47 protein-coding genes and 1 tRNA gene (1 of these 48 running past the window's edge) are annotated in these 57,671 nt (G+C 58.9%); 15 read left to right on the top strand and 33 right to left on the bottom strand.

Annotated features, from left to right (window positions below):
• The 9 genes from ACMRQN_RS02285 to mazG all read right to left on the bottom strand — a co-directional run.
• Positions 1-692: hypothetical protein (locus ACMRQN_RS02285; protein WP_418733642.1), on the bottom strand; the 692-nt coding region annotated here is incomplete at its 3' end.
• A 71-nt stretch (positions 693-763) separates the two neighbouring features.
• Positions 764-1,744: an EamA family transporter RarD gene (gene rarD / locus ACMRQN_RS02290; RefSeq protein ID WP_418733643.1), complete on the bottom strand. Its 981-nt coding sequence runs from the start codon at positions 1,742-1,744 to the stop codon at positions 764-766.
• An 81-nt stretch (positions 1,745-1,825) separates the two neighbouring features.
• The gene (locus tag ACMRQN_RS02295; RefSeq protein ID WP_418733680.1) at positions 1,826-2,548 is read right to left on the bottom strand and encodes an amino acid ABC transporter ATP-binding protein; all 723 of its coding nucleotides are present in this window, start codon (positions 2,546-2,548) and stop codon (positions 1,826-1,828) included.
• 117 nt (positions 2,549-2,665) lie between these two features.
• Positions 2,666-4,126 (bottom strand): amino acid ABC transporter permease, encoded by a 1,461-nt coding sequence (locus ACMRQN_RS02300; protein WP_418733644.1) that lies wholly within the window; start codon positions 4,124-4,126, stop codon positions 2,666-2,668.
• Between the two features lie 450 nt (positions 4,127-4,576).
• On the bottom strand, positions 4,577-5,842 hold the full coding sequence (locus ACMRQN_RS02305; RefSeq protein WP_418733645.1) for an ATP-binding protein: 1,266 nt from the start codon (positions 5,840-5,842) through the stop codon (positions 4,577-4,579).
• A gap of 350 nt (positions 5,843-6,192) precedes the next feature.
• Positions 6,193-7,020, bottom strand: coding sequence for an ABC transporter substrate-binding protein (locus ACMRQN_RS02310; RefSeq protein WP_418733646.1), 828 nt, complete (start codon positions 7,018-7,020; stop codon positions 6,193-6,195).
• 197 nt (positions 7,021-7,217) lie between these two features.
• Complete coding sequence (locus ACMRQN_RS02315) at positions 7,218-8,342, bottom strand: aldo/keto reductase (RefSeq protein WP_418733647.1); 1,125 nt, start codon at positions 8,340-8,342, stop codon at positions 7,218-7,220.
• Between the two features lie 104 nt (positions 8,343-8,446).
• Entirely contained in the window at positions 8,447-9,154 is a 708-nt protein-coding gene (locus ACMRQN_RS02320) for a GTP pyrophosphokinase (RefSeq protein WP_158050182.1), read from the bottom strand.
• Between the two features lies 1 nt (position 9,155).
• Complete coding sequence (mazG, locus tag ACMRQN_RS02325; protein WP_418733681.1) at positions 9,156-9,998, bottom strand: nucleoside triphosphate pyrophosphohydrolase; 843 nt, start codon at positions 9,996-9,998, stop codon at positions 9,156-9,158.
• A gap of 291 nt (positions 9,999-10,289) precedes the next feature.
• Between mazG and ACMRQN_RS02330 the strand changes: the two genes are divergently transcribed.
• Both ACMRQN_RS02330 and ACMRQN_RS02335 read left to right on the top strand, forming a co-directional pair.
• Positions 10,290-11,129, top strand: coding sequence for a cysteine hydrolase family protein (locus ACMRQN_RS02330; RefSeq protein WP_418733648.1), 840 nt, complete (start codon positions 10,290-10,292; stop codon positions 11,127-11,129).
• Between the two features lie 6 nt (positions 11,130-11,135).
• Positions 11,136-11,972 carry a TrmH family RNA methyltransferase gene (locus ACMRQN_RS02335; RefSeq protein WP_418733649.1) on the top strand — a complete coding sequence of 279 codons (837 nt, stop codon included), beginning with the start codon at positions 11,136-11,138 and terminating at the stop codon, positions 11,970-11,972.
• Between the two features lie 213 nt (positions 11,973-12,185).
• Here ACMRQN_RS02335 and ACMRQN_RS02340 read toward each other — a convergent pair whose 3' ends face one another.
• The 6 genes from ACMRQN_RS02340 to ACMRQN_RS02365 form a co-directional block, all read right to left on the bottom strand.
• Positions 12,186-13,100, bottom strand: a complete 915-nt coding sequence (locus tag ACMRQN_RS02340) for a TIGR04282 family arsenosugar biosynthesis glycosyltransferase (RefSeq protein ID WP_418733650.1) — start codon at positions 13,098-13,100, stop codon at positions 12,186-12,188.
• Positions 13,101-13,127: 27 nt separating this feature from the next.
• Positions 13,128-13,556 (bottom strand): universal stress protein, encoded by a 429-nt coding sequence (locus ACMRQN_RS02345; RefSeq protein ID WP_418733651.1) that lies wholly within the window; start codon positions 13,554-13,556, stop codon positions 13,128-13,130.
• 110 nt (positions 13,557-13,666) lie between these two features.
• Complete coding sequence (locus ACMRQN_RS02350) at positions 13,667-15,043, bottom strand: molybdopterin-binding protein (protein ID WP_418733652.1); 1,377 nt, start codon at positions 15,041-15,043, stop codon at positions 13,667-13,669.
• Between the two features lie 190 nt (positions 15,044-15,233).
• Positions 15,234-15,503, bottom strand: coding sequence for an ACT domain-containing protein (locus ACMRQN_RS02355; RefSeq protein WP_297148448.1), 270 nt, complete (start codon positions 15,501-15,503; stop codon positions 15,234-15,236).
• Positions 15,504-15,577: 74 nt separating this feature from the next.
• The gene (gene folE, locus ACMRQN_RS02360) at positions 15,578-16,159 is read right to left on the bottom strand and encodes a GTP cyclohydrolase I FolE (RefSeq protein ID WP_418733653.1); all 582 of its coding nucleotides are present in this window, start codon (positions 16,157-16,159) and stop codon (positions 15,578-15,580) included.
• 6 nt (positions 16,160-16,165) lie between these two features.
• Complete coding sequence (locus tag ACMRQN_RS02365; RefSeq protein WP_418733654.1) at positions 16,166-17,086, bottom strand: exodeoxyribonuclease III; 921 nt, start codon at positions 17,084-17,086, stop codon at positions 16,166-16,168.
• A 539-nt stretch (positions 17,087-17,625) separates the two neighbouring features.
• On the opposite strand from ACMRQN_RS02365, the gene ACMRQN_RS02370 reads away from it, so the two are divergent.
• From ACMRQN_RS02370 to ACMRQN_RS02385, 4 genes are all read left to right on the top strand, one after another.
• Positions 17,626-18,300 carry a response regulator transcription factor gene (locus ACMRQN_RS02370; RefSeq protein WP_418733655.1) on the top strand — a complete coding sequence of 225 codons (675 nt, stop codon included), beginning with the start codon at positions 17,626-17,628 and terminating at the stop codon, positions 18,298-18,300.
• Entirely contained in the window at positions 18,297-19,442 is a 1,146-nt protein-coding gene (locus tag ACMRQN_RS02375; protein ID WP_418733656.1) for a sensor histidine kinase, read from the top strand. Before ACMRQN_RS02370 ends, ACMRQN_RS02375 begins: the two co-directional genes overlap by 4 nt.
• An 84-nt stretch (positions 19,443-19,526) precedes the next feature.
• Positions 19,527-20,396 carry an ABC transporter ATP-binding protein gene (locus ACMRQN_RS02380; RefSeq protein WP_418733657.1) on the top strand — a complete coding sequence of 290 codons (870 nt, stop codon included), beginning with the start codon at positions 19,527-19,529 and terminating at the stop codon, positions 20,394-20,396.
• Positions 20,397-20,408: 12 nt separating this feature from the next.
• Positions 20,409-22,640: an ABC transporter permease gene (locus ACMRQN_RS02385; protein WP_418733658.1), complete on the top strand. Its 2,232-nt coding sequence runs from the start codon at positions 20,409-20,411 to the stop codon at positions 22,638-22,640.
• Between the two features lie 123 nt (positions 22,641-22,763).
• On the opposite strand, the gene ACMRQN_RS02390 is transcribed toward ACMRQN_RS02385, so the two are convergent.
• From ACMRQN_RS02390 to htpG, 6 genes are all read right to left on the bottom strand, one after another.
• Positions 22,764-23,243: a 23S rRNA (pseudouridine(1915)-N(3))-methyltransferase RlmH gene (locus tag ACMRQN_RS02390; RefSeq protein WP_296060047.1), complete on the bottom strand. Its 480-nt coding sequence runs from the start codon at positions 23,241-23,243 to the stop codon at positions 22,764-22,766.
• A gap of 91 nt (positions 23,244-23,334) precedes the next feature.
• Positions 23,335-24,858 (bottom strand): LCP family protein, encoded by a 1,524-nt coding sequence (locus tag ACMRQN_RS02395; protein WP_418733659.1) that lies wholly within the window; start codon positions 24,856-24,858, stop codon positions 23,335-23,337.
• Between the two features lie 144 nt (positions 24,859-25,002).
• The gene (locus ACMRQN_RS02400; RefSeq protein ID WP_418733660.1) at positions 25,003-27,393 is read right to left on the bottom strand and encodes a MurT ligase domain-containing protein; all 2,391 of its coding nucleotides are present in this window, start codon (positions 27,391-27,393) and stop codon (positions 25,003-25,005) included.
• A 360-nt stretch (positions 27,394-27,753) separates the two neighbouring features.
• Positions 27,754-28,719: a LysR family transcriptional regulator gene (locus ACMRQN_RS02405; RefSeq protein ID WP_418733661.1), complete on the bottom strand. Its 966-nt coding sequence runs from the start codon at positions 28,717-28,719 to the stop codon at positions 27,754-27,756.
• Between the two features lie 217 nt (positions 28,720-28,936).
• Positions 28,937-29,012 (bottom strand) — tRNA-Thr (locus ACMRQN_RS02410).
• Positions 29,013-29,160: 148 nt separating this feature from the next.
• A complete protein-coding gene (htpG, locus tag ACMRQN_RS02415) occupies positions 29,161-31,110 on the bottom strand; it encodes a molecular chaperone HtpG (RefSeq protein ID WP_418733662.1) in 1,950 nt (649 codons plus the stop codon).
• A 211-nt stretch (positions 31,111-31,321) separates the two neighbouring features.
• On the opposite strand from htpG, the gene ACMRQN_RS02420 reads away from it, so the two are divergent.
• The 6 genes from ACMRQN_RS02420 (at position 31,322) to ACMRQN_RS02445 (ending at position 38,448) form a co-directional block, all read left to right on the top strand.
• Positions 31,322-32,701, top strand: coding sequence for a DNA-binding protein (locus tag ACMRQN_RS02420; protein WP_418733663.1), 1,380 nt, complete (start codon positions 31,322-31,324; stop codon positions 32,699-32,701).
• A 505-nt stretch (positions 32,702-33,206) separates the two neighbouring features.
• Positions 33,207-34,178: a hypothetical protein gene (locus ACMRQN_RS02425; protein ID WP_418733664.1), complete on the top strand. Its 972-nt coding sequence runs from the start codon at positions 33,207-33,209 to the stop codon at positions 34,176-34,178.
• Positions 34,179-34,224: 46 nt separating this feature from the next.
• The gene (locus ACMRQN_RS02430) at positions 34,225-35,307 is read left to right on the top strand and encodes an ATP-binding domain-containing protein (RefSeq protein ID WP_418733665.1); all 1,083 of its coding nucleotides are present in this window, start codon (positions 34,225-34,227) and stop codon (positions 35,305-35,307) included.
• A 34-nt stretch (positions 35,308-35,341) separates the two neighbouring features.
• The gene (locus tag ACMRQN_RS02435; RefSeq protein ID WP_418733666.1) at positions 35,342-37,078 is read left to right on the top strand and encodes a hypothetical protein; all 1,737 of its coding nucleotides are present in this window, start codon (positions 35,342-35,344) and stop codon (positions 37,076-37,078) included.
• Complete coding sequence (locus tag ACMRQN_RS02440) at positions 37,062-38,009, top strand: DUF1848 domain-containing protein (protein WP_418733667.1); 948 nt, start codon at positions 37,062-37,064, stop codon at positions 38,007-38,009. The genes ACMRQN_RS02435 and ACMRQN_RS02440 overlap by 17 nt, the downstream gene beginning before the upstream one ends.
• Positions 38,010-38,037: 28 nt before the next feature.
• Positions 38,038-38,448 carry a hypothetical protein gene (locus ACMRQN_RS02445; RefSeq protein WP_418733668.1) on the top strand — a complete coding sequence of 137 codons (411 nt, stop codon included), beginning with the start codon at positions 38,038-38,040 and terminating at the stop codon, positions 38,446-38,448.
• Between the two features lie 173 nt (positions 38,449-38,621).
• On the opposite strand, the gene ACMRQN_RS02450 is transcribed toward ACMRQN_RS02445, so the two are convergent.
• The 8 genes from ACMRQN_RS02450 to rplM form a co-directional block, all read right to left on the bottom strand.
• On the bottom strand, positions 38,622-40,712 hold the full coding sequence (locus tag ACMRQN_RS02450) for a glutamine synthetase III (RefSeq protein WP_417299841.1): 2,091 nt from the start codon (positions 40,710-40,712) through the stop codon (positions 38,622-38,624).
• A gap of 260 nt (positions 40,713-40,972) precedes the next feature.
• Positions 40,973-41,494: a type II toxin-antitoxin system VapC family toxin gene (locus ACMRQN_RS02455; protein WP_418733669.1), complete on the bottom strand. Its 522-nt coding sequence runs from the start codon at positions 41,492-41,494 to the stop codon at positions 40,973-40,975.
• Positions 41,382-41,759: an argininosuccinate lyase gene (locus ACMRQN_RS02460; protein WP_418733670.1), complete on the bottom strand. Its 378-nt coding sequence runs from the start codon at positions 41,757-41,759 to the stop codon at positions 41,382-41,384. Before ACMRQN_RS02460 ends, ACMRQN_RS02455 begins: the two co-directional genes overlap by 113 nt.
• A 136-nt stretch (positions 41,760-41,895) precedes the next feature.
• Positions 41,896-43,290, bottom strand: a complete 1,395-nt coding sequence (locus ACMRQN_RS02465; protein WP_418733671.1) for an MFS transporter — start codon at positions 43,288-43,290, stop codon at positions 41,896-41,898.
• Positions 43,291-43,685: 395 nt separating this feature from the next.
• Positions 43,686-43,844: a hypothetical protein gene (locus ACMRQN_RS02470; protein WP_170264577.1), complete on the bottom strand. Its 159-nt coding sequence runs from the start codon at positions 43,842-43,844 to the stop codon at positions 43,686-43,688.
• 513 nt (positions 43,845-44,357) lie between these two features.
• Positions 44,358-46,130 carry a hypothetical protein gene (locus ACMRQN_RS02475; RefSeq protein ID WP_418733672.1) on the bottom strand — a complete coding sequence of 591 codons (1,773 nt, stop codon included), beginning with the start codon at positions 46,128-46,130 and terminating at the stop codon, positions 44,358-44,360.
• Positions 46,131-46,617: 487 nt separating this feature from the next.
• Entirely contained in the window at positions 46,618-47,010 is a 393-nt protein-coding gene (gene rpsI / locus ACMRQN_RS02480; RefSeq protein ID WP_158049679.1) for a 30S ribosomal protein S9, read from the bottom strand.
• A 2-nt stretch (positions 47,011-47,012) separates the two neighbouring features.
• The gene (rplM, locus tag ACMRQN_RS02485) at positions 47,013-47,447 is read right to left on the bottom strand and encodes a 50S ribosomal protein L13 (protein ID WP_158049677.1); all 435 of its coding nucleotides are present in this window, start codon (positions 47,445-47,447) and stop codon (positions 47,013-47,015) included.
• A 430-nt stretch (positions 47,448-47,877) separates the two neighbouring features.
• On the opposite strand from rplM, the gene metA reads away from it, so the two are divergent.
• Together metA and ACMRQN_RS02495 are read left to right on the top strand one after the other, a co-directional pair.
• The gene (gene metA / locus ACMRQN_RS02490; protein ID WP_417053233.1) at positions 47,878-48,819 is read left to right on the top strand and encodes a homoserine O-acetyltransferase MetA; all 942 of its coding nucleotides are present in this window, start codon (positions 47,878-47,880) and stop codon (positions 48,817-48,819) included.
• On the top strand, positions 48,809-49,009 hold the full coding sequence (locus ACMRQN_RS02495; protein WP_158049674.1) for a hypothetical protein: 201 nt from the start codon (positions 48,809-48,811) through the stop codon (positions 49,007-49,009). Before metA ends, ACMRQN_RS02495 begins: the two co-directional genes overlap by 11 nt.
• Before the next feature lie 149 nt (positions 49,010-49,158).
• Here ACMRQN_RS02495 and ACMRQN_RS02500 read toward each other — a convergent pair whose 3' ends face one another.
• The 3 genes from ACMRQN_RS02500 to ACMRQN_RS02510 form a co-directional block, all read right to left on the bottom strand.
• Entirely contained in the window at positions 49,159-50,379 is a 1,221-nt protein-coding gene (locus ACMRQN_RS02500; protein WP_418733682.1) for a putative ABC transporter permease, read from the bottom strand.
• Positions 50,380-50,477: 98 nt separating this feature from the next.
• The gene (locus ACMRQN_RS02505; RefSeq protein WP_418733673.1) at positions 50,478-51,167 is read right to left on the bottom strand and encodes an HAD family hydrolase; all 690 of its coding nucleotides are present in this window, start codon (positions 51,165-51,167) and stop codon (positions 50,478-50,480) included.
• Positions 51,168-51,269: 102 nt separating this feature from the next.
• Positions 51,270-52,382, bottom strand: a complete 1,113-nt coding sequence (locus tag ACMRQN_RS02510; protein ID WP_418733674.1) for a site-2 protease family protein — start codon at positions 52,380-52,382, stop codon at positions 51,270-51,272.
• A 462-nt stretch (positions 52,383-52,844) separates the two neighbouring features.
• Between ACMRQN_RS02510 and ACMRQN_RS02515 the strand changes: the two genes are divergently transcribed.
• Entirely contained in the window at positions 52,845-57,488 is a 4,644-nt protein-coding gene (locus tag ACMRQN_RS02515; protein ID WP_418733675.1) for a hypothetical protein, read from the top strand.
• Between the two features lie 68 nt (positions 57,489-57,556).
• On the opposite strand, the gene dxr is transcribed toward ACMRQN_RS02515, so the two are convergent.
• Positions 57,557-57,671, bottom strand: partial view of a 1-deoxy-D-xylulose-5-phosphate reductoisomerase gene (gene dxr, locus ACMRQN_RS02520; protein WP_418733676.1) — the final stretch only. It continues 1,109 nt past the right edge of the window; the window shows 115 of its 1,224 coding nt (coding positions 1,110-1,224); its start codon lies off the right edge, out of view; it ends in the stop codon at positions 57,557-57,559.

Genomic DNA, 57,671 nt, shown 5'->3' on the forward strand with positions numbered 1-57,671 from the left:
GCTGCCGCCTGCTCCTCTGCAGCCTTCTGCTCGGCGGCGGCTGCCTCCTCCGCAGCTTTTTTCTCTGCTAATGCCGAAGTAGCCTCCTCATCGACGACAAGGTTGATAGCTACCGTCATATCACTCTTCTTATTAAAGTCATACTGCTCAGATGGCTGGTCGACTTTGTAGACAATATCGTTTACGGTCAGAGCCGATTCATCTACCGTAAATGAATACGTTCCTGCTTTTGCGCTAGAAATAGTTTGGGACTTGCCCGGAGTCACTCTAAGCGTTTCTTCTACTGCTTTTCCGCTGCTGTCCGTACCTGCCATGCTTACTTCAATAGAACCGCCTTGCCAATTGTCGGCATTTACTTCCACATTGAGTTTTCCAGTTCCGTTCGCAACCGAGAAGCACACGGCCACACCCAAGACGATACTGCAAATAGCCATTATCGTTGTCGCCTTAGGCGCCATCTGCTGTTCACGCGGAATGGATTTCACCTTTCTGGCCACTAGCGCAGCTATGCCGCATGCTATTGCAAGGACTTCCATCAGCACGTTTGATGTGCCAGCAAATACAAGAACAACCCCGACTAATGCCAATACGAAGGATGTTCTAAACTTGTTTGGCCCATTCAATACCCCTCGCTTGTTCCCATCGCCTGCTTGAGTATCGCCTAAAGCACTGAATGTCACCTCGTCGCCCATACCCTCTCCTTAATCATACGGCTTAATTTGACCTAATGGTTCATTCTGCTTTTACGGCAATGCGCCCTCCCCTATCGCTGGCGAATCTGCTTGTGAATCGCGTCCGCGATGACGAGCACTGCACCAGCCCAGATGCACGCGAAGCATACCGCATGCGCGCTGGTAAACGGCTCGCCGAGCACGAGAACGCCCGAAAGAAGGCTAATCGTCGGGCTGATGTACTGGATGAACCCGATAAGCGAAAGCGGGGTCTTGTTCGCTGCGGTTGCAAACAGGATGAGCGGCACAGCGGTAATCGGACCAGTCAGCACCAAAAGGACGCGAGTCTGCCATGCCTCAAGCGACATGTCCGGCGAGAAAAACACGCTTTGACCAGCAATAGCCACCGCAACGAGAGCCACGATCGCAAAAGGCAGCGCAACGATTCCCTCGACTGCAATGGTGGGGACTGCCGGATATCCGCCGCGCTTCTTCACCGCTCCGTATATGCCGAACGTAAAGGCGAGAACCAGGGCTATCCAGGGAAAACTGCCGTGGTTTACCGTGAAGTAGATGACGCCCGCTGCCGACAGTACCGTAGCTGCAATCTGCAACGGCGTCAAACGCTCGCGGAATACCACGAGCCCCAGGACAATCGATACGAGCGGGTTGATGTAGTACCCCAGCGACGCCTCCACCACATTGTTCGTCACCATAGCAACGATGTAGAGGCTCCAGTTCAACATGATGAGAAGCCCCGAGGGAATAAGGAATCGCCGTGCGCGGGCGTCTCGCAAAAGCCCGACGAAATCGACTTTCAGGATGAATTTGCACGCAACGACGGTGAGGACGAGCGACCAGACAATTCGCTGCCCGATAATCTCGATGGAGCCCACATTGTCGAGCAACGCCCAGAAGAGAGGACAAAAGCCCCAGAGAAGATAGCATCCGACCGCAGCAAGGGCACCGCGCCCCGCTTCTGACCGACTTGCTTCCGCCCCAGACTCCATCTCGTTCTTCCTCTCCGACGCGCCCTCTCCGAAGCCGTTCTTGCCCTCAAGAAATGACTTCACCTTGGCATATCCACCTTAACACGCAAAAGAAAACGGCAGCCTGCGCGAGCTTTCGTCGCCCAAGCCGCCGCATTGCAACCTCTAGCGGATATGACCCAGGAAGTCCTTCGTGCGGTCGCTCTTGGGGTGATCGAACACCTCGTCGGGCGTACCCTGCTCGACGATAACGCCGCCGTCCATAAAGATGACGCGGTCGGCCACGTCGCGGGCGAAGCCCATCTCGTGCGTGACCACGATCATCGTCATGCCGCCGCGCGCGAGCTCCTTCATGACGCCCAGGACGTCGCGCACGAGCTCGGGGTCAAGCGCGCTCGTCGCCTCGTCGAACAGCATGACGTGCGGGTCCATCGCAAGTGCACGAGCAATGGCCACACGCTGCTGCTGGCCGCCGGAAAGCTGGCTTGGCTTGTAGTCGACGCGCTCGGCAAGCCCCACTTTCGTGAGCTGCTCGACCGCGATCTTCGCCGCTTCCTCCTTGGAGCGCTTGAGCACCTTCTGCTGCGCGAGCATGACGTTGCCCTTGGCAGTGAGGTGCGGGAACAAGTTGAAGCTCTGAAACACCATGCCGACCTTCGCGCGCACGGCGTTGATGTCGGTGCCCTTGGCGGTGATCTCGGTGTCCTCGAAGAACACCTGGCCGCCCGTGGGCTGCTCGAGCAGGTTCACACAGCGCAGGAGCGTGGATTTGCCGGAACCCGAAGGCCCTAAGATGACCACCACTTCGCCGCGCTTCACTTCCAAATCGACGCCACGCAAAACCACGAGGTCATCGTAGCTTTTATGCAGGTCGCAAATGCGGATGATGGGCTTGCCGTCGTCCGCCGCCTGCTCGTTGGCCACCACGCGCGCCACACCCTCGCCCGCGCCGTCGGCAGTTTCATTCGTCAGGTTCTTCATAGTCTCAGTCATTGCGCACACCCCTTACAGACTCGACATCTGCTCGGGCGTGATGCCCGTTCCCTCGACCGCATCGGGCCGTTTGGCGGCCACAGCGTCGCCCGTCGCCCGCGCCTCGGCGGCAGCAGTGCCCGCGCCCGAGCCGAGCGCGCCCGCGGCATCGCCAGTACCGATCGCATGTTTCTTGCTCTTGCGCTTCTTCTTGCCGCCCTTGCCCGTGTCGTTGCTGGCCAGACGCGACTCAAGGTTGCCTACCACCTTCGCAAGCGGCAACGTGATGATCAGGTAGAAGCACGCGGCCACGACATACGGCGTGATGGAACCCGTCGATGCGACGATCGTCTTCGCGTTCATGACGATCTCCATCGTGCCCACGGCAGCGAGCATGGACGTGTCCTTGTACAGCAGGATGAATTCGCTCGTCATCGTGGGAATCACGCGGCGCACGGTCTGCGGGATGATGACATAGAGCATCGTCTGCGCGCCGTTCATGCCGAGCGAGCGGGCGGCCTCGAACTGCCCCTTGCTAATAGACTGGATACCCGCGCGGAAGATCTCGCACAGATACGCGCTCGAGTTCATCGCGAGCACGATCACGCCGAGCGGGAACGTGGGAATCTGGATGCCCGCAAGCGGCAGGCCGAAGAAGGCGATGTAGATCTGCAGGAACAGCGGCGTGCCGCGCACCACGTTCACGTAGGCGGTGGCGATGCCGCGCAGCACGCGCAGCTTCGACATGCGCATGAGCGACAGCAGAAGGCCGAACGGGATAGCAAGCGGGAAAGCGCAGGCCACGATGCCAATCGCCATCAAGAAGCCCCAAAACACCACCGGCAGGCTCGACACGAACACCGACGGGTTCAAGAACAGCTTCAGGAAAAGCACGCTGTTCCACGACTTCACCCAGTCCTGCTGGGCAAGCGAGTCGGAAAGAGACTCGAAGAACGAGTGCGACTTCACCGTGATCGCAGGCAGCGTGTCCATGGCGACCTCGGTGCCGTCCGCGAGCGTGTATGCGCCCGTAAGCTGCATGTCGCCGCCCATCTCGGAGAACTTCACTTTGTAGATTTCCACGCGGAAGTACCCGCCCGCCTGTGCTGGCTCGGAGAAGTTCACAGTGAGCTTGCCGTCCTTGTAGTCGGCGTCGACATCGAGGTTCGTGCGCGTCATCAGGTCGTCACCGGTGAGCATCGTTGCGCGCGTGTCGCCCGGCTCGCAGGTTGTGCCCTCGGGCAAGGTGAAGGTGACGCCCGCGATCCGCTCGTCGGGGTCGGCCTGGCCTTCCCAAGTGATGCGCGTCTCCACGCCGCCGAGCACGTCTGACGAGCCGCTGACGTTGGGTTTCGCCGTGCATTTGGCGGTGTCGAGCGCATACGCGTTCGTCGGGGCGACGGCAACCTGCGCCGCACCGGCGAACACGAGCGCGAACGAGACGAGCAGTGCGCAAAACGCGGTGCGCACGGTATTCGCTTTCAGGTTCTGCATGTGCATGTACGTTCCTCTACGATTAAAAAGCCCTCTCCGCCAACGCGAAGAGAGCCTCATCCAGTTCATAGCCCTAGCGGTTAATTACATAATAAAGGCCATGCAATTCTAGCACGTCCACAACCTGCGTTTTGGTATTTCCGATAACTCCAAAGGCTATTACAAAACCTATCCCTGAGCCCCTTTAGAGCCCTTGAGTGTTCGTAGTTGCTCGCAGCGGGATTTCCTTGCCAGGAAGCGCCCTACACGTCTGATCCACACGCCCCGTCGCTCGGCTTGACGGTGCTACAATCTCTTCGAGCATGTCGTGAGTAAAGGTCTTGTTTTGAAAATGCCTCGCACCAACTCGTCAACATCCGACCAGCCGTGCTCGTCCAAGGAGATTCCGATTTCCTCGGGCTTGTGCCGAAGGGTAAGCACAAAGAACCGCTGTCGACAACGTGAACTTCCCTAGAGGAAAAAGTCCCTCGCGCTCACGATGCGGATGCCGTCGATGTCCGTGTCGTAGGAACCCTGTCTCACGACCACGATCTTCTCGTGGTTGTCTCGTATCGACTTCAGAGGGGCAATCTCGCGCTCCCTGGTCTCGCTTGCGAACATCTCGTCAGTCGCCTGCACGTAGAGCACGCGCCCATCCTTCGTCGCAACGAAGTCGACTTCCTTGCCGTAGAGCTTGCCCACATGCACGCTCCACCCTTCGTAGAGCAGCTGGAGATACACGGCGTTCTCGAACAGGCGGCCGGTATCCGTGACCCTATAGCCGGCCATCCAGGTCCTGAAGCCAGTGTCGACGATATACTCCTTCGGGTTCGTCTTGAGGAGCGCCTTGCCGTGTAGGTCGTAACGCGTGGCGCGGTAGAACAGGAAGGCTTCCTCGAGCGCGCCCACGTACGAGGAAACGGTCTTGTTCGTAGTCTTCGACCCCGTAGAGGTTAACGCGCCGGCGATGCCGTTCGGCGAGTACTCGTTGCCGATGTTGTCTGCCAGGAATTCAGCCACATGGCGCAGCAGAGAGGAATCGGTCACTGCGCTTTTGCCCTTCCCGCGCTCTCGGTTGACGATATCGCGTACGGCTATGGCCTCGTAGACACCGGACATATACGCCGAGTGCTGCGCCTGGGTCGTCGACAAGGATGCGATGGCGGGCATGCCGCCGTACTTAAGGTAGCGAGCCAGCATCTCGTCGAAGAGAACGGGCTCCCCGCCAGGAGCGAGAGCAACCGATCCTCCCGATGCGAACTCAACCCCGCAAAAGTCAACGAACTCGGAGAAGGACAGGGGCAACATCTTTACCTCGACGTAGCGCCCGGACAGGTAAGTGGACAGCTCGCTCGAGAGAAGGTATGCATTCGAGCCCGTGAGGTAGATATCGCAATCGAAGTCGACCCTCATCGCATTGACCGCATCCTGCCAGCCCTCGATTCTCTGGGGCTCGTCTATGAAAACGTAGGTGCGGCCCTTATCCGACAGGCGCCCACGAACGTAATCATAGAGCTGGTCCTCCGTCTTGATGCCCGCACTCTTGCTTTCTAGGTTGACGCTCGCAAAGCCGCGGCCGGCAACTCCTTCGGACTCGATGGTCATCCTGATAAGGTCGAGAAGGCTCGATTTGCCGCACCTGCGTACGCCCGTGATCACCTTGATGAGGTCGGTGTCGCGAAAGAGCATCGCCTCCTCGAGGTATCTGTCGCGACTTTTCAATCTGTTGCCCTTCAAGAAATGCTCCTAAAACTCAAATTCAATTTCACTTTTGGGAGTATCATAACTCCGCGACGCAAAAGGAGCCAAGAGCCGATCTCGAAAGACATCGGCCAGGATGTTTGCGTTTCTGTCGGAAGGTGCCTCCAAGAAGAATCCCCTGCTCCCTCCCGACCCGCTTGACAAGCGCACAGCAAATCAAAATCGAGGAGACGTCAGGTACTCCGGAAAAGAAAAGCCCTATCCCGTCTTCGAGCTTGCTCGCTTCTCGGCGAGCCGCTCTCGGACAGGATAGGGCATCGATGGCGGTTGAACGTTATCAGCACGCGAGCTCTCGCCCGTTACGGGCGCTCAGCGCACGAAGGTGTTTACCCGAGCCACTTGGCAGCGAGCTTCTCGACGGTGCCATCGTCCTGGAGCTTCTTGATGGCCTCGTTGATGGCCTTGGTGAGCTCCGGGTTGTCCTTGTTCACGGCAACGGCGTACTCTTCGCCGGTCGCAACCTCGAGGACGACCTGAGCGTCGCTGTAGGCCTCGGAGAGCATCTTCTTCACGACGGCGGCGTTGGTGCACACGGCGGTCGCCTGACCAGCCTGCATAGCGGCGAAGCTATCGGTGGAGTTGCCATAGGGCTGGATGGTCGCGTTCGGGAAGTTCTCGCGGCAGTAGGTCTCGCCGGTAGTGCCGGACTGCACGGCGATGATGACGCCGGCCTTGTTCAGCTCTTCCTTGGCGTTGTCCTTGGTGATCGCGCCGTCCTTCATAACGGCAACAGCCTGGTCATCGACGTAGTAGGTGTCGGTGAAGTCGGCGAGCTCCTCGCGCTCGGGCTCGACGGTCATGCCAGCAAGCACGACATCGAACTTACCACCAGCGGCAAGGCCGGTGAGCAGCGTGTCGAACTGGTTGTTGACGACTTCGAACTTGAGGCCGAGCTCGTCGGCGACAGCCTTGCACAGATCGACATCGAAGCCGACAGCCTCACCGTTCTCGAGGTTCTCGAACGGAGGATAGTCGGCGGAGGTGCCCATCGTGAGCGTACCGTCCGTGACAAGCGTGTAGCTTGTTTCGGCCTTGGCAGAATCGTCCTTCTTGGTGTCGTTGCCCGCGGTGCTGTTCGAGGAGCATCCGAACAGGGCAAGCGAAGCGGCGAGCACGCCAGCGGCGAGCACCACACCCAGCTTCTTCATTTTCATCTTCCTTCCCCTTTCCATATTAAAAGCAAGATGAGATATCTCGTTCACTATAAAGGCTTGCGGACCCTTTGTCGAACAAGAAAAAGGCCAGATGCTGTTACATCTTTGTTACAGGCGTGAATAATCGGGGTGCGGCGCCGCTGCACGCAGCCGGGAATGCACCTGGACCCAGCCCCTCGCCCCAAGCCCGCTCGACCTTACTCGAAGTGCTCGACGGCGGTCTTCAGGTTGTCGATGATGCCGATCTGCTGCGGGCACATCGACTCGCACAGTCCGCACTCGATGCAGTCGGACGCGCGACCGGGCTTTGCCTGCCAGCTGTACAGGTCGCTCACGAACTTGTTGTTCTCGACCTGTGCCTCAAGGTTCAAAAGCCCCATGATCTCGGGAATGGCGACCTCCTGAGGGCACCCCTTCACGCAGTAGCGGCAGTTCGTGCAGGGAATCGCCGCGATCGACTCGAGGATTTCGCGCGTCTGGGCAAGCGCTTCAGTCTCTGCTTGGGAAAACGGCTCGCTCGCCTTGAAGTCAGCGATGTTCTGGCGAACCTGGTCGATCGTCGACATGCCGGAGAGCACCGTGAGCACGCCCGGCAGGTTGTAGCAGAAGCGGTACGCCCACGACGCGAGGCTCTTCTCGGGGCTGCAGGCAACAAGCGGCGCCGCAACGCGATCGGCCAGGTTGACGAGCATTCCGCCGCGGGCGGGCTCCATGATGATGACGGGGACACCGTGCTCGGCTGCCACTTCCATGCAGCGGCGCGATTGCACAACCGGGCTTTCCCAATCAAGGTAGTTCACCTGCAGCTGCACGAACTCCATCTCGGGGTGGTCGGTGAGTATGCGATCGAGCGTCTCGGGGCCATCGTGCATGGAGAAGCCGACGTGGCGGATCAGGCCGTCCTGCTTGGCCTTCTGCGCGAAGTCCCACATCCCCCAATCGTCGAAAACCTTCGTACGCTTTCCGCCCACGTTGTGGAGCAGGTAGAAATCGATGTAGTCGGTTCCCAACCGCTCAAGTGACGTGGGCAGATTCGACTTCGCCGTCTTCTCGTCGGGGCATGCCCAGGCAAGGCATTTCGTGGCGATGGTGTAGGACTCGCGCGGGTGGCGCGCGACGAGCGCTTCCCCGAGGGCCTTCTCGGATGCGCCGTTGTGGTAGACGAACGCGGTGTCGAAGTAGTTCCCGCCGCCGGCCAAGTAGGCATCGACCATCTGTTTGACGTGCTCGATATCGATTGCGGTGGGATCTTTCGGGTCGGTTTGCGGCAGGCGCATGCAGCCGAAGCCAAGCTTCGACACGCGGGCGAAATCTGAGTTCATGGGTGCTCCTCTCTCTGTGATGCACCCATGATAAAACCTCAAGCTCGCTTCAAGTCAAGAAAGAACCGCAGGAACGCGGCAACCGCGCGGAGAAATGCCCCCTGCTACTCGGAGTCGAGCGCCCGTGCGAGGATCTGCATGCGCGCTTCGACGTCTTCAATGATGCGGCTGCAATCCTTCAGCTCGCCGTAGGAATCGATGCCCTCGATCTCGCGCTTCGCCTTGTACTTCAGGTCGTGCTCGAGGCTCGCCCAGAAGTCCATGGCGACGGTTCGCAGCTGAATTTCGACCGGCACCATCTGCTTGGAATCGAGGAAGTACACGGGAATGCGAACAATCACGTGCAAGCTGCGGTACCCGTTGGGCTTGGGGTTGGCGATATAGTCCTTGACCGTGACGATTTCCAGGTCGTCCTGACGTTGCAGCAGGTCGAACAGGTTGTACACGTCGCTGATATAGGAGCAGATCACGCGGATGCCCGCGATGTCCATGATGTACTTCTCGATGTTCTCGAGCGTGCGCTCCTTGCCGTAGCGGCCGATCTTCTCGATGATGCTCTCGGGGGTCTTTACGCGCGACTCAACATGATGGATGGGCGTGCGGTCTTTGCGCAGGTTCAGGTCCTGGTCGAGAATTTCGAAGCGGACGACCATCTCGCGCAGCGCGGCGCGGTAGCGCTGGCTCAGCTCGCGAAGCTTCGCTCCCGCCTCACGCACGAACTCGATGTCCTCATCCGACATGTCCTTGCCAATAGTAAGCGACCACGTGTCCCTGTGGTCCTGCTCACTCAAAAGCTGCGCGGCGCTCGTCATCTTATCTCCCCTTCACTTCGCCCCAGAGCTCATTTTGCTCCGAGATCGAGAAATCTTGCATACGTTTCCCCTGTTCGGAGGCTATTTCCTCCATCGCTGCCCAGCGGGCGCGGAACTTCGCGTTCGAGGCGCGAAGGGCGCTTTCGGTATCGATCCCCATGCGCCTGCCTACGTTGACCAGCGCGAAAAGCACATCGCCAAACTCCATCTCCGCCGCTTCGGCGCGACGAGCCGCCTCCTTTTCATCAAGGCCGAACTCGCCCGCCACGGAGGTGTCGATCTTGCCGTTGGCGGCATGCGGGGCAGCAGCATACGCCTCGATGAGCTCGGCTTTCTCCTCGTCGACCTTGTCCCACACGTCCTCGATGGAATCCCATTCGAAGCCCACGGCGGCAGCCTTGCGGGAAATCTTCTGCGCCTCCATAAGCGCGGGGAAGGTGCGCGGCACACCGTCGAGCAGACCCTCGGGTTCGCTCGCACCCGAGCCGTCGGCGTCGCCTGTCGCCTGCCGCTCCGCAAGTTTCACCTGGTCCCACACATCGAGTACCTCGCTCGCGTTGGAGGCCTCGACGCTGCCGAACACATGCGGATGGCGGCGCACCATCTTCGCGTTCACATCGGCGCACACGTCATCGATCGAGAACTCCCCCGCATCGGCGGCGATCTGGCTTTGGAGCACCACCTGCAAAAGCACGTCGCCAAGCTCTTCGCGCAAGTGGGCGACGTCCGCTTCCTCGATTGCGCAAACGGCCTCGTAGGCTTCCTCTATCATGTTGTGGGAAATCGATGCGTGCGTCTGCTCGCGATCCCATGGACAGCCGTCCGGGGCCCGGAGGGCCGAAATCGTGGCGACGAACTGGTTGAATGCTGGATGGTCTGTCGGATTTCCGTATCGGTCGAGCGCACTGTCGGGTGCATTGACGCCCGATTCGGCGGCATTGTCTTCGTGTGACACTGTTCCCCTTTTCTTTCCTTGGGAATACGAGTATACCCGCATTCCCCATGCAATCCCATACCGTCACCGATTCCGTTGATGAATCGCTAAACTGTCTAACAACCCGCACGCGTTCGCGCCGGGCATCACCGGGACGCAAGGCGCTATACTACGAAGACCGACCACAAGGAAAGCGACTCCATGATAGAACCTACACGTGCAGCGTTCCTGCTGATAGACATGCAAAACGGCTTCATCGACCCAACGAGCGCCCTGTGTGTTGCGGGCGCCGCGGACACGGTGCCGGCATGCGCCCACGCCCTCGATTTCGCGCGCTCAATCGGGATGAGCATCTTCCATATCCGCCGCATCTACAGCGCCGACGGCGCGAACGTGGAGCCCGTGCGCTATCGGCAATGGTGCGACGGAGGGCGCCCGCTTTCCCCCGCAAGCGAAGACGAGAGCTCGCTCAACTGGCCCGACCTGCTGACGCCCGCAGACGGCGACCGTGTGATGGTGAAACCGCGCTTCTCGGCGTTCTTCGACACGCAGCTTGACGACGTACTCTCGCGCGAGGGCATAAGCACCGTGGTGCTTACGGGCACCACGACTCCGAACTGCGTGCGCTCGACCTGCTATGACGCGCTTTCCCTGAACTACAACGTCGTCATCTTGGAAGACGCCACCTCCTCGCGCACGCCCGAGGTTCAGCGCGCGAACATCGAGGACATGGCCTATATCGGCGCGCACATCATGAGCGTTGCGGAATTCCTCGAGCAGGGGCTCTCCCAGGTGCGGGACATCGCAGGCGACACGGCGCGCGCGATCGAGGCGGAGTACTACGCAGCTGGCCAGGCGCAAGGTCAAGCCGAGCGAACGACGGGCGCAACCGCACCTTGCAGCGCCCCCACGTCGGGCCGCCATCCCCGCACGCTCGGTTCCCGCACGTTGGCGCCGACGGGCACGAGCATGCCGCCCACGACGCGCACTTCGGCCGACGCCCGCAATCTTCCCGCAATGCGCGCTCCGAGGGGGATTTAGGCCATCATGATTGTGAGAATCGACACGCTTGAGGACGAGCGCCTCGACGCCTACGCACGGCTCACCGAAGCGCAGCTGCGCAACAAGCTCGAGCCCGAAAAGGGCATCTTCATCGCCGAGTCGGGGAAGGTCATCGAACGCGCCCTCGAAGGGGGAATGCAGCCGTTGTCGCTGCTCATGGAGGAGAGGTGGCTGCCCTCCATGGCGGGTATCGTCGAGCGCATCGAACAAGTCGACCCCGCCATCCCCGTGTTTGTCGCTCCCCACGATGAGCTTGAGAAACTCTGCGGATTCGAGCTGACGCGCGGCGCCTTGGGGGCTTTTCGCCGACCGCACCCGAAAAGCGTCGCCGAGGCATGCGAGGGAGCGCGCGTCGTCGCGGTTTTGGAAGATATCACGAACCACACGAACGTCGGGGCCATCTTCCGCTCGGCAGCGGCGCTCGGGGTCGACGCCGTGCTGATCACGCCGGCATGCTACGACCCGCTCTATCGCCGCGCGGTGCGCGTATCGATGGGCACTGTGTTTCAGATTCCCTGGGCACGCATCGGAGAAGACGCCCACGATTGGGCGCAAACCGGCATCCCCTTGCTCCACGAGCTCGGCTTCACCACGGCAGCGCTCGCGCTTTCCGACGACTCGGTGAGCTTGCGCGACGAGAAGCTGAAGGAATGCGAGAAGATTGCGCTCGTGCTGGGCACGGAAGGCGACGGCCTGGCGGAAAGCACCATCGCCCGCTGCGATTACACGGTGAAGATTCCCATGTACCACCAGGTAGATTCCCTGAATGTTGCCGCTGCAAGCGCGGTTGCCTTCTGGGAGCTTGTGGTTCCGTCGGCTTAGCAGCCGACGGAACGGGCCGACGCTGCGCGAGGCTCTGGCGGCACAGCTGGCGTTCCAAAGTTTTCTCGCGTACCGAAATACGCTTTGAACTCTTTTCACGCCATCTGCACTCGCCAGAGCCTCGCTCGCTGACTTCAAGGCGAGACGAGAGATGGAAAACTGCTCGACGCCTCTAAGCGAGACGGGAGACAGCAAATTGCCCGCTCAATTCCCTTATTTGTCGATTTCCTCGCGAGGATCGTGCAGGTCGTTGGGGAGAACGCGCACTTCGTCCCATCCCATCTCCTTGAGCGCCTGGGCCGTGCGCCACGGCGGCGTGACGTCGTCGTATTGCGCACAGTAGTTGAGCGCCTCGACGAGCGTGATGTTATGCATAAGGTCGGCCATCGTGTCCACGTCGGGAATAGGCGGCAGGTAAAGCGCAGGGAGCCCCTGCTTTCGCGCCTTGTCGATATAGGCGGGAAGCACCGTGAGGCCCTCCTGGTTGTAGAACACGCCTGAATGGTCGAAGTCGGTCTCGCGCGTCCAACCGATTACCGACACGCCCATCTCCTGGTCGGGAGCGAGCACAATGCCGCCGCCCGCAACCCCGTCGAGCTTGTGGAGCGCATTGAATCCTGCGCGCACGTCGGCCTTGGTGAGAGCAGGCATATCGGCGCCCATAGAAAGGATGCAATCAGCGCCGCGTTCCCACGTTTTCTCGAACGCCTGGTTGTAATGTTCGTCGAAGCTTGCGCCCTCGTCGCAGAGAAACACCAGCTCGCGCGGCCATTGCCCCGCATCGGAGAACAGCTTGCGCATCACCTCGACGTTCTTTTCGGGCGTCGTCGAGATGATCATCTCGTACTCGTCGCGGACCGCTTCCTTTCCTGCGGCAAGCGCCTCCCGTGCCCGCTCGGCGCTCTCGCGCTCGAGGTCGGCCATCGCTGCGCAGCAGATTTCCACCACGTCGAAGAGCATGCAATGGTAGAGCCCCGAGGCAACCTCGGGCTGGAACACACCGTCTTTCAGCACGGTCAGGCGGGTTTTCACCAAACCCGGAATCGGCGGCTTGCTGAACAAAAGGAGCGCGTTTTTGCGCACGCGCTCCTTTTTCATGCCGCCCTGCTCGCTTTTCAATTCGCTCACAGAACGCTCCTTGTTTCGAAGAATGGCTTACTTGGCGATGAGCACCGGCACCGACGAGCCGTGCAGCACCTTGTGGCTGACGCTGCCCATGTACTCCTTCATGCCCGAAAGCCCGCGGTTGCCGATGACAACAAGATCGTAGTCGCCCTGATCGATCAGCTTCACGATCTCGGTAGCGGGGTTCGTTCCCGTGATGAGCAGCGGGTTCAGGCGATCGGCCGCATCCTCGTGAGCGTCGACCAGCCTCTCGAGCAGCGATTTCCCGTCGTTCATCATCATTTCCAGAATGGAGCGGAAGCTCGTCATCTGGGAATCGTCGAGCAAGGGAATCGGCACCACGTACACCAAGTCGATGACAGCATCGGGGTTGTTCTCGGTCACGCTGACCGCAAGCTCTAACGCCTTGCGGCCGCCGTCAGTTGCATCCACCGCAGCGAGCACTTTGTTCATAGACATAACGCGCTCCTTCCTCCCTGCACCCTTCGGGCGCCGGGTTGCCGTTGCAAACTGCTAATCACTGCAAGAAAGTATAACACCACGCGGGAAAGCGTCGCCGAGGAGCTTCGCTAGAGAAACTCCACCTCGATGATGTCGCCTGCCGCGGGAGGCTCGATGCCGGGGCCCATGCCCATCATGGTGAAGGCGTTCGCTCCCCATGCCGTCTTCGATCCGGGGCGACCGTCGATCGGCGTCGCCTCGAGCACGCCGTCGGCGCTCGGCTCCACGCGGAGGGGGCGGATACCGAAGAATTCCGGCTCTCCCGGTGCATGGTCGGGATGCTCGCGCGGGCGCTCCTCGCCGGCAGGCTTGCCGTTCTTCGCGCCCGGGCCGTGCTTCGGGGCCGGGAACGCCTCGGTCAAGCGGGCAGCCGTCTTCGGCACGATGGGATCAAGACCCAGATACTTGCGCATAAGCGGACGCAAGTAGAAATCAAGAGTGAACGACGCGCCGCCCGAAGGACCGGAGATGCCCACGATAGGCACGCCATCGACAACGGCGTAGGAGCTGTGATGCCCGGGGCCGTGGTTCGTCTGGTGGCAGATCATGCGTCCCATCTCTTCCATAACCTCACACGACCAGTCGTCCGAGCCTTTCGAGGAGCCCGCGTTCAGAACGACGATGTCGGCAACCTCGCATGCGCGCTTGATGGCAGCCTCGATTTCGGGGCGCTCGTCGCACACGATGTCGAAGGGAACGAACTGCCCGCCCCACGCTTCCACCTTCGCGCGCACGAGGATGCTGTTCGTCTCAAAGTTGCGACCGCGGGCGGCGAACTGGTCGACGCGCGTCGGGTCGAGGGGAATACCTGCGGGAACGAGCTCGTTGCCCGTGGGGATGAAGGCCACGCGGGGCTTGCGAACCACAGGAACCACGGCATTGTCGCCCGTGCCCATGCGCGCCGCGACGTCGGGTGTCACGACCGTGCCGGCAGTCGCAAGGACATCGCCGCGCTTCATGGTCGAGCCCGCAGGACGCGTGCCCGCACCCTGCTTCGAAGGGGCGGCGTCGATGGTCACATGCTGCTGGTCTTCCGACACCTGCACGTGCTCGATAACGATGGCGGTGTCGAACCCTTCGGGCATCGCGACGCCCGTGTTCGCGAACTGCCAATCCACCCCGCGGACCCATGCGCTCGTGTCGGGAAGCTCGCCTTCCGCGAGGTTCTCGAAATCGGACCAGTGCAGGGCAATCGAGTCCATCGCGCACGTGAGCGCGGAGGGCATGTCGCACCGAGAGACCACGTCATAGGCAAGCACGCGCCCCACCGAATCGGCGAGCGCCACCTGCTCGCAGCATTTGCGAGCAACCTCGCTGCTGTGCAAATCCTCGCCCGCAGCGATGTTCGCCCACCCGAAACCTGCGGGCGCCGCATCCATGGCCTCGAGCATCGACGAGACCGCCTGCTCACGGGAGAGCTGGATATGCCGGGAATGATCTCTCATAGTTCCTCCTGTTCATGTGCCGCAGCACAAGCTTGCGACAATTATCGCGTACGCTCCATTATAGTGAATGACGAATAGAATCGGGCAAAAAGAAAGCCCGCCGAGAATCAATCTTCCCGACGGGCGCTATGGCCGCAATGTGGCGTAATGTGGGTTGAAGCTAAGCGAACCCCAGCTCAGATGCCGTTTTCTAAATCTTGTACATGTACTGGAAGACGTCTTCGCGCTGGATGATGATCTGCACGCCGAGATTCTCCCCTACCGCCTTGAGCTTGTCTTGCACGGTGTCGAAGTCGGCCTTTTCCGTATCGAGCGTGGTGAGCATCGTCATCGAGAAGATGTCGTTTAGGATAGTCTGGCTGATATCGTCGATGTTCGCGCCGCATTCCGCAAGCGCCACCGCCACCGCCGCGACGATGCCGCTGCGGTCCTTGCCCAGAACAGAGATAACGCACTTCATGGTTGCACCTTTCATCCGTTTCTTGTGATTCCCATACTACCCGATTCGCCCGCCGGCGGCGACGTGCGCTGCGCCTAGCGAGCGTCGCGAAGGATAAGCGACATGGCCTCGCTGCGGGAAGCGCGCGAAGCGGGCGTCGAACCCGCGAACACGCCGCGCACTGCGCTTGTGACCGTGCGGCTGCCCGGCTTCTTCACGCCGCGCATGCTCATGCACATGTGCTCGGCCTCGAGCACCACGACGACGCCCTGCGGGTGGAGCTGTTCCACCAGGGTATCGGCGATCTGCCCGGTCAGGCGCTCCTGCACCTGCGGGCGCTTCGCGAACACCTCCACGAGGCGCGCGAGCTTCGAGAGCCCGCACACGCGGCCGTCCGCAGCGGGGATGTAGCCGATGTGCGCCTTGCCGAAGAACGGCACCAGATGATGCTCGCACATCGAGTAGAAGGAGATGTCGCGCACGAGGACCATCTCGTTGCAGTGCTCGTCGAAGGTCTTTTCGAAGTGGACGGCGGGATCTTGCGCGAGCCCCGCGAACACCTCTTCGTACATGCGCGCCACGCGGGCAGGCGTCTCGCGCAGCCCTTCGCGATCGGGGTCCTCGCCGACGCCCTCGAGAATGAGACGCACGCCTTCTTCGATTTTCCGAGTATCCATAGGCCGTTAATCCTCCAGTGCTATGTCAATGCCCACCGGGCAATGGTCGCTTCCGAATACTTCATTGTAAATGCTCGCGTCCTCCACCTTGTCGGCGATTCCGTCGCTCACCAAAAAGTAATCGATGCGCCACCCTGCGTTGTTCTTGCGCGCGTTGAAACGGTAACTCCACCACGAGTACGCGCCCGTCGTATCGGGATGAAGGGTGCGGAACGTGTCGGTGAAGCCTGCGGCGAGCAAGTCGGAGAATTTGCCGCGCTCCTCGTCGGAGAAACCCGCGTTTCCCCTGTTGGGACCAGGGTTCTTCAGGTCTATCTCGTTGTGCGCCACGTTGAAGTCGCCGCACATGACGACAGGCTTCGGCGCGGCGGTCTCCCCCGCCTGCGTCAAGGGAAGCACTTCTTTGGGCATGTGCCCTGCCCCGAGCGGGTGGCGCGGGGTGTCCTTGGGGGCACCGGAGCCGAGAACGACCAGCCCGTCGGCATCGGCGCGCTCGACGGGAACGTCCCCGGGAAGCACGCCCTCTTCAAGCCCCTTGCAAAAGTCGCGGAACGCGTCGTCCCATTCCATGCGATGCCCGATGCGGGCGAGCTCATTTTGCGCGTTCGGCGTGTACACGTCGACAAACCAGAACTCGGGGAACTCGAGCGCGACGATGCGCCCCTCGGTATCGAGGTATTCCGAGCCCAGACCGTGGAGCACCTGCAGAGGCGCGCGCTTGGTGAAGACCGCCGTCCCTGAGTAGCCTTTCCGCTCGGCATAGCTCCAGAACTCCAGGTATTGAGGGAGATCGAGCGTCGCCTGCCCCGCCTGGAGCTTTGTCTCCTGTAGGGCGAAGACATCAGCGTCGAACTCGGCCACGATGTCCTCGAACCCTTTCTTCATAACGGCGCGCAAGCCGTTCACGTTCCACGAGATCAGTCTCATCGGTTCACCTTTCCAAGCGAGGAGCAACGCGCGGGCATGCCTCTTGTAACCGCGGCGGAGCGCTGCCCGCAGTCGCAAGCAGCCACGCGGCCCGCAGTTGCACCGGACATGCCGCCCGTAGTCGCATCAGTATAGCGCGAGCAGGTCGTGCAGCATGTGTGAAATAGTGTCAATTTGCGCTTGTCATCTATTGGCATATGTCCTATACTTGAGAAGGTCTGAAACACATCGGGCAAGCGCCTGCGTCCTCCTTATGCAAGCGCTTGCCCACCTTCCCGTTCATTACCTTCCAACTGCGGGGCGGCTCACCCTACTTCCTATCTCGCCGCCCCACACCTTCCCAAGACCCACGACAAACGGCCAAACACGTATGTCGCGCGCGTTCACCTGCGGACTTTGCAACATCGCATCAACGGCGGCGACGCTTACAACACTCTGCCTCAAGGGCGCGAAAACGGCGCTACAATATGATGACAAAATGCCAGATGGCTTCCCGTTGCGCTATCATCGGCTCATCCGTTTGACGCGAAAGGGGACCGATGGCGCGTTTGCTCATTGTCGAAGACGACGTCTCGCTGCGAGAGAATCTTGTGCGCATGCTGCAGCTCAAGGGCCACGAGTGCCTTTGCTGCGAGTCGTTTACGAACGCCGCGGCCGAGGCTTTGGCTGCCGCCCCCGACTGCATCCTGCTCGACCTTTCGCTTCCCGGTGCGTATGGCCACGAGATTTGCCGCGCGATTCGCCAGGAAAGCAACGTCCCCATCATCGTGCTGACTTCCTCCGACAGCGAGTTTGACGAGGTCATGAGCATGAGCGTCGGCGCCGACGACTACGTGGTCAAGCCCTACCGTCCCGCCGTGCTGCTTGCCCGCATCGACCGCGCGCTCGCCCGCAGCGGGTCGGCCGATTCGGCGCGCGGACAAATCGAGCATAGCGGCGTCTCCCTTGACAGCGTGCGGGCCGAGGTCTCGTATCGCGGCAAGCGCGTGGAGCTCTCGCGCAACGAGCTTCTGATTCTGCGCATCCTCATGGAGAACGCGGGATCCATCATCTCGCGCAGCGAGCTGATGGACGAGCTGTGGCAAACCGACGCGTTCGTCGACGACAACACGCTCACGGTGAACGTGAATCGCCTGCGCCGCAGCCTGGAGTCCGCAGGCGTACCCGACGACTTCATCACCACCCGCCGCGGCCTGGGGTATGTGATTCGATGAGCAGCACGAATTGGGAAAAGCCCGACCACACGACTTCCAATTCGCCTTACGACCCTGCGTCTACGTCGTTCGCCGCCGAAGACCGCATCGATCGCGCGTACTCGTTCGGGGCGTATCTTCGCTCGCGCGCTGGGTTTTTGCTCGGTATGGCCGCCCTCATGCTCGCTGTTGCGGGCATCATGGCTATGACCAGCTCGAACGCTTCCTCAATCGCGCTCGTTTCCCTTTGCGAGGCCCTGTTCGCCTGCATTGTGCTCGTCGTTGGCTTCTCGCGCAACCGCGAGTTCTACCAGCAGCTGGACCTGTTCTGCGATTCGCCCGACAACGCGCGCTACCTCTCGTCGATTCTGGACGAGCCGCGCACGCTAGAGGGATCCATCGCCTATCGCGCGCTCGCCGTGCAGGGCAAGGCTGCCTCGGACGAGCTCGTCGCCCGCTCCCGCGACATGAAGGACTACCGCGACTACATCGAGCTTTGGGTGCACGAGGCGAAGACGCCCATCGCATCGGCCCAGCTTGCGTTGTCGAGCCTTCACGGGCCTGGGGCCGATGAGGTGCGCGGCGACCTCGACCGTATCGAGTCGCGCGTTGAACAGGCGTTATACTATGCGCGCTCGGCAACTCTGAGCGAGGATTTCTCCATCGATGAGTTAAACCTTGCGGCACTCGCTCGCAAGGCATGCCGCCAGAGGTCGCGCACGCTCATCGGCGCGGGCGTTTCGCTCGATTTCGCGATCGACGAGACGCTCGAGGTGTTCGCCGACGCGAAATGGGTCGATTTCATCATCGGACAGGTTCTGGAGAACTCGGCGAAGTACGGCGCGAAAACCGTTCGCTTCGAAGGCGCGGTGAAGGACGCAGGGACGAAAGACGGGTGCATCGAGCTTTTGATCAGCGACAACGGCGACGGCATTCCCGCCGCCGACGTGCCGCGCGTGTTCGATCGCGGTTTTACGGGAAGCCAGGGCCGCGCCCACCACAAAGCGACGGGCATGGGGCTCTATCTTGCCGCTGTCGCCTGCGAGAGAATGGGCCTTGGCCTGCGTGTTTCCTCGGAAGAGGGGGCGGGCACGACCATCGCGCTCACTTTCCCGCTCGACCGCACGCGCATGGACTTGGCGGCAAACCTTACAAAACCGTAAGATTTCGGTAAGGCCCTTCGATGGCTTCGTTTTCGCGCTCGTCGCATCATGGGGATGTGCCGAATCGAAGAGAAAGGAATCCCCATGTCTGTGGTTACCGCAACCCCTCCAGCAGGCATTGCGAATGCGAATCAGCCCGATAGCCGCAAGGTTTTGCTCTCCGTGCGCAACGTCTTGAAGGTGTACGGCTCGCGCGAGGCCGTCACGCGCGCGCTTGACGACGTGTCGTTCGACATCTGCGAAGGCGAGTTCGTCGGCGTGATGGGCCCGTCTGGCTCGGGCAAGAGCACGCTTTTGAATTGCATCTCTACTATCGATACCGTGACCAGCGGAAACATCGTCTTGAACGGGCTCGACATCACGCAGCTGCGCAGCCGCCAGCTCTCCAAGTTCCGCCGCGACGACCTGGGCTTCATCTTTCAGGACGCCAACCTTCTCGAAACCTTGACCGGTTTCGAGAACATCGCTTTGGCCCTCACCATCAAGGGAGAGAAGGCCGACGCTGTCCGCACGAAAGTCGAGCGCACCGCCACTCTGCTGGGTGTGACGGACGTTTTGCAGAAGTATCCACGCCAGATGTCGGGCGGCCAACGCCAGCGCGTAGCCGCGGCGCGCGCCATCGTCGCTGATCCGAAGCTGGTCCTTGCCGACGAGCCCACGGGCGCGCTCGACTCGCGCAACGCCGCCGTTCTTCTTGAGACGCTCGAGGTGCTGAACTCGAAGCTGCACGCCACCATCATGATGGTCACGCACGATGCGGTCGCGGCATCGTATGCCGACCGCATCCTGTTCATCAAGGACGGCAAGCTGTTCAACGAGCTGCGCCGCGGCGATAGCAGCAGAACCGACTTCTACCAGCGCATCCTCGAGGTCCAGGCGTTCCTCTCCGGCAAGCAGGGCACATCCTCTGCGGTCGGTTTCGTGGCCTCGCACGTCACCGCGCTCGGCAACTAGGCGGCGGTCATCATGTTGATGAAACTCGCCTTGCGCAACGTGCGCCGCAGCGTACGCGACTACGCTGTGTACTTCGTTACCCTGGCCTTGGGCGTGGCGGTGTTCTACGCCTTCAACGCCATCGGGGATTCGCGCGTGCTTTTCGAAGCCCAAGAAGGTGCCGAGGGTGTTTTCTTGGCATCAGGTGCGAGCATTTTCGATATCTTGGCCCAGATCATGACCTATTTCAGCGTAGTCGTCGCCGTTGTTTTGGGATTTTTGGTCCTGTACGCCAACCGGTTCGTGGTTCGAGCCCGCAAGAAGGAGTTCGGCACCTACCTTTTGCTCGGCATGAGCCCGCGACAGGTTTCCTCGGTAGTCCTGACGGAAACGCTGATCGTCGGCGTGCTTGCGCTGGTGGTAGGCTTGGGGCTTGGCTTTCTGATCTCGCAAGCGATTGCCTTCGCCACGGCGGGCCTTATCGGCGTGGCGATCAGCGACTACCATCTGCTGTTCAGCGTCCGATCCGCGCAGCTGACCCTGGGCTGCTTCGCGCTCATCTTCGTCGTGGTCGCCCTGTTCAACGCCATACAGATTTCGCGCTGCAAACTTGCCACGCTGCTCTCGGCACGCTCCCGGAGCGAGCGCATGCCCGTGCGCAATCCCCTCATCTGCCTGATTGTGTTCGTGCTGTCGTGCCTGATTTTGGCGAAGGCGTATTCCGAGCTCAACCTCGATGGCCTGGTCTACTTCGGCGAGCACTTCCGCATCGCAACCGTGTTGATGCTCGTCGGCACGTTAGGCCTGTTCTGGTCGGCGTCAGGGTTCTTCATCCTGCTGATCCAGCGTTTGCGGGGCGTTTACTTCAAGGGTCTCGCCATGTTCACCATGCGCCAGATCGCGACGAAGGTGAACACCGCGTTCGTGTCGCTGTGGGCCGTGAGCGTCCTTCTGTTCTTCAGCATCGTCGTGTTCTCGACAGGCTTCAGCTTGGCGTCGATGTTCTCCGATCAATTGGAAGAGAACACCCAGTTCGACGCATCTATCCGGGCGAGCCTCATGTCGCTCGACACCTCCGATATGGAAGCGGTGCCAGCCAAGCAGTACGGCGGCGACGAGGAGAAGGCCGCCGCAATCGAGGAGGTCAAAGCCCAGCGCGAAGAGATCCATAGCCTTTGGCAAGCGAGCGACGGCTCCACCGCCGCGTATATGAAGTCGCTCATCCCCGATTGGGACGAGCGCGTGACCGGCTCCGCCCAGGTGGACACGTGGCTTGCGAGCGATCTGACGAACAAGCAGCTTGTCGATGCTTGCGGCTTCACGCTTGCCCAGATCGGTTCCGACGAGAACTCTAGCATGGCTGACGAAGGCGTGCAGTACGTGACGTTGTCGCAGTTCAACGCTGCTCGACAGCTTGCAGGCGAAAAGCCGATCGAACTTGCCGCAGGCGAGTATCTGGTCGACAACACGGTCGATAAATCGGCCGAGTACGCCAAGACCCTTGGCCAGAAAGGGCGAGCCATCACCGTCGACGGGCATACTCTGACCGCATCCGGACAGGTGGTTTCGCAGTCGCTCCAGGTGAGCAGTATGAGCTGCCTCATCGCAGTGCTGGTGGTTCCCGATGAGTTGGCGGCCGAGAGGTTCGATGCAGGCGATCTGCCGTATCTGAGCGAGCTCAACGTCAACCTGGCCAGCGATTCAAAACAGCAGGCCATGGAGGACCTCTTAACCGAGTACGGCAAGTCGGTTCCCCCGCGCGAGGAACTCGCCGAAGCCGGTTGGACATACGACTCCCGCCCGTGGCCGGTGTCATATTACGACACGAGCGAGGGCATCATCGCCGACAGCATGGGGCTTAAGCTTCTCTTGGTTTACCTGGCGCTCTACATCGGATTCGTTTTCCTCATGACCACGGCGGCGGTTCTTTCCGTCCAGCAGCTCTCCGAGGTGGCGGACAGCATCCCGCGCTACCGCCTGCTCGCTCAGCTGGGATGCGACAGGGGCATGGTTCTGCGAAGCCTGCGCACGCAGATCGGCATTTACTTCGGGGCGCCGCTTCTGGTGGCAGGGTGCCATTCGGCATGCGCGATCAGCCTTCTGTACAAGAACCTGCTGTCGATTTGGGGCGCTTCGGCGGTTGCAGGCACGCTTGCCGTTGGTATTGCGCTGGTGATTGCAGTGTACGCAATCTATCTGGTGTCGACATACCTGGTCGCACGATCGGCGGTTGTTTCCGGTGCGGGCAAGGGGCTGCTCGCATAGGCGAACAGCTCACGCAGAGCGCGGGACACGAACTCGATAGACGGCTGGCTGCCTTCCCGCGGCCAGCCGTCTCCTTATGGTAGGCTGCCTTCCCGCGGCTGGCCGCCTTCCGCGGCCGGCCGTCTACTTGTGGTAGGGCTCGCCGTGCGAGATCTTCTGCGCGCGGTAGAGCTGCTCCAAGAGCACGACGCGCGCCAGGTTGTGAGGCAGAGTAATCGGGCCGAACGACAGCAGCTCGTCAGCCCGAGCGCGCACTTCCGCACTCACGCCGTCCGACCCGCCGATGACAAACGCGAAGCTGCTCTTCCCCGCAAGCGCCAGCGAATCGATCCGCTGGGAGATGCCCACGCTCGATCGTTCCTTACCGTCGATCGCCAAAAGCGCCACATGAACGTCCGGGCCCAGCTTGTCGAGCTCCGCGCAAATCGCCGCGCCCTCTTTATCGCGCGCGCCCTCGATACCTCCCGCGCGTCGCGGGTCCACGTCGGCAATTTCGCGCACCTCCGTCTTCGCATACGGCTGCAAGCGCTTGAGGTACTCCGCGCACGCTTCCGTCCAAAAGCGCTCCTTGAGCTTCCCCACCGCGATGACCGTGAACTTCATCCGCGCCCCTTCCCATAAAAAACGCGCGGCCCGCGATGCGCCGGCCGCGCGTGTTCCATCCATTCACCCTGCGCCCGCAAGCGCGCAGGCGCTATTTCCAATCCGAGCCGATGACCACGAGGAAGTCGGTCGAGAACGTGTAGCGCCCGTCATTCTTGGTCGCGACACCGTTGCCGATCTGCTTCGCAATTTCCTCAGCCGCTTCCTTTTGGCTGTCGTTGGTGTACACGACAACCGTCGTCGAGAACGAAGAGCTCGCGTTGCCGGTCTCGGTGGTGTAGCCGAGTTTCTCGATCTTCGTGGCGGCAGTGGCGGCGGCCCCGTCGATGCTCGCGCCGTTCTTCACGGTCACCTTGCCCGACCTGGTTGCGGTCGTGGTAGAAGACGTGTTAGAGGTTGCACCCGCCTTGTCGCCCGTGCTGGCGAGCACCGTGCCGTTCTTCTCGTCGACCTCGTCCTCGGTAGTCGGAGGAAGGCCCTGGTCGACGCGCTGCATCATGGTTTGCCACTCTTTTTCGTTCACGTATTCGTACCAGGTGCCGTTAACGAGCTTCGAGGTGGTGGGCTCCATCGCCGAGTAGATGCCGGTGTCGGTGTTGAGCCCCTGCATGCTCGATGCAAGCGAGACGATGTCGGTCACGTTGAAGTCGGTCGTGATGTACTTCGAGAGCGCCTGGATCGTGTTCGCCATGGTAATCGGGTCGGAGGAGAGGATCTTCTTCGCGACAGCGGAAAGCACGAGGCGCTGGTTGGCAGCGCGATAGCGGTCGCCATCGCCGTAGGCGTCGTAGGCATGGCGCGCGCGACACAGGATGAGCGCCTGGTCGCCATTGAGAGTCTGCAGGCCGGCGTCGAGGTGACCGCCCGCATCCTCGTCGTTGATTTCCATCGGGACGTCGACTTCCACACCGCCGAGCGCGTCGACCGCTTCCTTGAAGCCGTCGAAGTCGATTTCCGCATAATGCGAGATGGGAACGCCCGCGAACTTCGAAACGACCTCGATCGTGTAGGCCGCGCCGCCGATCGAGTGTGCCGCATTGAGCTTCTGCTTGCCGTTCGTGCCCATGTCGATGAGCGTATCGCGGTGAAGCGACACCATGGTGACCTGCTTGCTCTGCGGGTCAATGCGCGCAAGGATCATGCTGTCGGAGCGGAACTGATCGCCCGCGTACTCGGCAGACTCCGAGCGCTCTTCCGAGCCGTCGGTGCCCATGAGCAGCATGTAGAACGGGTCGCCGGCGTACTTCGTGTCGACGAGTGCATCGCGAAGATCGTCGTCGACGCCCTCGTTGAGGTTGGCGTTGATAGTGTTGATGTAGGCGAATGCGGCGCCAACTCCTCCGAGCACCACCACCAGAAGGGCGATGCACACTGCAAGCACAATCTTCTTGCGTTTCTTGCTCTTGCGCTTCTTGGTGTATTCTGCCTGCGTCACGCGACGCGAGTAGGGATTCTGCGCAGCGCCAGGGGTTTCGCCGTCACCGAAGGACGCCGCCGCATGGGAGGCGTGGGGCGTCGGGGACTCCCGGTCGAAGCTCGCGGACGCTTGGGCGCCCATCGTGTGTTGACCGTGCTGCCCGACGGCGTTGGGGGATTTTTTCTTATTTCTTCTCATGTCAAATAGATTTTGCCGACTGCCTTAATTATTGGCAAGCGAGGATGCCCCAATTCTGGCAAATAGCCGCAGGACGCCCACTGAAAACCTACAACTTGGAGCTTCCCTTCCCTGTTTTGCAGGTCGGACGAGCAGAACGAAAGCCTACTTCGCCCCGACCCTCTCCGCCATGAACGCGTTCGCCGCCAGCTCCTCTGCGTCGTCGAGCTGGGCAAGCGTGGTCACGCTTTCACCCGTTCGCCCGGCATGACGCTCGCATGCGGCGGCCAAAAGCCAGTCGGCGATTTCCGGATTCTTCGAAAGCAGCGGACCGTGGAGATAGGTGCCGAGAACTTTGCGATAAAGCGCACCGTCGGCCTTGTCCGCGTCGTTGTTGCCGTGCCCGACCGAGGAAACCACCGTGCCGAAAGGCTTCACCCCCTCCGCGAGGTACGTTCTGCCCGCATGGTTCTCGTATCCCACCACCGGATGCGTCGCGAGCGGCGAGGAGAGCACGATGTTGTCGATAAGGCGGTCGGCAGATGTGCCAGGGCGACGCGTCTCGATGCCGACGATGTCGAGCCCAGGAACCTCCTCATCGCCGAGCAACCAAGTCTTGCCGAGAATCTGATACCCGCCGCAGATGGCGAGCACCGGCCCGTCCTCTTCCACGTACGCGGCGAGCTCGTCTTTCATGCGCATGAGCTCCGCCGACGCGAGTTTCTGCTCGCGGTCGGGACCGCCGCCGAGGAACACCAGGTCGACGTCGCCAAGATCGACGGATTCGCCATATTCGACGCGCTTCACCTGGACGGGAACCCCGCGCCACGCAAGGCGCTCGCTCAGAATGCGCACGTTACCGCCGTCGCCGTAAAGGTTCAGCAGGTCGGGGAACATGTGGGCGATCACGATGGGGGTAGTCCCCTTCTGACCCCGCGCGGGGGACTCTCCCATCTCGGCGGGTTCTGCCGCGATCAGCCGCTCGTTAGCCCCTGTTCGCTCCTGATCCTGCGCGGGGGACTCCGTGCTCAAACAGTCCTCGCTTCGCTGCGGAACTGCGCGCGGAGCCCCCCGCGCAGGCTCAGGAGCTGCCGCGATGATAGACGAAGGAGCATCCGCGCTCGAAGACGACCCGCCGTCGGCCCGCACGGGGTCGCCAGCCTCGCAGTTCGCAAGGTCGCCAGCTTCGCTTTCCACAGCATCGAGAGCGGACTTCACGCTTGGCAGCGCCGTGTAGTTCGCAATGGCGTAAGCATTCATTTCACAGGGAAGTTTCGCCAGTTCATCAAGGAATTCCTGAGTGTTCTTCACCACCTTGGAGGGAATGCCCGCGTACTTCAGGCGCACCTGCATGTCGTTGCCGCGGACGCCCCCGGCGAACACGACGCAACCCTCCTGGCGCGAAAGCTCCTCGAAGTCGATATCCCACAGCCACGAGATGTCGTGGCCGTCGGCCTCTTTGTCGTTGATGAAGAAGGCGACCGCCTTAGGAGAAGCGTCCTTCTCAATGATCTTGAGGTTCTGGTTGAAGCCCGTGGGGTTCTTCGCGAGGTTGAGCAGAACGCTCCGCCCTTCGACGGAGTAGTGCTGCAGACGGCCGTTCTTCGGGTCGAAGGACTCGATGGCGGCCTGGATCGCGTCGTTTCCGCAGCCCACGAGGTCAGCCGCGACGCCTACCGCGAGCAGGTTGTAGACCATGTAGGCACCGCTGAACGCCGCGCGGATCGGCCTTGCAGGCGCGGACTCGCCCGCGTTCGGCTGCGGGCGGGCGATATCGAAGGAAAGCTCGCGCTCGCCAAGTTCCACGTTTTGCGCCGCGAAATCGAGCGCGGGGCGAGAGAAGCCGCACGTCGGGCAATGCCAAGCTCCCAGCTGGCCGTATTGGCGAAAATCGTATTCGAACATCGACGAGCACAGCTGGCACATCGTTGCGTCGGAGACCGTGTTCTGCGCAAGGCCCATGCTCTCGCTCACCCCGAACGCGATCTGGCGCGTCCGCTCGCGCTCGGGCAGCTCGGAGGCGCGCTTGGCGATGGTGGCGCACAGGGGGTCGTCGGCATTGAAGACAAGGATGGTCTCAGGCGATGCGGCGAGCGCCTCGACAATACTATCCTGGATGCGATCGATTTCGCCACAGCGATCAAGTTGGTCGCGGAACAGGTTCAGAAGAAGCACGTATGTCGGCTTGAGCTGAGGCGTCATCTTCTTCAGCCACAGCTCGTCGGATTCGAACACGCCCCAATCGGCCTCTTTCGCATGAAGAAGCGCCGTCGATACGCCGGAATCGAGGTTCGCACCCGTCCGGTTGCACACCACGCGGGCGCCCGAGCCCTCGAGGACGTCGGCGAGCAGATTGGTCACCGTGGTCTTCCCGTTGGTGCCCACCACCATGATCGACCCGCGGGCAAGCTTTCCCCGCAAGTTCGCGAGCAAACGCGGATCCACGTAGAGCGCGATCTTCCCTGGGAAGTTTGCCGCTGGCCGACGGAACACGTGCTTCAAGCCCCATGTCGAAATGAAGCTTACGGCTTGAGCTGCGGCAAATCTAATGGACATGGACACTCCTCGCAAACGCGGCGAACCTCTCGGGCTATATGCCCGCAATCGAATAGTACCGATAAAAGGGTACAACGGCTTTGCGCGACAGCGCCCAAGTGCGCGGAGAAACCAAAGAAAAAGGAGCCGCTTTTGGGGATAACGGCTCCTTAAAGGAGCTCGCCGACAGGATTGGAGAGGGCGGCGAGCCAAAGGGGATAAGGGAGTGCAACCGACAGCTTTGTAAGGAGGGGATAACACCGTCGGATGTTTCTCACTGGGATGATTGTATGCGTCTTCCCGCCGACCTGGTGATTCGCATTCCGCAAGCGTTGTTGCAATATGCGGAACAACCCCGTTTGCGATTGTGCAACAGCTAGCTTAGTAGAGCGCGCTCACTCGTGCCCGCCATTGCACGCGGGCATTCTCGAGCACGGAGAAATCTTCAAGATAGGCCTGACAGCTCGCAAGCGCCTCTTTGCACGCAGTGAGTGTGCGGCCCGAAAGCGAGCGGCCGATGTAGGCGTTCACGTCGATGCCGGCGTCGACGCCCTTGATGGGGAGATACACCACCTTGCTCGACCCGTATGCCCAGTTCGCACTTGTGGAAATGCCGACGCTGTTGGACGTTTCCACCTGGATGTACATCGAGTCGACGTCGCGGAAGCTGCGAGCGCGCTCCATTAGAAGGGAAGGCTCGGTTTCGAGCACCTTTCGCATCCGCTCCTGCAGGCCCGGGAAATCCTTCTCGCTTGGAAGGAGCAGGTCAAGGCCCACGAGACGCGAAAGCTCGATGCCGTCGGCGCAGTCGCGCGCAAGCCGGCTGTTCGCTCGGACGACCACGCAGAACTGATCGCGGTACATGGTTGCGAGCTCATAGCGCTGCTGGTGGGGCGAGTACACGTTGAGCATGATGTTGAGATCGGCCCTGTTGTCATCGAGCGCGGTGTAGAGCAACTTGTACGGCATGCCCTTGAACTCGATCTCGATTTCCGGGTAATGCTCCTTCAGATACGACGCGAATTGCAGGATAAACGGGCGCGCCGCATTGTGCAGATAGCCCAAACGCACCACGGGTTTTCCGCCTTCGTCGAGGCGCGACATCTCGGCAAGGGCGGCGTTGTATTCGGAAAGGATGGCCTTCGATCGGTCAAGGAAAACGGTTCCAGCCTCGGTGATGGCGACCGACTGCTTCGAGCGGACGAAGAGCTTGGCGCCGAGCTCGTCTTCCATAGCCGAAACATGGCGGCTGATGACTGACGGACTCACGAAGAAATGGCGCGCAGTATCGCGGAAGCTCAGGTTCTCGGCGAGGTATTCGAATTCACGCAGATGCTCGATATTCATGTTCCCGCCTTTCCGCCCTGAGCGCTGTCGCCTTCTAAAGCGTCCTGTCCGACAGAGAATAGCAGAGCCGACCTTCTTCTCCCCGCAAGAAAACACGAACGAGAAAGCCCGTCCGACAGAGGGAGGCAAAACCGCCGGGGAAGACCACCATACCCGCCTATTTCGCGTTCAACAACAAAACAGGCCGCCGGCTCAATGCCGACGGCCTGTAAGTTTCTGGAGCCAACGAGCGGATTCGAACCGCTGACCTACGCATTACGAGTGCGTTGCTCTACCAGCTGAGCCACGTTGGCAAACGAGTGAAGCACAAGCTTCAGACGCGAAAACAAATAATAGCGAATCAATCGCACAAGCGCAAGGGTTTTCTTGAACCGATTCCGATTCCCCTTCCGAGGCTCCCCGGTTCCCCGTTCGCGCCCTGCGGCCCTGAAGCTCTGAGGCCTACTTCATCAGCTTCGTGACCGCCTCAGTGTAGGCAACCGGATCGTCCAGCGGGATACCCTCGACGAGAAGCGCCTGATCGTACAGAATGCCCGAGTACAGCTTCACTTTCTCGCCGTCGCCCGATTCCTGCGCCTTCTGCATGACCTCGAACACCGGGTGCTTCGCGTTCACCTCGAGCACGCGATGCGATTTCACCGCGCCTTCTTCCTCGGCGCTCTTCGGTGCACCCGCGAGAATCTTCTCCATCTTAAGCGATACGCCGCCTTCGGTGGTGATGAAGGCAGGGGCGTCGGTCTGGCGCGTGGACACCGCGACCTTCTCCACCTTACCGTCGAGAGCGCTCTTCATGGCCTCGAACAGATCCTTGTTGGACTCGGCCGTCTCCTCGGCTTCCTTTTTCTCCTCGTCGGATTCAAGGCCGAGGTTCTCGCCGCCCACGTTCTTAAGCGGCCACGCGGTGAGCGAGTCGGGGTCGGCCGCGTCGGGCACAGCGTAATCGGACATGGCCATCATGCAGAATTCGTCGACATCCTCGGGGCACAGCAGCACGTCGTAGCCCTTCGCGAGCACCGTCGTCACGATCGGCAACTGCGCCATGCGCTCGACGGAATCGCCCGTGGCGTAGTAAATGGTCTCCTGGCCATCAGCGGCAGCCTTCACGTATTCCTTGAACGTGATCATCTTCTTCTGCTTGGCCGAATAGAAGAGGAGCAGGTCGCCCAGCACGTCTTTTGCCGTGCCGTAGGAGGTGTAGAGGCCGTACTTCATGCCGCGGCCGAAGTTCTCGAAGAACTTCTTATAGCCCTCGCGATCCTTGTCGAGGAAGTTCTCAAGGTCGGACTTGATCTTCTTCTCGACGCGGCGGGCGATGGCCTTCAGCTGGCTGTTGTGCTGCAGCGTCTCGCGCGAGATGTTGAGCGTGAGATCCTGCGAGTCGACGATGCCGCGGACGAAGTTGAAGTAGTCGGGCAGGAGGTCTTCGCACTTGTCCATGATGAGCACGTTGGAGCTATAAAGCGCGAGACCCTTCTTGAAATCCTTGCTGTACAGGTCATACGGGGCGCGGCTCGGCACGAACAGCAGCGCGTCGTAGGTCAGCGCGCCCTCGGCATGCAGCGAGACAGTGCGCGCAGGGTCGGCGAAGTCGTGGAAGTTCGTCTTGTAGAACTCGTTGTACTCCTCGTCGGTCACGTCAGATTTCTTGCGCTTCCAGATGGGAATCATCGAGTTGATCGTGTCGGTCTCGGTGTAGGTTTCGTACTCGGGCTTGTAGTCGTCGCCGGCGTCTTCGGGCTTCGGCTTCTCGCGCGTCTTGGAAACCTCCATCTGGATGGGGTAGCGCACGTAGTTGCTGTAGCGTTTGATCAGGTCCTTCAGGCCGTACTCGGAAAGGTAGGTGTCGTAGTTGTCCTCGTCGGTGTTCTCCTTGAGCGTAAGGATGACGTCGGTGCCGTGCTCGGCGCGCTCGGCCTCGGCGATGGTGTAGCCTTCAACGCCGTCGGATTCCCACGCCCACGCCTCATCGCTGCCGAACGCGCGGGAAACGACGCGCACCTTGGAGGCGACCATGAAGCTGGAGTAGAAGCCGACGCCGAACTGGCCGATGATGTCGATGTCGTCACCCTGCTGCTCGGCGTTGTCGGTCTTGAACGCCTGGGAATCGGAGTGCGCGATGGTACCGAGGTTCTTGTCGAGCTCGTCCTTCGTCATACCGATGCCGTTGTCAGAGATGGTGATGGTGCGGGCACCCTCGTCGAAGCCGACGTGAATGGCCAGCTCGTCCTTGGAAAGCTGCACGTCGGAATCCGTCAGGCTCTTGAAATAGAGCTTGTCGACGGCGTCGGACGCGTTCGAGATAAGCTCGCGGAGGAAGATCTCGCGATTGGTGTAGATCGAGTTGATCATGAGGTCGAGCAGTTTCTTGCTCTCTGTTTTAAATTTCTTCATGGCGTATCGCTTCCTGTTCTCGAAAGACCACTTTGGCACTTTGCTTTGGCAGTCCCCGTCTTTGAGTGCTAAAAGGCATTGTAACGACGCGATACGCCATGTCAAGTAATCTAAGTGCGATAGACTCAACTTTTCGCAATTGCATATCGTTCAAATTTACTTTAGAATTATTTTGCATCAATTCTCATTTTTTATACGAGGAAATACTAAAGTGAAGTACGAACTTACTGAAAAAAAGGCTGCCGAAATCCTCGGCATTTCCGAAAGCCGCGTTTCCCAACTTGTGAAAGGCAAGCTGCTCGATGCCGTCACCATCAATGGCAGAGTCCGTATCTCGCGCGAATCAGCCGAACGATACCGCAGCGAAGCCCGCAAAACCGGCCGCCCCCCGAAGACCTCCTATGCGACCGTATCCCAATATACCCTCATGAATGCGGGCCATGAGGTTGCTTCCGTGCTCTTCGACTCCGCTGCCGACGAGCCCCTTTCCGTATCCGAGGTAATCGACCCTACATACGCGCCTATCGGCGTGCTCACTCGCGGGGGCAATCCGAAACGAAGAGTTCTCAATAACTGGTGGCTTCATCGATCCGTCCCCCGAACGCGCCCGGGGATTGAGTCAAAGCTCGCCCAATCGGGACTCAATACGCCAAGCAATCTCGCAATAAAGAGCATGGGGCTCTCCCTTTCCGACTGCTATTGGTTAAGGCCAAACGACGCGCCAACCCTAACTTGGAGCGAAGTCAATTTCTACGACAATGACTTCATCGACTCGAACATCGACGATTGGGACGACTGGCTTTCGGGAATTGGACTCAGCTCCCCGGACAACACGTCGGAAGGCGAACTTCCAAAAAAATGGGTCATCGGAACGAACGGGACACGTTACTTATTAAAGGGCTGCAGATCCGACGATCAGCGTCCCTACAACGAGGCAGTCGCGACCGCACTTTACCGAAGACTTCTCAACCCCTGCGATTACGTGCCGTACGACATCGTGGGCACGGCACAAGGCGCTGCCGCGAGATGTCCTAATTTCCTTGGGAGAAGCGAAGAGTTTATCACCGCAGATCAGGCTAGAGAGGCGACATCAAGCTCTCGCGGAAGCAGCGTATACGACCGTTTTTGCCGAGACGCCTCGCTTCTAGGGGTGAACGAGGCAGAACTTCGAGCACGCATGTCCAAAATGATCGTGTGCGATACCATCCTCGCGAACTCCGATCGACATTGGCGCAACTTCGGATTCATAAGGAACCTCGATACTATGGCGATTCGCCCCGCACCTCTTTTTGATTCGGGAAACTCGCTGTGGTTCACCAAGACGGAACGAGAAGTCGCAACCGGAGACCGCGCCTTCCTGACGCGGCCCTTCGCATACAACGTAAGTGAACAGCTTGCATGCGTAGACGACGTCAGCTGGTTCAGTTCAAGCGCTCTTCGCGGTTTTGCCGACGAGGCATGCGACATCCTATCCGCAAGCTCGTATGCAAAACCGCGACTCGACTTCATTCATGAGGGAATCGAACTGAACATCAAGCTCGTCGAAGGCGCCTGCGCATTGCTCTCAGGACGAATCGCCCGAGGAAAGTAAGGAATCAAAACAGAAAGAGCGTCCTGACCATTATTCGCTTTGCAATCAGTCATCGTCCAGTTCGCTAAAATGTCACCGACCACTCAATATTCTCGCTATAATTGGAACAGATTTTAGCAACAGGAGGGACAACTCTGACGCAGGAGAACAACACTTTCCCTACAGGCGACGAGAAAAATCGCCCAGCACTTTCCGGCTTCATCCAGCAAGTGCTGAATGCGTGCGGAATTTCTGCCCCATTTTCACTCGTTTGCCGGGATGATTTCCCGGAATGGGCGATTGACAAAAGCGACGGCATGGACATTCTCGTGGTATGCGAAGATTGCGCCAACCGAAAAGCTTCAGTTGAGTCTTTTCGGTCAAAACCCGTGTTCACGCATAGCAATGATCTTTACTGGTTCGAAGAAAGCCCAGAGAAGCAACTATCTTCGAAAAATCAATTAGACCCCCCCCCGAGTACCATGCCCCTAGCAATGTAACGCTTCCCGAGTGGCTCGATTCGTTCTTGTTCGAAACGCTCAAGGCATCATATCAGCCCTCGAAGACCGAAAGAGCATTCGACTGCAACCTTGAGTCCTCGCAAGATAAAGCACTTATTTACGCAGGAACTTATCTTCCGAGGAGCTATGCTGAGTGCTACTGCATCTTCGACGACCTCTTTCACACCGCCGAAATTGCAAAGGCCTTCCAAAATCAAACCACACTCAATATCCTCTCGATCGGATCGGGAACATGCGGTGACGCACTTGGCATCTTGAGTGCCATCGACAAGAATCTGCCAAATATTCGCCAGGTATTTCTTACCGGCATTGAGGGCAACAAACCTGCGCGAGACATCGCAAAGAAGCTCATTCACCAAGCCAAGCAGCACTACCGTTTCGAAATTGACTTCCGGGCGGAAGACTACACTATCGATAGCTTCAAAGATTACATCGACACCACTTGCGTCCTCCATGCTGAAGGGACGACAGACATCCTTCTCTCTTCAAAAATGATTAGCGAAATGGTGTCTATGGGGAAAGAGCAGCCCAGCCAAGCGTATTCCAACTTTCTTGCATCTTTTTTGCCGCTCCTCTCCCCCACTACTGGAATATGCCTCCTACTCGACGTCGCAACAAAAGTTACCAAGGATGGCCCATGGTTTCCCATCCTCATGAATTCTCAAACGAGCAAAACGCTTGAGAGCATGCCCGAATTCGGGATCATAGCACCAGCTCCATGCCGAGAATTGCATGGCCCATGCCGCACTAGCTGCTGTTATTCACAAAAGAAATTCGAGGTTAAGCACTCCCGAACGTCCTGCGATTGCAGCAAAGTCAATTATCGAATCATCTCAAGAGCAACAGGTATCGCCCTTCCATCAAAACAGCCAACGCCTTGCATGATCAGTCCCCCAAATTGCCCGCAAAATCGAGCGCCTTGCTCTTCGCAGCTCGAAAGCACCTGTGAAAAAGACGCCTTCCCGATAAATCCCTGACGGCAAATCCCAACGCATTAAACGAGACATGGAAGGAATGCCAGAAATGAGTAAGCGCAGTTTTTACGTACGAGAATCCGAGCTTGACGACTTCCAGCGTCAAGTGCTCAATAAGAAAGTCGACAAATCATTCATTGTGAAAGGGTGCGCGGGAAGCGGAAAATCGATTCTTGCCCTCTGGAAAGCGCACGATATCGTCTCCAACAACCGTGGCTCTCTGCAAATCATCGTATTCACCAAGGCACTCAAGTCCTATATGGAAGAAGCCCTTCGCGCCATCGGAATCAACTCATCGCTTGTCGACTATTGGCATCATTGGAAGAATAACCCGAAAAAGAGCGACTTTATCATCGTGGATGAGGTGCAGGATTTCGGGCAAGAAGCAATTAACGCATTCATACGCAATGCCCGAATCGCACTCTTTTACGGCGACAGCGCTCAGCAACTCTACGGATGGCTCGCAGAGGACACCCCACTTTCCATTGAAGAGATTGCTGCGGCGACCGGATTCAGCACGGAAAACCTCGTCTTCAACCACCGGCTCCCTAAAAAAATCGCAAGATTCGCGCAGTGCATTTGTCCAGAGGGGGACGATCTCGAAAACCGTTGCCGAAACGAAGGCTCGGAAAAGCCTTATATCCTCAAATTTGATTCATATGAAGAGGAAATGAAAGGAATCGCCTCAATTATCAACAACCGAGAATTTGATGACATCGGCATCCTCTTTCCAAAAAATGAAGATGTTGACAAAGCAGCCCGCTTCTTCAGCAAAAACGGGCTGAGCGTCGAAAAGAAGACTAGTAGCGACATGGACTTGAACTGGAGCACGACCAATCCAAAACTCATGACCTACCATAGCGCCAAAGGTGCCCAGTTCGAGGCGGTGTTCATTCCTGAGTGCACGGCTGGGGACCGTTTCAGCAATGCCCTTTATGTGGCAGTAACAAGAACGTATCAAGCGCTCTACGTCACATACACCGACTATCTCAGCCCCCTTTTATGCGGCATTCCGAACGAGTTATTCAACAGCCCTCTCTCAAATTCGACCAGCACTTGGCTTGGTGGCGAAAACAAAACGCCAGTGATCAATGCATCAAGCAGCGTATACGACGAAGACATCCCCTTTTAACCATTGCGCGGAGCTGATAGGACAACGATAAGATATGAAATACTACATTCCCACATCAACCAATAACTTCAATTGCCTTTTGGCAGACGAGAGCATTTCCCCTTGCGGGTTCTATGAGAAAAGGGGGTTCAGCTACAATTATTTTACCGCTATTCCTCTAAATGATAATAAGGTTCTCCTCCCCCTATTTCGCTCATGCCCTGAGTTTGAACTCTCCGACGATGTTCCCGGGTTCCCGCTCATTCTCGAGATCGATATCAATCTTAACGAAAATGAATTTCGGCAAAAAAGCTGCGAGGACGGCATAATCCTCTATATCGGCAAGACCCTTTACTTCAATCCCTTCAACGTGCGATTCATCTTCCGTAATCAAAAAGAGATGAACGAGACGACGACTGCGACCCACAAGAGCATCGAGACGAAGCTGGTTGCATGGTATAAAAAAAGATTCACAACCATCGGATCGCTCGACGCAAATATTATTTCAAGCTTCAGCGGTTCCGACAAATGCATAACCGATAGCCATGAGGAAATCGAGCAGGATTTCCTTGAGAGCGATGCCCGGAGGGATCGGCTCAAGGGTGCCCTTTGGGGATACACCATTGGGGCAAACCTTTCCCGAGAAGACAAGTCGTATGCCGAGCTCAGAAAACTCCTCGAAAAGATGCGCGACTCCCTGTCGACGCAGATCGGCGAAACGAAGTCGACGGACAAGGATTCAATGGCGAACCTGCGTAACGACATCAACGGAAACCTCGAGAAAGCGCAGGAACCTACCATTGAGAAGTATTGCATGCGGTGGGATGAACAAAGCGCTGCGTATAATGTGATGTTCGCTTCCTGCGCCTCCCCTGGGATCAAATCAACGGCAATAAAAGAAGCGGGGGTTTACCAGCTTGGTCAGTTCGCAGGAAATACCAGCGCAGATGTCAATTCATATATCGATGAGGCGATAAAGGAAATTACCAAGGAAGTGTACCCGCCCAAACCTATTGCCATTGACGACATCCCATCAGTTGACAAGAAGCATTTAACCATCATCCGATCGAACGAGAATCGCCAAGCTGTTTTCATCCTCAATCTAACTCTCGCCAAATATGCTCGCCTTTTTACCGAGGACAAGCCAAGTTACGTGAGGAAAATAGCAGAAGAGCTAGAAAGAAAATACCCCGAACAACAATGGCAAGAATTTGAGCCATTTCTTAAAATGCTCCACGACAGTTGGAATGGGATAGCCCCCCTCAAACCGGATGAAGCGCCAAACGAAACTATGAAGTCATTCGCCATATTCTGCAAAAAGGGGAGCATGGATTCCCTGGAGGACCTCGAATGCGTTTTGCTCTCAAACGGTATTCTCGACCTGAGCTTTGCCTATGCGTTATGGGGCGCAGTTTACGGCTACTCCGCGATGCCGAAAACAGTCATAGACGCAACGTTGTCCAGCTATCCAAAAGGATATGCGGAAGAAGCAATGCGACGCATTTATGAGGAGATCTCCGACAAACCGCATTGCGAAACAAAAACGAACCCCTGGCGCGAACAAAAAGAATTGATAATCGGAGAATGGCCAAACCTCTACGAGATACGCGACACGGAAGATTCACGCACAGCTAGTCGACCCAAGAAAAACTGGCCCATTGAGAAAATCTTAAAGAAATGCAATTCCATCGATGACTGGAAGAAACAGGTGGATAAAACTTGGAAAAAGAAGTCAGACATCTACCTAGAGTTCATTAACGGCCAAAGGAAATTCAATGATACTCAGCGCTAGCAGACGCACCGACATCCCAGCATTCTACGCAGAATGGCTTCTCAACCGCCTTCGAGAAGGCTATGTCCTTGTGCGCAATCCCATGAGTTACCATCAGGTATCGGAAGTGAAATTAACTCCGGAGAATGTTGACTGCATCGTCTTCTGGACGAAGAATCCCTCGCGGCTCATCGAAAAGCTCCCCGAAATCGACAACCTCGGGTATCACTACTATTTCCAATTCACGCTCAACCCCTACGACAAATCGATAGAGGAGAACCTTCCTGGCAAGAACGTTCTTGTCGAAACGTTCAAGCGTCTCTCCGACCAATGCGGGCCCGAAAAGGTTGTCTGGCGCTACGACCCCATCTTCGTCGGAGGCGACTACCCCGTCGATTATCATGCGGAGCAATTCGCCCGCCTCGCAAATCAGCTAGAAGGGTATACCGAGAAATGCATTTTCAGCTTCCTTGACCCTTATGCAAAGATTCAAAAGGCAATCAAACAGTTGGGTATCGAGCCTCCCGACACGAAAACAATGGTCGAAATCGCCAAGCTACTCACAGAAATAGCCCTGCCGAAAAACATCAAGCTAGAAACATGCGCAGAAGAAATCGACCTGGCGAAATATGGCATTTCGCACGCCCGATGCATCGACGGAGATTTAATCGAGAGAATCATCGGTTGTCCGCTTAGCGCGGGAAAAGATCCTGCTCAACGTTCTGTTTGCGGGTGCGTTTCGAGCATCGACATTGGAACGTTCAACACGTGCGCACACGGATGCAAGTATTGCTATGCCAACTATGGAAGGCAAGCGGTTCTCAAAAACCAAGCTTCGCACAACCCCAATTCCCCCCTCATTTTCGGCGAGCTTGACGACAGGGATATCGTCAAGCCGAGAAAGGAGAAGGACATCAGGACTCTGAAACAACCCCAGCAATCACTCTTCTAAGACCACAGGTTCGCACAAGGAGTTCGGCATGTCATATTACAAGAAATACAGCGGCGGCGGTTTCTACGACAAGAAAAGCGGTCAGTGGATATCCTCGACGAGAGCCCATCAGAGAGTCGGCGAGAGCATCGGGGGATGGACCAAACGCCGCGCACGCGACGGCTCTTACTATATGGAGCGAGACGACGACTGGGACGACGATGACGACGATTGGGATTATGACTGGGACGACGATGACGACGAATGGGACGATGACGATGACGACGAATGGGATTACAACCGCAGGATTCCGGAGAAGCGACTTCACCAAAAAGTTGGCGAGAGCATAGACGGCTACACGAAAAGAATCAGCAAGTCAGGGAAGTACTATATGGAAAAAGACGACGACCGAAATAGCAATTATCGCTCCAACAAATGGGGAAAACGCCGGTACTGGTAATTCGCTTTTCGCCCACCCATCCCACAATACGCCTTCGCATCACCTTAGCCTGTCAAGATTCTGCAGACACCGAACCCCATCGAAAAAAACGTACGGTGTCGGGGGCTCGAACATCATCAAAAAAGAGCCCCGAGATATCTCGGGGCTCTTCCATATGGCTATGACCTTGCGTTTTAGCAGTAGAACAGAATCTCGTTGTAGGTCGGCACCGGCCAGTGATTGTCGTCGACGACAATCTCCATCGCGTCGATTGCAGCGCGGAGCTCGTCCATAAGCGGGATGACATGGTGCGCGTTGTCGTTTGCACGCTCCTGCTGGTCGGCGATCTCGACATTGGCAAGATGCGCGGTGTTGAGGGCGTCGAGCGCCTCTTCCACGCGCTTCGCGCCGTCGACCACCGTTTGCAGCTTCTTCTCCTGGAACGTCTGATCGGCAGAGGGCAGCGCCGCCTTGACCTGGGCAATATCCCTCGCCACGTCAGCTGCGAAGCTGTTGATTGCAGGCAGGAAGAAGCGGCGAACCATGCGTTTCATCGTGCGCGCCTCGATATTGAGGAGCTTGTTGTACTTCTCGAGCTTCACCTCGTAGCGTGAGCGAACCTCGACCTCGGAGAGCACGTTGAACTCGCCGAACAAATCGATGCTCTTCTGATCGATGAAGCACGGCAGCGCGTCGGCAGTCGTGGGATGATTCGCCAGGCCGCGGCGCTCGGCTTCCACTGGCCACTCGTCGGAGTAGCCGTTGCCGTTAAAGATGATGCGCTGGTGCTTGCGCAGGTCATCCTTAATGTAGGCAATGGCAGCCGCCTCGAATTCATCGCCAGACTTGCCCTCCATGGCGTCGGCAAACTCCTTCAGGCTCTTTGCCATGGCCGTGTTCAGAATGGTGTTCGCGTCGGAGAGGTTCACCGCGGAGCCCGGCATGCGGAACTCGAACTTGTTGCCGGTGAAGGCGAACGGGCTCGTGCGGTTACGGTCAGTGTTGTCCTTTAGGAAGTTCGGGAGCACGGCCACACCCAAATCCATCGCCACGCGCTCGGCGGACGTGTACTCCTTGTCGGAGATGAGCGCATCCACGATGGCGCCCAGCTCGTCGCCCAGGAAGATGGACACGATCGCCGGAGGAGCCTCGTTGGCACCCAGACGATGATCGTTGCCGGCCGACGCCACGGACATGCGCAAAAGCTCCTGATAGTCGTCAACAGCCTGGATAACGCCCGTCAAAAACACGAGGAAGCGCAGGTTATCCATCGGGTTCTCGCCCGGGTCGAGCAGGTTTTTCTTGCCTGCGGAAATCGCCCAGTTGTTATGCTTGCCCGAGCCGTTGATACCCTCGAACGGCTTTTCATGCTGCAGGCAGACAAGGCCGTGATGGCTGGCAAGGAGCTTCATCTTCTCCATCGTGAGCAGGTTCTCGTCGATGGCGCGATTCGAATTCGAGAAAATCGGCGCGAGCTCGTGCTGCGCAGGCGCAACCTCGTTGTGCTTGGTCTTCGCGGAAACGCCGAGCTTCCACAGCTCGTCGTCGAGCTCTTTCATGAACTCGTTCACCGTCGGGCGGATAGCGCCGAAGTAGTGCTCTTCAAGTTCCTGACCCTTGCACGGCGGATAGCCGAACAGCGTGCGGCCGGTCAGCACAAGGTCGAGGCGTTTGGCATAATCCTTCTCGGAAATGAGGAAGTACTCCTGCTCGGCGCCGACCGTGGTGACGACCTTCTGATGACCCTCGCCGAACAGCTTGAGCACGCGGTTCGCCTGCTCGTCGATGGCGACCATGGAACGCAGAAGCGGCGTCTTCTTGTCGAGCGCTTCACCGGTATAGCTGCAGAACGCGGTGGGGATGCACAGCACCTCGTCCTTCACGAACGCGTAGCTCGTCGGATCCCACGCGGTGTAGCCACGGGCCTCGAAGGTGGCGCGCAGACCGCCCGAAGGGAAGCTCGACGCATCGGGCTCGCCCTGAATGAGTTCCTTACCGGAAAAGCTCTGGATAGCACGGCCATCGGGCGTCGGGTCGAGGAAGGCGTCATGTTTCTCGGACGTGATGCCGGTGAGGGGCTGGAACCAGTGCGTGTAGTGCGTGGCCCCCTTTTCAATCGCCCATTCCTTCATGGCATGGGCAACAACGTTCGCAACCTCGAGATTGAGCGGCTCGCCGTCCTTGATGGTCCTCATGAGCTGCTTGTACGTTGCGGAAGGCAGACGCTCCTGCATGGTGTGCTCGTTGAACACCATCGATCCGTAGATTTCTGAAACGTGTGACATATACCGCGCTCCTTCACTGGTCGTCTCAAACGCCGATTAGGCGGTCACAACCGCAGTTTACTTTAGGGGTGCCATAGCAGCTTTTAGCTGATGGCCGCTTGTTCGACACGATAACACGAAGTTCCGCGCGACGCCCCCTTAACCAACGCTTATCAAACTAACGGCGAATTGTTTCGGACAGTTTACAGGGCAAAGAACACTTTGTTGCAACGAGAGCGTCAAAGGCAGGGGAAGATGCGGCACTGTTGAGCGCAAAACTGCTATGCGGTCGCTTCCGCCAGATCCGCCTCCTCGATGCAGTTCACATGCATGTCGCGCGCAAGCGCCCACATCTTTTTGTCGAGAGTGAAAAGCGTCGCACCTGTCCGACGGGCAAGAACCAGATAGAACATGTCGTATGCGGGATGCCGATAGCGAATTGATTCGGAGAGCGCCTCCTTCGCGAGCGACGCGTCGTCATGAAAGCAATCGACGAGGGCCTCCACCCGATCGAGCAAGACCTGTGCTTTTTCCTCGCCCATCGACCCAAGAGTCGCATACTTGAAGCATGCATTTGACACCTCGGAATGAAAGACAGATGGAGCAATAGCTTCTTCGCCTTGCAGTAAGAGATCCCTAAGAGCATCACCGCGCTCGCCTTCGAACGCCATTTCGAGAGCCGCGTTTGCATCAATTACCACCATAGGAGACCCTCCGCTCCATGATTTCGTCAAGCACTTCTCCGATATGCTTACTTCGCTCTTCCCTCGCTTCGCGGATAACATCGACGGGGCTCGGTGCATCGGGGGGCAAAACCAGAGGATGCGCCTTCGCGCTTTCGAACAGCTCCTGGCGCTTCTTGATGCGGGCGGCGCGCTTTGTCTCCGTGTCGAAATCGAGATAGAGCGAACGGCGAGGCTCTCCCTTCGCGTGCGCACACTCACCCGACACCATCGCCTCGACAGCGACGATGGTCTGCTGCGCAACGCTCCTGTGCTCCCTCGCGGCGACCTCTTTCAGCTTTTCGTACAGATCCTCGGGGAAATCGCGAACTTGCAAAGCCGGCATGGCAACCCCCTTTCATGAACGCATGCTCTTTGCATGCATTATACATGAAAGAAAGTGCCGTTGCCAAGAATGCCCTCTTCCCCAGAATCGACCCGCCGCGGACAAAAAAAAGCGAAAACGCTAGCGTCAGCTTCCCCTACCCCACCTGCTTCTTCATCATGGGATAGGTAAGAATGGCCAGCACCGGAATGGCAAGCACAACGAAGGCGCCCGTGCCGAAGCACGCGAACGATCCCCACGTGTCGATGATGACGCCGGCGAGCGTCGGCCCGAATGCAAGGCCGCAGATGCTGCCCGAGGTCACCCACGTGAGCGCCTCGGTGATGTTCGCCTCGGGCACAGCGCGCTCGGCCGTCTCGTTCAGCGTGATGACGAACGGGGCGTACGTGCCCGCCGCGACGAAGATGACCACAAGCAGGCTTACCGACGAGCTCACGAAAACCATCGACCCGTAGCCGAGGCCAATCACGATGGAGAACGCCAGCATCTTCTTGCTTTGACGTGCGGTGAAAAGAATCATGCCGAACACGAATCCGACGATGGTCGACACGAGCGACTCGATGGCGAGGATGAGGCTTGCGAACACCGGGTCGTTAAGCTCGATCTGCGCGAAGGACACCGTGGCGGTGTCGAAGATACCGAAGAAGCAGCCCATCAGAAGCGACAAGAAGAACAACGTGCGCACCACGGGATTCGCGAGAAACAAGCTGCGGGATCGCTTCTTCTTGCTCGCGCGAGCACCGTCGACCGCATCCGAGGAAACGTCGCACGCGATGCCCGAGCCAGCTGCAGGAGCACTTCCGTTTCGCGAGCCTTCAGCCGCCACACCGGGCTCGGCCGAGGCAGCACCTTCGGAGCAATCGGCAGACACGGCGCCTTCCTGGTTCGCAAGCTTCTTTTCCCATCCCGGCACCGGCTCGGTATCCTTAGACGACGCGAGCAAAAGCGTTCCCACCACGCAGCAGATAAAGCCGCATCCCATACCGGCGATAGGGTGGATTCCCGAAGCGAGCGCGATGGAAAGCGCGGGGCTCACCATGAAGACGATGTCGTCCATCACGCCCTCGTAGGAGAAGACAGTCTTAAGCTCTGGGGCACCGTCGCCCAGGCGACCCGATTTCACCAGGTAAACCCAGCGAGCACGGGTAAGCGCCTGAGGTGTAGGCAGAAAGCCCATGAGCACCGCGCCCACGAAGCACAGCGCAATCGGCAGCTTGAGCAGCACGGTGACCAGCAAGATTGCGCAACCGGACAGAGCGATGCACGTGGCGGGCGCAACAATCGCGCCCTGACCGCGCTCGTCAATTTTCTTCGAGACGCGCGGCGAGATCAAAAACAGGGCGAACGCCACCACCGACGCAACCAAGCCCGCCATGAAATAGGAATACCCCGAAAGCGTGAGCATGGACACGGTGCCGATGGTGCGCATGAACGCGTACATACGCACAAGAAGACCGCCTACCTCGAAAGAGTAGGCGGCCCTCACACGAAACATTGCACCGTACGCGTTCAAGTTGAATGAGCTAGCCATAATGGTTTCATTGTACCCGATGGGGCGCAAAGAAGTTACGTCACCTTCCGAACGACCTCGCGATGGCTCTCGCAAAGTCGCGCGGGCGTCAAGAGAAGACGCCCCGCCACTCAGCGTCAGCTATAACGACAGGGGCCTTCGCGTATAATGCGCTTCGCAGTGTTTGCTTGTCGGGCGGCGCTCCTGAAAGATTGGGGTGGTGCCGATGGATACGAACACGGTTTTGGCGCCCTGCGCCATTGCGACGCATCCATTGGAGAGGGCAAGAGCGCCAAGTTTGGGAGAGAAGAAGCCTATTCGTCCGCCCAAAGCATCTTGACCTCTCCGTACAAGAAAGGCCGGATCGGTTGCCCCCTCGCAACCGATCCGGCCTTGTCATCGAAGCAAGACAATCGCTACTTGCCCGAGCCGACGAGCGCCGGGAACAAGCCAGCGCGCGCTTTATCATGCTCTGCAGTCGTCAGGTTTCCCGAAGGCTGCGGTACTTTTTGGCCTTTCACGGCAACACCGTCGTACTTGCGAGCCTCCATGATCCTATCGAGTGCTGCATTCATTGAGATTCCCCTTTCTCAATTGATGGCCGCCGTGCCCCTTTTCACCGCAACCGCTCCCCTAAAAAACGCATTCAGGATACCGTTATTAGTAGCCTAATGCAACCATATTTGGATACTTTTTTGACCACTCACTAAATATTTTCAACCGCAAATCTAGCTTTTCCTGAATTGGATATTGACTAGTAACATTTTCTATGTTTTATCGTGAGCTCACGTTTTCAACGCGCCTCCAAGGAAACCTTACAGCCCCCCATCTACTGTGGGGTTCCCCTTTTTAAACCCTCTTTCCCCAAGCATCAACCCACATCCCCGGCGCGGCAAAAAAGAAACCCCGCCGCTCGGATGAGTGACGGGGTTTTGCAACCGAGTATGTTCCAGAAGAAACTAGCGCTTCGAGAACTGCGGACGCTTACGAGCCTTCTTCAGGCCGTGCATCCTTCCAAGCGCCTTTCTGTATCGACAGTCGCATTGTCGGACTGGGCCCAAGGGGCCAAGGGGCTGGCAGACTTTGAGCTACTTGCCCGTCGGACCGTTCTTCTTATTCGCGTCAGGATGCGCAGCAAGGTAAGTTTGAACGCTCTCGGGCGTCCATCCCTCCGGATACACCTCGGAAGGGCCGTTGATTCCGAACAGAGCCGAATTCATGCCCTTCGTTCCACCAGTAAAACCATCTCCAGTCGTCCCGTTATATTCAGCATTGAGCCCTTCGACCTTAGCACGGCTCATCTCGGAATCGCGCGTTTGCTGAAGGAGCCACTTGAAGCCTTCGGTGAATTCGTAGCTGTATTTCCACGTTGACATATGGCTTCCGCCCTTGAATGTAATCCAATTGATGGCGGTTGCGCCCGCATTGGAAACCAGGTTTTCGATCACCCCATCACCAGCAGAAACATTTCCATCTGGCTCTATCATCGCCGTGTTGAGCGCTGCGCCGTTCGCCGAGAAATACTTGTTCGCATACTCCCACAGCCCATGGCTCATCGCATCCCCCTCGCAATTGAAGACGAGGATATTGTCGTCGGATACCTGGTAATACCAGTTTTCGAAATTCGGGTCGCTCGCGTAATCACCCGCGAAAGTACGAGGATCAGTTTCAAGAGTGCGCGCAACTTGACCCTCAGAAGCCACGTCTTTGTTGTAACAGTTCGACCATTGGGAACCACTGATCATGAAGCCCGCGAAATAATTGTCACGTTGGGCCGCCATATCCATGAGCGTCATACCCCCCATCGATTGACCCGTGCCATAGATGCGGTTCGTATCGATATAGTCGGCGTAATCGGAATCGTTCACCAGGTAATCCATAAGTTCCCACAGCGCCGTGTTGATCTCAGAGGTCGCAACGTAGTCGTTGGACGAGCGCTGCTCCTCGCTGACCTGCGGACACACGACAATCGTCTTCTGCTGCGACTGCACTGAATCCGACGCCCAATCAACAGGAGCCTGAGATTCAGTCAACGTAAGCATGGGGTCTTCGCCAAGCGACCCCGCATCGAGAATATGCAGAGCAAGCGCCACATGCCCTTTATCGGCATCGGAAAGCTGAGGAACGTAAATGCTGTATAGCAAGTCGAAATCCGACTTCTCGCCAGTGTACTCGCTAAAGCAATCGACTGCCGCGAACTTCTCTCCGATTTTCCAGGAATCGCCGCCTGCTAGCTCGGGAAGGATAATCGATTCCGCATCCGCCGTGATAACGGTCTTCGTTTCCTTCTCGCCGTTCGGCTTCGTGCGCTCAACATCCTCTATGGTATAGTTGTTCACTTCATCGGAACTTGCCTGGACGGCTTTACCCTTCGAGGTGAGCTCACCTGTCTGCTTCACGCCGACCATGGCGGTTGCAGTGTAGGCAGGAGTATTGCCAGCGAGCATGTAATCGGTATTCACCTCGAGCACAACGTATTTGCCGGCGTCGACGCCGCCCTTGTCGCTCGTCGCGCGTTCGTCGTTCACATAGGCTTTCGTAACGGTGCCAGCCGCGGCGCCGTCCCCTCGTTCAAAGCCCTCGGCGCCCTGCGCGCCGTACGTATATGTCGCGTAGTCGGTTACCTCGAAATCGTCTGCCGAAACGGAGCTCGCATCGACATCGTCCGAGTATTCGACGATAACAGCTTGAGTCTTCGCGCCGTCTATATCGACAAACGCCTGCGAGGACACCGACTTAATGGAAGCAGTTTCGCCGCCGCCCTGATTCGCATCCGAAGCGCTACAGCCAGCCACCGCCATCGTGGCAGCGATTGCCGCAGTCGCAACAACCACGCCAAGTGCCCTTTTCCCTTTAACCATAAAACCCTCCTTTGCTCGTCCCGGCATTCGCCGGAGCACCTCCCTTTTCGGGCGTCGATCATTATCGAGCCCCAGCGCCACGGTCTTATCGCGTGATTTAGCTGAAATTGCCGCGGAAAACTTCTCGTACGCTCCGTACGAGACCCCTTTGAGCTGGGAAAACAGAGCAGGATTTTAAGGGCGCCTCTTGGAAGCGAGCGCAGGGGAGCCACGTTGCGAGAGCAGGCGCAAGGGTTCTGTCGCTGCCTGCGCGATTGCGTGAAGCCCACATCCCATTTGCCGCGGGACCTCCCCTTGCCAAACGCCGGCAGCACCCGCGCGAGGCACGTCTACTGCCAGCATATCCGCCGCATCCACACCCATCGTCAGCAGGAACGCCCAAATCGAGCATGTCTGCGACTCGGGTGCATCTCCGACGCGGCAAAAAAGAAACCCCGCCGCTCGGATGAGTGACGGGGTTTTGCAACCGTGTATGTTCCAGAAGAAACTAGCGCTTCGAGAACTGTGGACGCTTACGAGCCTTCTTCAGGCCGTACTTCTTACGCTCGACCACACGAGAGTCGCGGGTGAGGTAGCCGGCCTTCTTGAGCTCGGCGCGATAGTCGCCGGCGTCGAGCAGAGCGCGGGAGATGCCGTGACGCAGAGCGCCGGCCTGACCCGAGATGCCGCCACCGTTGATGCGAGCGATCACGTCGAAATGATCCATGGTGTCGGTCACCTTGAACGGGGTCTTCGCATAATCGAGAAGAGCCTCGCGGCCAAAGTACTCAGCACCCTCGCGACCATTGATGGTCACCTTGCCCGTGCCCGGGACGAGGCGCACGCGAGCAACGGCGTTCTTACGACGGCCAGTGCCGTAATACAGAGCTTCACCTGCCATGATTAACCCTCCATCTTGATCTCGCGGGGCTTCTGAGCCATATGAGGATGCTCAGGGCCAGCGTACACCTTCAACTTCATGCCCTGGGCACGACCCAGCGTGTTCTTCGGCAGCATGCCCTTAACAGCATGCTCAATCACGCGCTCAGGATGCTTCTCCATGGCTTCGGTGAAGGTTTCGGACTTGAGACCACCGGGAAAACCACTGTGGCGGTAATACTCTTTCGCTGCAGCCTTCGTGCCGGTAACGCGAATCTTGTCCGCGTTGATGATGATCACGAAGTCGCCCGTATCAACATGCGGGGTGTACTGCGGCTTGTGCTTGCCCTTGAGAATCTGTGCGGCCTTGGTGGCCACGCGGCCGAGAACCTGATCGGTTGCGTCGATCAGAAGCCATTCGCGCTCGACTTCGCCGGGCTTCGCATGATACGTCTTCACTTGCTTCCTCCAATAGATACTCTGTTCCTTGAACGAGCCGAGGGGCCCTTCCAAGGTGCGCTTGCGCGTTACCGCAAGCGGGTGTTTGTTTTCAAAAGTGCAGGTCAGCCAGATGCCGGTTTCCTACGCCGACGCGCATACCTCAGGCCTGGACTCCGTTGGCACAACGCTTCTGCCTTTACTGCTTTCACGGGGCTTTTGAAAGCGAACTTTTGCAGTCTACCTGGCTTGGCGAGGGGAAGTCAAGTCGGAATCGTCTTATTCATGGCCATCTGCAGAAAGTCTTCGGAAATCGGGAGTGAGAAAAGAGCCTCGCACCATCCGCTTTCCCGATTTCCGCGATAATGCGTTATCGCTGCTTCATATAATTGGGTGAACTGATTTTTTGTTAGGATAACGAGGAAGTTTCCATCAATCGGAAGGATGCGCCATGCCTATCAAGATTCCCGATTCGCTGCCGGCAACCGCGCAACTCGAAAAAGAGAACATCTTCGTCATGACCGAGCACCGCGCGCTGCACCAGGATATCCGTCCTTTGCGCGTTCTGCTTTTAAACCTCATGCCCACCAAAATCACCACTGAGACGCAAATCCTGCGAAAGCTCTCGAACACGCCGCTGCAGATCGAGGTGGAGCTCCTCCGCACGAAGAGCCACGTCGCGAAGAACGTCTCCGAAGAGCACTTGGAAACGTTCTACGTCTCCTTCGACGACGTGAAAGACGAGCATTTCGACGGCCTCATCATCACGGGTGCGCCCGTCGAGCTGCTCGATTTCCACGACGTCGATTACTGGGAAGAGCTCACGCGCATCATGGACTGGTCGAAGACGAACGTCCATTCCACTCTGCATATCTGCTGGGGAGCCCAAGCGGGCATCTACTATCGCTACGGCGTCGAGAAGTACGAGCTTGACGAGAAGACGACCGGCGTGTTCGAGCACCGCGTCGTGAAGCCGTCTTCCCCCTGGGTGCGCGGATTCGACGACCGCTTCCGAGCACCCCATTCGCGCTACACCAACGTGCGAGCCGAGGACATCGAGGCAAACCCCAACTTGGAAATCATCGCCGAGTCGGACGAGGCCGGCGTCTACATGGCGAAAAGCACCGACAGCCGCAATTTCTTCGTGTTCGGCCACCCCGAATACGACCGCGAGACCCTGAATGTGGAGTACGAGCGCGACTCGAAGACCCATCCGAATGCGCCGCTGCCCAAGCACTACTACCCCAACGACGACCCCGCGCAGCCCGCAGAATCGACCTGGCGCGCGCACGCGCAGTTGCTCTACACCAACTGGCTGAACTACTATGTGTACCAAACGACACCGTACGAGATCGACGCGATTGGGCACGAGGAGGCAGCAGATGACGAATAGCGCTTCGGAAGACGAGCAGGGCCGGGCGCGAAAAACCGCCGAGGAGCTCCTTGCCGAGGCAGCGCGCAAACATGCTCCCGCGCATCGCGACCCTTGTATCCGAGCCGAGAGCGAAGACGATGACGGCTACGACCCCTATTCCGACCGGCAGGAGACGAACCCCCTGTTCGAGCGCGATCCCTGGGCGTAGAAGCCCCCAATTGCAAGTCGCCCCCTATTCACGAGCCGCACCATAAAAAAGGCCGCTGTAGCATGAACTGCGCCGCAGCGGCCTTTTTCTCGCAAAGACAACTGGACCGACCCGAAGCCGCGCCGCCTCAGCGCGCGACCGGATAGCCCCTATCCAGCAGCACCATCCGACGGTGCCCCCGACCCGCGCGTCGCGCTGTCGGGGTTGATGGTCATGCTCTCGAACCGATTCGCCATGAAATCGTTGTCGAAATACGTGGCGTAGAATTGTTCGATGGGCGTTTCGGGAACATGCCCCGACAGCCGTCCATACCAGCAGTCGAGCGATTGCAGCGTCATGATGGCGTTCACGAGCATGAGCGCCGTGGCGATTGCGGTCACGGTATAGCGCAGCTTCCAGGGAATCAAGTTCACCACGTCGAGCATCTTCGGCAAGAGCGCCTTTATCCACAGCACGCCCAGCATGCCCCACATCGCCATGAACATGCCGTTCGTGCGGCCGTCAATAGAGAGGAATGTGCCCGTGTAATCCCAGGCCACCGCACCAAATGCGGTTTCCATAAACCAGCTGACGAAGAACTCGAACGCACCGCCGATCACGGCGCTCACCAAAAAGATCACCGGCACCGATTTGTCATGGAAGCGGTTGAGTGCCATGGTCATGAGCACTGCGCCCACGCCGTAGATGGGCGAGAACGGCCCGAACAGCATGCCCGCACGATCTTGGTACTCGCCGGGAACAACGATGACGAAGTGATATACCACCTCGATGATCAGGCCCAACACGCTACAGACCACGAAAATCCAGAACACGTTGAAGAAGTTGAGCGCGATATAGCCGCGCCCTGTCGAGTCCAAGCCGAGCGTTCCCTCTTCCGCCTGGTCGCGCGTCTCCATGTCGCGGAGCTTGCGCTGCAGCTCGCGCTCCTCGGAAAGCGACGGATCGACGTAGCCCGACACGAAGAACAAGAGCACGAGGATGACCAGCGTCGGCACGATATGGACATCGGTGCCGTTAAGCATGATGTTGCAGACGAGCGCCACCGCCGCAAGCGCCATGAGGACCTCGGCGGTAAGCGCGGCATAGCGTCTTTTATTGCGGAGAAGACGCACGCCCAGCAGGATGAACAGCACCAACATAGCCGCTTGAGCAGCAACGAGAACCACCGTCACAGCAAGGGGCGTGAGCGCCTCCTCGGCAAGGCCGCCCGACCGCAAAAACTGCACGATGACGACAACCGCAAGCACACCGCTCGGAATGGAGACCGCCCCGCCCACGATGCACAGCACGCCGAACACCTTCAGCAGCAGGGGCATCTTCGGTTTCGGATCGCATGCGGCATCGATCGCGCCGCCTTCGGCCACGACCATCTCTTCCCTTTCCCCATGCGCCATGATGCTCCCTTTTCGAACGCTGCCCGCTGAATGAACGCTGCCGTCCATTATAGGGAATGCAGTCGCATGTTTTCCTACGGCATGGCAACCATTCGGGCAAATTCGATGAACTCGTCGGGGTTAAGCTCGCGGAAATCGCGCACCGCGCGCTCGGCTGAGGCGGAAAGCGCTGCATAGGTTCCTGACATATCGCAGTCGTACACCGCCAGCGTATGGTACCCCGCCCGCTTGAGCGTGCCAATCGCGTACAGCGCATCTTCCACACCCCACGTATGGGAAAGCTCGGTGCCCATAAGCGAGCGCGCGCGGTCGTACACCGCGGGCTCGCGCTTCGGTTTCCCCACGTCATCGACAGATACCACCGCATCGAGCATCGGAAGGAACCCTGTATGGGAAAGCCCCGCCAGCAAATACGGCATCGGGGAGGAAGACGCCACGGACAGCCTGATGCCGCGATCGAACAGGGCGCGGACGAACGCGAGCGCACCTGGACGCGCCGTCGCGCGGGTCGAGTAGAACTCCATCATGTACTCGCCCACCATGCGCACGACCTCTTGGGGGGATGCGCCCAGCCCGAATTTCGTGTGGAAGAACTCGCCCGCCTCGGGCGTGGTCATCGTCGTCAGCAGGTCTTTGTCGGCTGGCGAAAGCTCACCGCCCGCCCGATGCGCGAACTCGCTTTCCATCTCGCGCCACACGCCCATGCTGTCGAGGAGCGTGCCGTCACAGTCGAATATCACGCCGATTGGAGCCTCGCTCGCCACCTCGCCGTCCTTTCGCCCGTTTCCCTCTTTCCCCTAGAGCCTAGCAAGAAAGAAAGCTGCCCCGCGGTTCGAAGGCAAGCATTTGGGCGAATGGCGCGCGGATTAGCCCCAGTTGCCGAAAACGAAACGCTGCACGTCCTGGTTGACCATGATGGCGAAGAATCCCAAAAAGAGAATCATTCCCGCCGCGCTCATATAGCTCAGGGCGCGCGTCGACACGTTCTTGCGCGTGAGCTTCTGGAAGATCTCGATGACGAAGCGGCCGCCGTCGAGGGGCGGGATCGGCAGCAGATTCATGATGCCGAGCGAAACCGAGAGCATCGCCATGAAGAAGACGAATTCGAGAAGCCCCGCTTCGGCATAGGTTTTCGACATGACGGCGATGCCGACCACCGACGTCGAGTTCGACACGACATCAGCCGCCGTTTGCGGATTGAACAGGCTTACCACCATCTGGACCACCGCGCCGATGTAGGCGAAGCCGACTTCCACCGAGCGCAAGGGCGACATGGTGATATGCGAGACCTCGCCCGTCTGCGAGTTCGTCATGTCGACGCCTACGATGGAGTACACCACCACGAAGACCAAGACGGCGAACAGCAAGTTTACGGCGATTCCTGCAAGAAGGATGACCGTTCGCTTCCAGAAGGGAAGGCTTCGGTACTGCTGGTTGTATTCGCTTTCGAAGAGGGCGTGGGAGTCGTCGACCAGGCGCGGCTGTCCCAGCTCATAGGCGAGAGGAACCGGCTGCCCCGCCGCCTCGGCGCGCTTAATCTGCCCCTTGGTGGGACGGGTGTCCATCGCGCGGTAGGTGTTGAACTTGTCCTTTTTCGTAGGACCCTGGACGCTTCCCCACTCCACCAACTCATCGAGGGCAGCAAGGGCGTCGTCGTTGGAGATGCCGCAATCTTGCGCGATATCCTCCATGTTTGCCGTCCCGCGCCGGTATATCGCCGCGAGCACGCTTTCCAGATGGGGACTCATCTCGCCCGGCTCCATCCCGCACACCTTCGCATAGCCGCCAAGGGGAACGCAGGTCACACCGAACTTCGTGCCCCATTTGGTGAAGCCGATGCCAGGTCCGGGAAAGCCGATCATGAACTCGGTCACGCGCACGCCAAACGCGCGGGACGCCAGATAATGCCCGCCCTCGTGGATGAGCACGAGGAAGCCGAGCAGAATCGAGACGTACAAAATCATAAGGACAATATCCATGCAAGCGACTCCTCGGAAGGCTTGAAGGGGTACGGGACAGCAAGCTCCTCGCATACAAGGCGGGCGAAAGCGAGTCGCCGAATAACACGTTCAGCGCCCATTATAGGAAAGCCACGCCGACCGATGCGCCCAGCCCAGAAAACCTACACCCCCTGTGTGGCTTTTGTTGCCGAATCGTTGCCGACTTCCTGCCAGGTTTTCGCCAGGTTTTTGAGAATGCACGTCGAACTTGCGTTGGAGATATCCGAATCGCGGTGCAGTTTCAGCCGAGTTTGTAGGGATTGCCCACCGACTTTCGGGGACCTCCGTGCAGATAACGCGCGATGAAACGGCAAGGTTGGTGCGTCCTCGCCGCCAGAACGCGACGCTATGCTCAGACTCCCCGGCGCAGTGAGCGCATTTCGCGAGAAAGGAGCACCATGAATAGCCAACTTTTCGAACTCGGCACGCAAGGAGGCCCCTATGGCTAGCGCAAGGAGGCTTCCTCAGCCGATTGAACAGGTAAAACATAAGGCAATCAACATCGCTCTGGCACTCGCCCTCGCAATCGGGCTCGCCCCCGGCGCTGCGCTTTGCACGCCTGGGGTCGCGCAGGCGGCGAGCAAGATTCCCATCGAGTACATCCCCGAGGACTCGTTCACGCCAGAAGGGTTCAACTGGGGCATTAGCTTTACCGACGTCGAGATCGTGCGTGGATTCACGAGCGAACCGAATATCAAGCAGTACTATCCTCGGGACTACGACGAGCTGGCCTCACCCGACGATTCCGGGTTTGCGGCACGCATCGACCGCACGACACCGAAGGGCAGCTTCGCGCTTCGCTACACCGGCGCAAGCTATGGCAACGACAAGGTCGATGCCGTTGTCACGCTTTCCAACTGGAATTACGTGGAGCCCGTCATGTCGAACGGCGCATCCGGCTGGGACGAGTACGAGGAACGGGCCGATTACGACACCTTCCAGCCTGGCGTGTTCGTGAACAGCGGCTACCAGCGCACGGGGTCGCCCATCGAGAACCTGAATTTCTACACGGTGGGTCTGACCGACCTCGAGGTGAGCGTCGAGTTCTTCTACGCGGGAACCGACGATCCCTTTGAAGTTAAAGGGCATATGACCTGCATCGATCTTGATGTGGGACAGAAGTTCGGCTTCGGGGGCGCCGTCTCGCTTGCGCAAGTTGTCGACAAGAACGACTTCCTCTCCATCGACGAGGAGCAAAGTATCGTCTCCTCGCCCGAATACCCATGCGGCGGCGTCGAGGACGAGCATGGCGCCATCAGCGCCGATCCGAACGACCCCCTCTACAAGCTCGGCCTGGTGGGAGCCTATTTCAACACCACCGGATCGCAGAAGGGAACGCCCGTTAAGCTCTCGTTCGTATCGTCTTGGAGGGGCTCGAACTCGACGGCGCAGTCATTTTTCGCCATGACGAATGAGTTTCTCACCGCGCCGAACCCCAACGACGACATCGTCGAAGATGGCAAGCTCGATGTGCGCAAAACTGCCGACAAGACCGAAGGGATCTCAATCGACGACGTGGTTGCCTACACCGTCGAGGTTCCCGTGCACGAGCGTGGCGTGACCTGCCGAAACGGCTACTCCTACACCGACTTCGAGATTGTCGATGTGCTTCCCTGCGAGATGCGCTACGTCGACGGGAGCGGCTATCTCACCGACAATGAGGGACAGCTGATCGAGAACGCGGGTGAGGTAGTCTACGCAGGCCAAGGCGACGAGAGCAAAAGCGAGGACGGAAACGCCGTCAAGTTCGTGTTCTCGCAAAGCTATCTGCAGCACTCCATGCGCATGCAGGGCGAGACGTACCGTTTCGAGTTCAAAGCTGAGCTCATCGAGTACCCCGCCGACGGCGCGCTCTCTGTGTCGAACAGCGCCTATGCCCGTGTCAATGACAAGGGAACCTATCCGAGCAACAGCGTCGAGACGACCCTTGTCCCGCCGAGGCTCACCGTCGACAAAACCGCAGACGCCTACGAATACGAAGAAGGCGAGGTGGTCCGTTTCACCGCCTCCTTCGCGCAAAGCGAGAAAAACGCCCAGTGCCGCGAGGCCGTCTTCTCCGACAGCCTTCCCGAAGGGCTTGAGCTTATCCCGGAAACGGTGCAGGTCACGGGGCTTGAGAACCTCCCCACCCCTAGTGTCGAAGGCAACCGTTGGAGCTGCCAGCTCGACAAGTTCAACTACGGGGACGCGCTCACCGTAAGCTTCGCGGCCATCGCCACCCAAGCGGGCAACGGCACCAATCAGGTGAACATCGCCACAGCCCGCGCGAACAACTGCGAGGAAGCGTCCGACTCCGCCGAGGTTTGGACGAACACGGCGAGCCTTTCCATTGAGAAGACCGTCGATTGCTACGAGCACTTCATTGGAGCATCCGAGCGAGATGCAGGGACGGTCGTCTACACGATAACCGTCGAGAACACAAAGGAGGGCACCGTTGCGAACAACGTAATCGTAAGCGACGAGAGCCTTCCCGAGGGACTCAAGATCGAACGGACAGACACAGGCGAGCTCGCGGTCGACGTCTCGGGAGTCCCTGAGAGCATTTCCTATCCGGTAGGAGCCGAAGGGTCGGCCCCCAGCCAGCTTGAGCAGCGGGAAGTCACCTGCTCGACAAAGCCTTCGGGGACCGGATTCGCGACAACCGTAAGCCACCTTCCCGCGCATACGCCCGTCACCATTACCTGCACGTGCTACCCCGAGGACTCCATCACGGGGTGGGAAATCGAGAACACGGCGACCGTGAGCGCCGACAATGCGACCGACGCGCGTGACAGTGCGCTGACCTGGTTGAACCAGCCAACCCTGCAGGTGGAGAAAACTGCATCGCAGAGCACCTGCAACGTTGGCGACCTTGTGGCCTTCCGCGTGAAGGTGACGAACAACACGCCAGGGACAATCGGGCGCAACCTGGTCGTTTCCGACCTTTTGCAAGCGAAGGGAGTCGAATTGCAGCGAGACAGCATCACAGTTTGGGATTCCGAGGGCAACGACATCACCGACAGCTGCGTGATTAGCACCGACGGGGAGAAGCCCTCTTTCACGATAGAGACGAATCGCAATCTCGTCAGCAACTCGCCCGAGCGCACGTTCTATCGCTTCGGCGAGAAGGCCGAGCAAGGGGCAAACCCCCTTGGCGAGGAAGGCGAGACGGCCGTGTTCGTCGACTACACCGTCGCCATCGCCGACGCCGCGCTCGCGGGATCGACCGTCGGCAACACAGCGATTGCCGCAACCGACGAGCCTAACACGCAAACGAGCGGCGACGCATCGATTACCGTGAAGGATGCCCAGCTCCAAGTCTCGAAGGTCTCCGATAAGAAGCGCTACGAGGCGGGAGATATCGCCCACTACACCGTCACCGTCGCCCAAACCCGCGAGAGCTCGACCGCGCACAACGTTATCTTCGCCGATCATTTCGAAAGCGACGAACTCGCCTCGATCGACGCCTCGTCCCTCTTGGTGACCGGACCCGACGGCGCAACCATCGACAACCCCGACGTCACGCTGGAGAAAAACGAGGACGGCACCGTCTTCGGCTTCTCTCTCCAACCAGGCATCGATCTGCGCGACGGCGAGACCCTCACAGTGGAATACTCGGCAAAACTCCCCATCGCATCCGAGCATGTCGTCAACCGCGCGCAAGCCAAAGCAAGCGACGCCGCCGCAGCAAGCGCCGCAAACGACGTCGAAGTGGGCGAGCCTTTAGCGGACGCCTCGCTTGAGAAGGAGGCGAGCGCGGAAACCGCGCAGGTGGGAGATTCGTTTACGTACACGATCACGGCCCGCGCGACCAACGGGACCTTGCGCGCCGCCGTGATAACCGACAGCGGCCTCCCCTCGGGCATCGAAGTCGACTTCGCCAGCCTGAGCGTTGCCGTGAACGGAAAGACCGTGGAGGAACCCGTCGTGCACCAGAAAGGGGACTCATTCGCAATCGAGCTCGGCACGATGGGGAAAGACGATGTTGCCGTGGCGTCGTTCAAGGCGAACGTCGCTGATGAGGACCTTGTCGGGCACAAGGTGGTAAACGGCGCGACGCTCACCTCGCCTACCCTCGAGGGCGAGCGCACCGCGCAGGCAGTGGTGGACATCGTCGCACCCGCAGGCACGGCAAGCATCGAGAAGACGGCATCGGCGGAATCCGTCTTTGCAGGAGAGACGGTTTCCTACGCCCTATCGGTCGAGGTCGGCGAGACAGACCTCGAAGATGCGCTGCTCGTGGACGAGGGGATGCCCGAAGGGGTCGCCATCGACTACGCCACGTTCGTAGCAACTGTAGACGGCAAGCAGATCGAACCTGACTTCGCAAGCAGGGACACCCAATCGTTCGCCTTGAAACTCGGCAAGGTGAGCGCAGGGTCGAACGTTTTCGTCGAATACGAGGCCCTTATCGAAGAGGGATCCCTTATCGGATCGACCGTCGAAAACACCGCGACGATCGAGTCGCCCACGTTAAGCGATAGGCCGCACAGCACGGCGCGCGTTACCGTCATCGAGCGGCCTGCTTCCAAGGTCGACATCGAGCTTACGAAGAGCGTCGATAGGGAGAACACGGCCGTTGGCGAGCGGATCGGCTTCACCATCGAGGCGACGGCAGTCGGCGGCACGGTCGAGAGCGTGCTGGTCGCAGACACGAAGATGCCCGGCGGGGCCCCTATCGACTTCGACAGCATCCAGGTCGCAATCGACGGGAAGCCTGTCGATGCCGCCCTCGAAAGCGATGGCAACACGTTCTCTGCGTTCATCGGGACGCTCGAAAAAGAATGCACCGCGACGATTACCTTCGCCGCCGACATCGCCGACGAAGCGCTGGCGGGAACGAAGTTCTCGAACAGGGCGGTGCTCACCTCGCCCAGCCTTGAAGATGCGCGCATCGCCCACGCCATCGTGAACGTCGACGAAGGCGCGCAGCCCATCGTCAATTCGGGCGGCAGCACCACAAGGGGCAAGGGTCTGGGAAAAACCGGCGATGAGCTTATGGGCTTCGCGCTGAAAATGATCCCCGTGCTCATGGTCTCGGCGGGAGCGATCGGCATCGGGGCTGGAGCGCTTGCGCTCCGCAAGAGAAAGGCAGGTAGACGCTAGGGGCCAAAACGCGCGGGAGGCCGACGCACAATCCGTCGGCCTCCCGAATAAAACGATGAAGCTCCAGGTTAGCGTATATGCTTCCCGGCTTCCGCACGCGCCCAAGCGTCCAGCGCCTGAAGCTGCTCGATGCTCTCCACTTTCTGCACGCCCTGCGATTCGTGCTCGGACATCACGGCCTCG

This window comes from Ellagibacter sp. (assembly GCF_048412355.1).
GTDB lineage: Bacteria > Actinomycetota > Coriobacteriia > Coriobacteriales > Eggerthellaceae > Ellagibacter.

Bases quoted from the DNA above. Each gene is read 5' to 3' on its own strand.
- ACMRQN_RS02435 (WP_418733666.1), top strand. From the start codon at position 35,342: ATGAAATACTACATTCCCACATCAACCAATAACTTCAATTGCCTTTTG.
- ACMRQN_RS02405 (WP_418733661.1), bottom strand. From the start codon at position 28,719: ATGAATATCGAGCATCTGCGTGAATTCGAATACCTCGCCGAGAACCTG.
- ACMRQN_RS02320 (WP_158050182.1), bottom strand. From the start codon at position 9,154: ATGACGAGCGCCGCGCAGCTTTTGAGTGAGCAGGACCACAGGGACACG.
- ACMRQN_RS02495 (WP_158049674.1), top strand. From the start codon at position 48,809: ATGACGAATAGCGCTTCGGAAGACGAGCAGGGCCGGGCGCGAAAAACC.
- metA (WP_417053233.1), top strand. From the start codon at position 47,878: ATGCCTATCAAGATTCCCGATTCGCTGCCGGCAACCGCGCAACTCGAA.
- ACMRQN_RS02375 (WP_418733656.1), top strand. From the start codon at position 18,297: ATGAGCAGCACGAATTGGGAAAAGCCCGACCACACGACTTCCAATTCG.
- ACMRQN_RS02500 (WP_418733682.1), bottom strand. From the start codon at position 50,379: ATGGTCGTGGCCGAAGGCGGCGCGATCGATGCCGCATGCGATCCGAAA.
- ACMRQN_RS02350 (WP_418733652.1), bottom strand. From the start codon at position 15,043: ATGAGAGATCATTCCCGGCATATCCAGCTCTCCCGTGAGCAGGCGGTC.
- folE (WP_418733653.1), bottom strand. From the start codon at position 16,159: ATGGATACTCGGAAAATCGAAGAAGGCGTGCGTCTCATTCTCGAGGGC.
- ACMRQN_RS02510 (WP_418733674.1), bottom strand. From the start codon at position 52,382: ATGGATATTGTCCTTATGATTTTGTACGTCTCGATTCTGCTCGGCTTC.
- ACMRQN_RS02400 (WP_418733660.1), bottom strand. From the start codon at position 27,393: ATGTCCATTAGATTTGCCGCAGCTCAAGCCGTAAGCTTCATTTCGACA.
- ACMRQN_RS02315 (WP_418733647.1), bottom strand. From the start codon at position 8,342: ATGAACTCAGATTTCGCCCGCGTGTCGAAGCTTGGCTTCGGCTGCATG.
- ACMRQN_RS02475 (WP_418733672.1), bottom strand. From the start codon at position 46,130: ATGGTTAAAGGGAAAAGGGCACTTGGCGTGGTTGTTGCGACTGCGGCA.
- ACMRQN_RS02310 (WP_418733646.1), bottom strand. From the start codon at position 7,020: ATGAAAATGAAGAAGCTGGGTGTGGTGCTCGCCGCTGGCGTGCTCGCC.
- ACMRQN_RS02385 (WP_418733658.1), top strand. From the start codon at position 20,409: ATGTTGATGAAACTCGCCTTGCGCAACGTGCGCCGCAGCGTACGCGAC.
- rpsI (WP_158049679.1), bottom strand. From the start codon at position 47,010: ATGGCAGGTGAAGCTCTGTATTACGGCACTGGCCGTCGTAAGAACGCC.
- ACMRQN_RS02330 (WP_418733648.1), top strand. From the start codon at position 10,290: ATGATAGAACCTACACGTGCAGCGTTCCTGCTGATAGACATGCAAAAC.
- ACMRQN_RS02355 (WP_297148448.1), bottom strand. From the start codon at position 15,503: ATGAAGTGCGTTATCTCTGTTCTGGGCAAGGACCGCAGCGGCATCGTC.
- ACMRQN_RS02335 (WP_418733649.1), top strand. From the start codon at position 11,136: ATGATTGTGAGAATCGACACGCTTGAGGACGAGCGCCTCGACGCCTAC.
- ACMRQN_RS02345 (WP_418733651.1), bottom strand. From the start codon at position 13,556: ATGTCTATGAACAAAGTGCTCGCTGCGGTGGATGCAACTGACGGCGGC.
- ACMRQN_RS02380 (WP_418733657.1), top strand. From the start codon at position 19,527: ATGTCTGTGGTTACCGCAACCCCTCCAGCAGGCATTGCGAATGCGAAT.
- ACMRQN_RS02300 (WP_418733644.1), bottom strand. From the start codon at position 4,126: ATGCAGAACCTGAAAGCGAATACCGTGCGCACCGCGTTTTGCGCACTG.
- ACMRQN_RS02515 (WP_418733675.1), top strand. From the start codon at position 52,845: ATGGCTAGCGCAAGGAGGCTTCCTCAGCCGATTGAACAGGTAAAACAT.
- htpG (WP_418733662.1), bottom strand. From the start codon at position 31,110: ATGAAGAAATTTAAAACAGAGAGCAAGAAACTGCTCGACCTCATGATC.
- ACMRQN_RS02465 (WP_418733671.1), bottom strand. From the start codon at position 43,290: ATGGCTAGCTCATTCAACTTGAACGCGTACGGTGCAATGTTTCGTGTG.
- ACMRQN_RS02395 (WP_418733659.1), bottom strand. From the start codon at position 24,858: ATGAGAAGAAATAAGAAAAAATCCCCCAACGCCGTCGGGCAGCACGGT.
- ACMRQN_RS02470 (WP_170264577.1), bottom strand. From the start codon at position 43,844: ATGAATGCAGCACTCGATAGGATCATGGAGGCTCGCAAGTACGACGGT.
- ACMRQN_RS02460 (WP_418733670.1), bottom strand. From the start codon at position 41,759: ATGCCGGCTTTGCAAGTTCGCGATTTCCCCGAGGATCTGTACGAAAAG.
- ACMRQN_RS02450 (WP_417299841.1), bottom strand. From the start codon at position 40,712: ATGTCACACGTTTCAGAAATCTACGGATCGATGGTGTTCAACGAGCAC.
- ACMRQN_RS02455 (WP_418733669.1), bottom strand. From the start codon at position 41,494: ATGCACCGAGCCCCGTCGATGTTATCCGCGAAGCGAGGGAAGAGCGAA.
- ACMRQN_RS02390 (WP_296060047.1), bottom strand. From the start codon at position 23,243: ATGAAGTTCACGGTCATCGCGGTGGGGAAGCTCAAGGAGCGCTTTTGG.
- ACMRQN_RS02430 (WP_418733665.1), top strand. From the start codon at position 34,225: ATGAGTAAGCGCAGTTTTTACGTACGAGAATCCGAGCTTGACGACTTC.
- ACMRQN_RS02370 (WP_418733655.1), top strand. From the start codon at position 17,626: ATGGCGCGTTTGCTCATTGTCGAAGACGACGTCTCGCTGCGAGAGAAT.
- ACMRQN_RS02365 (WP_418733654.1), bottom strand. From the start codon at position 17,086: ATGAGACTGATCTCGTGGAACGTGAACGGCTTGCGCGCCGTTATGAAG.
- ACMRQN_RS02440 (WP_418733667.1), top strand. From the start codon at position 37,062: ATGATACTCAGCGCTAGCAGACGCACCGACATCCCAGCATTCTACGCA.
- ACMRQN_RS02445 (WP_418733668.1), top strand. From the start codon at position 38,038: ATGTCATATTACAAGAAATACAGCGGCGGCGGTTTCTACGACAAGAAA.